The organism is Sphingopyxis sp. GW821-FHT12F08 (assembly GCF_058806755.1).
Genome location: NZ_JBXAQA010000002.1, coordinates 453,683 through 510,090, shown reverse-complemented (window position 1 = coordinate 510,090; position 56,408 = coordinate 453,683). Strand labels below are relative to the sequence as shown.

Genomic DNA, 56,408 nt, shown 5'->3' with positions numbered 1-56,408 from the left:
GCAAGCCTCGAACTTGGTCTTGATGACGAACAGGCGTCCGATTTTCTTCAGCATCACCATAGCCTGAGCAAGAGCCGTGCCAGTGGCGCAAATCGGGGATTCGATGCCGCGGGCTTATGGTAAATTGTAAATTAACTCGACAGCCGAGGGAAGAGGCGGGCGCCGATTTTGTCCGCCCCAAATTGGAAAGCGGCACCCCCGCATCGCTGCCGGGGTGCCGCTGACTGACGTCCCAGGGTCGCAGAAGGGCCGGCAGTTGCGGTCTTATCGGTAACCCCGGCGATGCCCGCATCCTTCATATGAAGGATGGATCGCAATTTCTCAGCCCGGCGTCGTCGCCGCGATCCGCGCGAGCAGGGCGGCGAGGTCGGCCTGCCGCGTGCAGCCGGTCTTTTCGAGGATACGGCTCAGCTGGCTGCGCACCGTGCTGATCGCGACATCGCCCTCCGCGGCGATCGCCTCGGGCGTCTCGCCGCCAGCGATGCCTCTGGCGACGCGCGCCTCCGACGGGGTCAGGTCGAACAGGGATTTCATCAGCGTCGCCGACGGGGCGCGCTCCGATGCGACGGGGATCAGCAGCATCAGCGCGAAGCTGTCGCCGAACACGTCGTGCGCGCTGCGCCGCACCGGGACGACATGCGCGACCAGCTCGGGATGGCCCGCGGCGTCGCGGATCGGGAAGGAGCGCACCTGATCGCCCGCGTCGCTGCCGAGCGCTGCCAATGCCTCCGCCAGCATCCGGTCGGCCGCCTTGTCGGCGAGGTGCAGCCGGCCCGTCGCGCCCCATACCAGCTGGTCTTTCAGTTCCAAAGCCAGCAGACTCGCCTCGGCGACCTCGCCGCTGGCGTGGAGCAGCAGCGCGGGCAGGCGCAGCGCCGCCAACGCCTCGGTCGCGCCCTCGGCGCGCTTCAGCTGCAGCCGCGCGCTGACCAGCGCGCTGCGCGCGATATGCGGGCGGAGCCCGTTCAGCCGCGCCACATTCTCGGGCTCGATCGGCCCGCCGTCGAAGGCCCGCTCGACGCTGAACACGATATTGTCGCCCGTCGGCACCTGCAGCCCGGTTCCCGCCGACCAGCCGAGCCCGCGCGGGCGAAAGAAGTCGCGGTACACCGGATCGGCGCTCAGCTCCTCCTCGCTCCAGAAATCATATTCGACGAAAAAGGACGGCGCTTCCTGGCTCATCAGGCAGACGCGGCGGCTGCATTTGCCGAACCAGCCGTCGTTGACATAGGCGTCGAAGGCGTCGGCGACGCTGTCCGACGCGGTCCAGTGCAGCGCCTTGCGCGCCGAGAACAACAGCCCGCCGGTCGATCCCGCGAGCGCCGCGACATCGTCGAGCACGCCCGGCCAGGCCTCGGGCACCACCGAGCATTCGTAGATCCGGTCGATCAGGTCGTCGCGCATGCTGGCCCCTCGGCACAATGGAAGGCCATTGTCGGCGTCTGGTCGCGAAATGCAAGGGTGGCGGCGGCGGAGGGCGTTTTGGTTTCCCGACCGTCCCCTGTTTCCGTTCGTGTCGAGCGAAGTCGAGACACCCCGAAGGCAGGCGCTTCCCAAGCGTGTCTCGACTTCGCTCGACACGAACGGGATTTATGTGGCGGCTTGCCTCCGCTCACCGCGCCCGAATAAACGTCCGCACATCCTCGGACAATTTATGCCGGTCCTCGTCGCGGATATACATCATGTGGCCCGCGCCATAATAGGTGTAGTGGATGCGGCCCTGCGGGATGCCGGTGCGCGACAGCGCATATTCGGCGGCGAAAAAGGGCGTCGCAAAGTCGTAATAGCCCTGCGCGACGAGGACCTTCAGCCCGGAATTTTCGCGCAAGGCCTGGCCGATATAGGGCGCGACGTTGAGATAGGCGTTGGTGTCGCGCCCGCCGATGCGCCAGTCCCACTGGCCGCCGATGCCGCCGATCGACTGATATTCGCGGTCGGTCTTGAAACCGAGCGTCTCGCGGCTCCAGCTGTTGATCGCCGCCGTATATGAGGCGTCGATGCCATAGAAGCTGGGGTCGTTGTCGGGCCCTTCGCCGGCATTGTCGTAATCCTTGCCGGTGTAGCGGCTGTCGAGGCGGCCGACGGTGAGCCCGCGGTCGCGGAGCAGCTCCTTGTAGAAGCGCTGCGGCGTGACGCGGAGGTCGGCGTTTTCGAGATAGGTTTCGGACAGGCCGGTGAAGCGCGCGAGGTCGCGGCGGATCGCGGCGCGCTCCTCGCCCTGCAATTTCTGGCCCTTGAGCAGCGCCGACGCATAGGGGCCAATCGCCCATTGCCGTGCTTCCTCGACGAAACCTTCGACCGATGAGGCCTGCGCCTTGCCATGGTAGAGCGCGGTCGCGGCCATCGACGGCAGGTTGGTGATCGGCGACAGCTCGTTGCCCGGCGTGTCGGCACCCGCCGCGAAATCGAGCACGGTCGAGATCAGGATGATGCCGTTCAAGGCCACGTCGTTATAGGTGTCGTTCATCAACTCGTTGGCGACCGCCGCCGAGCGGGTGGTGCCATAGCTTTCGCCGCCCAGATATTTGGGGCTGTTCCAGCGGCCATTGTCGTTGAGCCAGAGACGGATGACCGACGCGACGAGCTTCGCATCCTGCGTGACCCCATAATAGTCCTTGGGGTCGGCCTTGCCGATCAGGTGCGAGAAACCGGTGCCCGGCGGGTCGATGAACACGACGTCGGTGACATCGAGCAAAGCGTCGGGATTGTCGACGATCGGATAGGGCGGGGCGCCGTCGTCGATGCCGGTGCCGGGGATCGCGACGCGCTTCGGCCCGAAGGCGCCCATCATCAGCCACACGGTGCCCGAGCCCGGGCCGCCGTTGAACAGGAAGGTCACCGGGCGGTTCGGGTCGCGCGGTTCCTTGACATAGGCGGTGGTCACCACCGCCACTTCGGGCACGCCGTCCTTGTTCTTGATGATCGTCTCGCCGATCGTCGCGGCATAGTTGATGCGCTGGCCGCCGAAGGTGCCGCTGAGATTGGTCGTGCGGACCTGCGGTTCGACATCTGCGGGCTTTTCGGCCTTCGCCTTATCGGCAGGCGCATCCTGTGCGTGGACGGCGACAGGCGCGGCAAGGGTGAGCGCCAGGGCGATAAGCGACGGACCCGATTTCATGGTTGTTTCTCCCCGGTTAGGCCGCGGACGCTAGTTTGCGCGCGGGGAGGGGGCAAGGCTGCTGGTCGGTTCGGGAGGCGTTTTGGTCGAAGCGTCGTCAGCTGCCCGTCTTGCGAAAGGTGATGACCGGCGCGATCTTGGCGCCGGGCTGGTCGCTGATATGGCGGGTACCACGCTTCGTGGCACCATCGGGCCAAAGCACCTGATAAACGAAGCGGCCGGCGTAGGGGAAAGCGGCGCCCGTCTCGACTTCGTTCCAGCGGCACGCGGTCCGGTCCCAGGGGTCGCGGTGCTTGCGCAGGCAGACATTGAACGCGAAAGCGTCGATCATCCAGATCTCGCCGCCGCCGGGGCTGGTACGAAAGGTCGGGCGGACATCTTCGCGCCCGTCGGCACAAATGGTCATCGACGCGACGACCGGGGGCTTCTGCGGCGCGAGCTTGCGTCGCTGAGCGTTCAGTTCCTGCGTCAGGCCGAGATCGAGATAGCCGTTTTCGGCGGTCGCGCCGAGCGCCTTGGCGTCGGGGTCAGCGAGCGCAGGCGGTTCGGGCTCCGACGCGTCCGCCGTATCGGCATGCTCCTCGATTTGCTCGCGTTCATAGGCGGCGAGCGTTTCGGCATAGACGGCTTCGGGATAGCCGAGCCGCGCCATTTCGGCGCGCAGCCGCGACACCTCCAGCGCCAGTTCGCCCCATCGCTGCGTCTCGGGGTCGAGGTCGTCATAATAGTCGGGCTGCAGCACACAGCCCTGCTTTTCCTCGTCGGTGATGTCATAGACCTCGCCCTTTCCGTTTGGCGAGGGAAAGAGCATCTGGTCGAGCGGCCGCGGATATTCGGCGACATAGGCCTCGGCGCCGAGCCGCGCTTCATAATAGCCGGGTGGGTACCAGGACCGTTCGGGGATCTTTTTCGCGATCGCGTCGAGTTGCTGCGGCGTTTGCATTTGCTGTGCGTGCGCCGCCGGCGCGGCGGTTGCCACCAGGGTGAAAAGCGCAAATAGCCGCCACGCCTGCTTCATTGTCGAGGATCCTTGCCCGAAGGATCGCCACTCTACGCCCGTTCGCCGGATTTCGCCACCATCGGCCCGCGCGGAGCGGATTCAGGCCGCCTTGGGTTGCACCGTCAGTTGCAGGCCCAGCGCGTCGAGCACGGCCATCAGCGTTTCCAGCGTGGGATTGCCCTTCTCCGAAAGTGCATTGTAGAGCGCCTGCCGGCCCAGCCCGGTCTTCCGCGCGATGTCGGTCATGCCTTTCGAGCGCGCGATATCGCCGATTGCCTTTGCGATTTCCTCCGGCGATCCGTCTTCCATCCATATTTTCAGCCAATCGACGATATCGGCCTCCGAGTTCAAATAGTCGGCCGGGTCAAAAGGGATCGTTTTTGTTCCCCCCATCAAATTCCTCCGCCAGAGCTTTCGCCAAGACAATATCGTCGGCTTGGCTATCCTTGTCTCCACCTATCAGGAGCAAGATGACGACGCTGCCGCGCCTCACAAAATAGACCCGATAACCGGGGCCGAAGAACATGCGCAATTCATACAGGCCAGCGCCGACCGCTTTGCAATCGCCGAACTGACCGTTCGAAAGCCGCACCAGCCGCTTACGTATCCGAAGCTGACCTTCGCGATCACGGAGCGACTTCAGCCATCGGTCGAAACCGACAGTCTGTTCAAGCGAATAAGCATGTCCTGTATAAAGGACAATTGGTCCTTTGTCAATGGGTCCGGTCACGAGCAATCATCCATTCGCAGGATGGGATGGCTCGCCGTTTTGTATCTTGTTACCGCCGTCAGCCAGACGGAGAGGCGCTCGACTTGTCCGAAACGGAGGCGATCACCGCCCCCACTTCGTCTTGCTCTGCTTGCCGAAGCGCCCCTTGCGCGTGCCCGGCTTGCCCTCGTTGCTCCGCCCTACGCGCGGCGCGACCTGTTGATCGGCGGGCAGCCCCAGTTCGTCCGCCTCCAGCTTGCGGATTTCGTCGCGCAACCGACCGGCTTCTTCGAACTCCAGGTCGGCCGCAGCATCGCGCATGCGCTTTTCGAGGTCCTGAATGTACGCGCGCAGATTGTGCCCGACCATATGCGCGGGCTTGTCGTCGCCGATGTCGATCGTCACCTGATCCTTCGACGCGACATGCGCGATGATGTCGCCGATGTTGCGCTTGATCGTCGTCGGCGTGATGCCGTGCGCGACATTATATTCGGTCTGCTTCTCCCGGCGCCGGTCGGTTTCGCGCATCGCGCGTTCCATGCTGCCGGTGATGCGGTCGGCGTAGAGGATGACGCGGCCGTCGACGTTGCGCGCGGCGCGGCCGATCGTCTGGACGAGGCTGGTTTCGCTGCGCAGGAAGCCTTCTTTGTCGGCGTCGAGGATCGCGACGAGCCCGCATTCGGGGATATCGAGCCCTTCGCGCAACAGGTTGATCCCGACGAGCACGTCGAAGACCCCGAGCCGGAGGTCGCGAATGATCTCGATGCGCTCCAATGTCTCGACGTCGCTGTGCATGTAGCGGACCTTGAGCCCCGCTTCGTGGAGGAATTCGGTGAGGTCCTCCGCCATGCGCTTGGTGAGTGTGGTGACGAGCGTGCGATAGCCCGCGGCGGCGGTCGCTTTCGCCTCCATGATCAGGTCGTCGACCTGTTCCTCGACGGGCTTGATGAACACCGGCGGGTCGATCAGCCCGGTCGGGCGGATCACCTGTTCGGCGAAGACGCCCTGCGTGCGGTCCATCTCCCACGTACCCGGCGTCGCCGACACGCTGACCGTCTGTGGGCGCATCATGTCCCATTCGGAAAAGCGCAAGGGACGGTTGTCGATGCAGCTCGGCAGGCGGAAGCCATATTCGGCGAGTGTGATCTTGCGGCGATGATCGCCCTTCGACATCGCGCCGATCTGCGGGATCGTCTGGTGGCTTTCGTCGACGAAGAGCAAGGCATTGTCGGGGAGATATTCGAACAGGGTCGGTGGCGGCTCGCCGGGAAGTCGGCCGGTCAGGAAGCGGCTGTAATTCTCGATCCCCGCGCAGCTGCCGGTCGCGGCGATCATCTCGAGGTCGAAATTGGTCCGCTGCTCGAGCCGCTGGGCTTCGAGCAACCGGCCCTCGGTTTCGAGCTCCTTGAGCCGCTCGGCGAGCTCATGCTTGATGGCCTCCGACGCCTGCTTCAGCGTCGGCCCCGGCGTCACATAGTGCGAATTCGCAAAGACGCGGACATAGTTGAGGTTCGCGATCTTCTTGCCCGTCAGCGGATCGAACTCGGTGATCTCTTCGATCTCGTCGCCGAAGAAGCTAACGCGCCACGCCATATCCTCATAATGCGAGGGGAAGATTTCGAGGCTGTCGCCGCGCACGCGGAAATTGCCGCGCGCAAAAGCCTGGTCGTTGCGCTTGTACTGCAGCGCGACGAGCTTGCGGATGATCTCGCGATTGTCGACGCTCTGGCCCTTCTTGAGGTCGAAGATCATCGCCGAATAAGTCTCGACCGACCCGATGCCGTACAGGCACGATACCGACGCGACGATGATCACATCGTCGCGTTCGAGCAGCGCGCGCGTCGCCGAGTGACGCATGCGGTCGATCGCCTCGTTCACCGAGCTTTCCTTCTCGATGTACGTGTCCGACCGGGGCACATAGGCTTCGGGCTGGTAATAGTCGTAATAGCTGACGAAATATTCGACGGCATTATTGGGGAAGAAGCTCTTGAACTCGCCATAGAGCTGCGCCGCGAGGATCTTGTTCGGGGCGAGGATCAGCGCCGGGCGCTGCAGCTCGTCGATGACTTTCGCCATCGTGAAGGTCTTGCCCGACCCGGTGACGCCGAGCAGCACCTGGTCGCGTTCGCCGTCGAGCGCGGTCGAGACGAGCTCGCGGATCGCGGTGGGCTGGTCGCCCGCGGGTTCGTAATCGCTCACCAGCTCGAAGGCCTTGCCGCCCTCGACCTTGTCGGGGCGTGCGGGGCGGTGCGGGACATAATCGGCCGCGGTGTCGATTTCGTCGAGCGAGGTGCGAATCTGAATTGCCATTGCTGCCAATATGGTGAGGATGCGGCGCATCCACAATCGGACTCGACAGGGGAAATGCGATGAAAAAGACTCTGATGCTGGCGTTGGCCGGTGGTCTCCTGCTCGCTGCATGCGGCGACAAGGCGGCGAAGGACGGCGAGGGCAGCAAGGCCGCGTCGAACGAGCCCCCCGAAAAGCGCCAGCCGGGCAGCTGGGGCCAGAAGATCGAGATCGTGAAGCTCGAGGGCGACGACGTCACCCCTGAAGCCAAGGCGCAGATGCAGCAGATGTTCTCGATGCTGAGCGGCATGACCGTCTGCCTGACCCCCGAAGCCGCGGCGCAGGAGGATATGTCCAAGAACCTGTCCGAGATGGGCTCGAAGGGCGAGAATTGCACTTTCGACAAGCAGAATTTCAGCGGCAAGAACATCGAATTTTCGGCCACCTGCAAGGGCGACGCGGGCAAGACCATGAAGATGAGCGCGACCGGCACCAGCGGCGCCACCGCGCAGGACATCACGATGACGATCCTCGCCAACAAGGCCGACGGCAGCAAGGAAGGCGAGATGGTCATGCGCATCACCGCCGAGCGCAAGGGCGAATGCGGCCCGAACGACATCACCCCGCCGGCCCCCGCCGCCAAGAGCTGATCGGACGGTAGCCATGATCGGCTATGTCACCATGGGGACCGACGATCTCGAGCGCGCGCGCAGCTTTTATGCCGCGCTGCTCGGGACGATCGGGGCCGGCGAGCTGATGCGCATGTCGGATAGCGAAGCGAACGGCTTCACCCTCTATGGCACGGGTTGGGGCCAGCCGGGGCTCGCGGTGACGCGGCCCTATGACGGCCAGCCCACCGATCGCGGCAATGGCCATATGGCCGCGCTCGTCGTCGATGAGCGCGCCAAGGTCGATGCGCTGCACGCCAGGGCGCTCGAGCTCGGCGGCAGCTGCGAAGGCCCGCCGGGCGTGCGCGGCGACGAGGGCGAGCAGGCGTTTTACGCCGCCTATTTCCGCGACCTCGACGGCAACAAGCTCTGCGCCTTCCGGATCGGCCCGGCCTGATCGCCGCCGCCTGGCTCGGGCAGCGCCGGACTCCGCTGCTCGTCGGACTCGCCGCCGGGCTGGTCGCGGTGGCCGCTGCGCTGATCGCGGGGCAGGGCGCCCCGCAGGAGGCTTTGCTCGCCGCGCGCTGGACCGCGCGCACCGCGGCGCCGCTCTTCCTTGTCGCCTATCTCGCCTCGACCTTGTGGCGGCTGTGGCCCGGCGCGGTCACCGCCGCGCTGCTGAAGCGCCGCCGCCAATGGGGGCTGGGCTTCGCGCTCGCGCACAGCATCCACCTCGCCGCGCTGCTGGTGAACATCGTCGCCTTTCGCCCGCGGCCGGTCACGACGCTGATCGGCGGCGGGCTTGCCTATGTGCTGATCTACCTGATGGCGCTGACCTCGAACGACGCGTCGCAGCGGCTGTTAGGGCGCGGCTGGAAATGGCTCCACCGCATCGGCATCCATTATATCTGGCTGATCTTCACCATCAGCTATGCGAGCCGCGCGGTGCACGCCGATCCCGCCTATCATGTCGAAGGTCGCATATTGGCACCGCTCTTCCTTGCCGCGCTCGCCCTGCGACTCTATGCCCGGCACAGGCAACGCCGATGACCGCCACAGGCCGTCGGCGCGGGATTTTCGGAATTGGGAGCGGAGGTGGACTTGCCGGACGGGAAAACGGGTGGGGCCATTTTTCCGCCCGGCGAAGTCGCTGTGTATGAAGCCGGAGAACCATGTGACCTGTGCCAGGGACCAGCTCGCACCTGTCGGTTTTCCGTCTTCAATTCGTCATACCGAACCAAGGCCCGGACCAGACGGCAACGTCACGAGGGCGTTACCACGATCAAGACATGCCCGAAATGGGACAAGATGGCGAGTTACATCGGGTCACGTAGCGGGTTGTCGCAATCCGTTAGGAATATATTAACCTCGTTTCCCCTTTTTACGTGGGCATTTGGCGTTCGCGCAATTTTATGTTATGAAGACGAGCTCAGTTGTTACCGTTACAAGGAAGTGACAACGGCTGGTCGCGCCCAGTTATTGGCGTATCTACCGCGCAGCAGCTCGCTTGGGGGCATTTGGGGGTAGTATGGACCGGACGATGTCGAGCGCTGATCAGAATGAAGGCGATGCCGACAGGATCATAGCCGACGAACTCGCGCGCCTGCTCGACTCTCCGCTGTTCGTGCGCTCGCCGGTGCTCACGCGGCTGCTGCAATATCTCGCCGACCATCGGCTCCAGGGCAATCGCACCGCGCCCAAGGCCTATGCCATCGCGACCGAGGCGCTGGGGCGCAGCAGCGATTTCGACCCCGCGGTCGACAGTTACCCGCGCGTCATGGTCGGCCGGCTGCGCAACTTGCTCGACCGCTATTATGCCGAGACGCCATGGCTGCACCGGTTGCGCGTGCCGCAGGGCAGCTATGAGATCGTCGTCCAGCATCGCGCCGCGCCGCCGGGTGCGCGCGGCACCGAGGCGGGCGAAGGCCGCGAGCGCGAAGCGGCCGCCGACCTGGGCGCGCCCGGACCCGGTGGCGTGACACCGGTTCCGCCGTCCGCGGCGCGCCCGGCGGCGGCACCGCGCCGGCGGGGCATCCTGCTGTGGCTGGGTTTTGCCGCCGCGCTCGCGCTCGCGGCCTTCGCGGGCTGGTGGTTCGCGCGTTCGGATCGTCCGTTGCTCGGCGACGATTTCGTGCCGATGCCCACGCTCGAAGTTGGCGCGCCGGCGTCGGGCGACAGCGGGCCATCGCGTGCGATGGCGCGCGGGCTCGACGGCAAGCTGCGCGACGGCCTGCGCCGTTTCGAGCTGGTCCAGCTCCTGTCGTCGCGAGGTACCGATGCCGCGACGCCGCGTCCGCGCGCCGATTACCGTCTCGACGCCTCGATCGTGCGCACGGTCGAAGGGCCCGTGGACGTCACGCTGGTGCTCAACCGCATCGCCGACGGGCGCGCGATCTGGTCGCAGCAGGTCCGCCTGACCGACGAGGATATCCCCGAGTTCACCGGGCTCGAACCTGCGATCGCGCAGATAGCGGGCGACTATGGCATCATTGTGCGCGACCAGTTGCAGCGCCAGCCCGATAATTATGCCACCGGCTTTCCCTGCCTCGCGCAATTCAACCGTCTGCGCCAGATGCGCAATCCCGCCGCCGCCGCGCGCGTCGACCGCTGCCTGCGCGCGACAATCATCGACATGCCGCAGGACCCCGTACCGCTGAACGCGCTGTCGCTGCTCCGCTTCGGCGACTGGCAGCAGCGCCGTACGACGCCGGAAGGCAAGGAAGCCTATGCCGAGGGGCAGAGCTTCGCGCGCCGCGCCTATAGCGTCGGGCCGAACAGCGCGGCGGGGCTGTTCGCCATGTCGCGCGCGCATTTCTATGGCAACGACTGTCAGCGCGGGATCGCGCAGGGCGGCGCGGCGCTCGCGCTCAATCCCTATGACGCCGACCTCACCGGCTTTTTCGGGCTGTTCAACACCGCATGCGGGCGCGCCGCCGAGGGCGAGGCGCTGCTGACGCGTTCGGTCATGCTCGACGATTCGCACGCCGGAGTCTCTGCAGTCGCGCTCGCCTTCCTCCATTCGCAGCGCGGCGAACAGGCCGAGGCGCTGGCCCTGCTCGACCGCATGCCCTCGCCCAGCAACCTCGAGCCGCAATATCTGATGGTCCGCTCGGTCGTGCTGGCGCGGATGGGCGAGGTCGACCGGGCGCGCGGCCTGTGGCGGCGGCTGCTCGACTATACCGGCCAGCCGGCGAACGCGCCGCCCGAAACGGTGCTGCGCCAGTTCATGATCACCCCCGCGGTGATCGCGCGTGCTTCGATCGCGCTGCGCACCTCGGGCGTGGTCGGCCCGCGCCCGGCGGCGACCAAGACCGCCGATTGACAGCGCGCCGCCGTGCGAACAGGATCGCGCGATGCTCGCCGGTCTCGCTACCCTTGCGCTCGCCGCCGCGCCCGTGCCGCCCGCGGCGGTCGCGGTGCGTTTCGACCGCGAGGGCAAGGTCGAAACGCTGGTCGCCGAAGGCGCGGCCGACCGCGCGGCGGGGCGGACGCTCACCCCCGACGATCCGGTGCGCATCGCCTCGGTCTCGAAACTGGTCGTCGCGCTCGGCGTGATGCGGCTCGTCGAGGCGGGCGCGCTCGACCTCGACCGCGACGTGTCCGCCTATCTCGGCTGGCCGCTCCGCCATCCCGCCTTTCCGGACCGGCCGGTGACGCTGGCACAGCTGCTCGGCCATCGTTCGGGGCTGACCGACGATGTGAACTATGCGCTGCCGCTGGACGCCGATCTGGAGGCCGTGCTCAAGGATTCGCAGGCTTGGGACGATGCGCGTCCGCCCGGCGGTGATTTCGCTTATGCTAACCTCAATTATCCCGTCGTCGCCGCGGTGATCGAGGCCGCGACCGGCGAGCGCTTCGACGCCGCGATGGCGCGGCTGGTGTTCGGCCCGCTCGCGCTCGACGCCTGCTTCAACTGGACGACGTGCAGCGACGCCGCGGCCCAGCGCGCGGTCATCCTCTATGGTCCCGAGGGCGATATCCTGCGCGACGATCTGAAAGGCGCGCGTCCGGCCTGCCCGGTCGTCCCCGCGGCCGATGGCAGCTGCGACCTCAGGGCCTATCGCCTCGGCCGCCACGGCGCGGGGTTCAGCCCGCAAGGGGGCCTGCGCATCTCGGCGAACGGCCTCGCGCGCATCGGCATCCTCTTCCTGCGCGGCGGCGAGAGCTTCCTGAAACCCGAAAGCCTCGCGCGGCTGCAGGCGATGGCACCGGTGCGCCCGACGAGCGGCGAGGGGACCGGCGGCTTTTTCTGCGAATATGGCGTGGCGATGCATTCGACCGGCGGCCCCGCGCTCGCCGATCCGGCGTGCCGCGACGATTTGTTCGGCGACGGCCGCCTGCGGCTCGGCCATTCGGGCGACGCCTATGGCCTGCGCTCGGGGCTGTGGTTCGATCTTGAACGGGGCGACGGCATTGCCTATTTCGTCACGCAGGTGCCGGAGGGGCAGAAAGGGAAGCGGTCGGCCTATAGCGCCGCAGAGGAGGCATTGGTCGATACCGCGCGCGCCGGGCACCCCGACGCCAGCCCTCTTGCCAGCCCCGCTGGCGCGCACTAGGGCAAATTTCAACATTCACGGCTTAGTCAGAAAAGGAATAGCGCATGAGCGATTCGGCCGAAAAGGTTAAGAAGATCGTCGTCGAACATCTGGGCGTCGAAGCCGACAAGGTCACCGAGGAAGCGAGCTTCATCGACGATCTGGGCGCCGACAGCCTCGACATCGTCGAACTGGTGATGGCGTTCGAGGAAGAGTTCGGCGTCGAAATCCCCGACGACGCGGCGGAAAAGATCGCCACCGTCAAGGATGCGATCGACTATATCGAAGCGAACAAGGGCTAAGCCCTGCGATCCGGCCTGGCCGGATTGGGCGGCAGGCCGCCCACGTATTTCCGGCTTCCCGGTCACGAGCGCATGCGCGCAGCGACCGGGAAGCTTTTTTTATGCGCGCCGCTCCTCTAGAAGCGCGCCGAACGAATTGATGCGGGTTTCTGCGGGGGCGGGAACCGACGAAAGGAATGACTATGCGCCGGGTTGTGGTGACGGGTTTGGGTTTGGTGACGCCGCTGGGCGGCGACGTCGAGACCACTTGGGCCAATCTGATCGCTGGGAAATCGGGCGCGGGTCCGATCACCCATTTCGACGCGTCGGACCAGAAATGCACGATCGCGTGCGAGGTGAAGGGCCCAACCCACGAATATGGCTTCGACCCCGGCAAGCGTGTCGACCACAAGGTCCAGCGCCAGGTCGATCCCTTCATCATCTTCGGCATCGACGCCGCGGGCCAGGCGCTCGAGGACGCGGGCCTGACCGACCTCACCGAGGAGCAGAAGGTGCGCGCCGGCTGCTCGATCGGCTCGGGCATCGGCGGCCTGCCGGGCATCGAGAGCGAGAGCCTGTTGCTCGCCGAAAAGGGTCCGGGCCGCGTCTCGCCACACTTCGTCCACGGCCGCCTGATCAATCTGATCTCGGGCCAGGTCAGCATCAAATATGGCCTCAAGGGCCCCAATCATGCCGTCGTCACCGCCTGCTCGACCGGCGCGCATTCGATCGGCGACGCCGCGCGGATGATCAAGGACGACGACGCCGACATCATGCTCGCGGGCGGCGCCGAGGCGACGATCTGCCCGATCGGCATCGCGGGCTTCGCGCAGGCGCGCGCGCTCAACATGACCTATAACGACCGCCCCGAACAGGCGAGCCGCCCCTATGACAAGGACCGCGACGGCTTCGTGATGGGCGAAGGCGCGGGCGTCGTCGTGCTCGAGGAATATGAGCATGCCAAGGCGCGCGGTGCCAAGATCTACGCCGAAGTCGTCGGCTACGGCCTGTCGGGCGACGCCTATCATGTCACCGCGCCCGATCCCGAAATGGACGGCGCCTTCCGCTCGATGAGCGCGGCGCTGAAAAAGGCGGGCATGATCCCTGCCGACATCGACTATATCAACGCGCACGGCACCTCGACGATGGCCGACACGATCGAACTTGGCGCGGTGAAGCGCCTGTTCGGCGACGCGATGGCCAATGTCTCGATGAGCTCGACCAAGTCGGCGATCGGCCATTTGCTTGGCGGCGCGGGCGCGGTCGAGACGATCTTCTGCATCCTCGCGATCCGCGACCAGATCGTTCCGCCGACGCTCAACCTCGACAATCCTGACGAGGGCACCGAGGGCGCCGACCTGGTCCCCAAGGTCGCGAAGAAGCGCAAGGTCAAGGCCGCGCTCAACAACAGCTTCGGCTTCGGCGGCACCAACGCCAGCCTGATCGTCAAGGCGGTGGACTAACACCTGATCCTCCCTGTCGCGAAGCGATGGGGAGGGGGACCGTTCGCGAAGCGAATGGTGGAGGGGCAGCGACGCCGCATTACCGCCCCTCCGTCAGCGCTCCGCGCTGCCACCTCCCCATCGCTGCGCGACAGGGAGGATTAAAAGCCTTTCCTACATTATCCCGCCATGCTTTACCCCTCGGCACGACCCGCCGGGCAACCGGTGTTAAAGTCACAAAGGTCACAAAAAGGCGCTGCCCATGCGGGGCTTTTGTGGCTTTAAGCTGGGTCATCCGACCGACGGGAGAGAAGATGCATCCGTTCCGCTGGCTGACGATGGCGATTCTCGCATTGCTGCTCGCCGCCTGCTCGGGCGGCGCGCCGAAGGATGCCGAGGTCGTCATCCCGCAAGGCGCGAGCATCGCCAAGGCGGGCGAGATTCTCGAGGAAGCCGGCCTCGTCTCCGCCTCGAGCTTCCGCAACGAGGCGCGCTTCTTCGGCTCGTCGAACCCGATCAAGCCCGGCGAGTATAAGGTCGAGAAGGGGATGGACGCGGGCGACATCCTCGAACTGCTCCAGTCGGGCAAGACGATCCAGCGCCTGGTGATGATCCCCGAGGGCATGCCCTCGATCATGGTCTGGGACCGGTTGATGGCCGAGAAGCGCCTCAAGGGCGAAATCCCCGTGCCCGCCGAGGGCAGCATCTTGCCCGACAGCTATGCCTTCACCACCGGCGAAAGCCGCGCCGCGGTGGTCAAGCGCATGCAGGCGGCGATGGACAAGGCCTTCGACGAGTTGTGGAAGAAACGCACCGCGCGAACCGCAGTCAAGGACCGCAACGAAGCGATCACGCTCGCCTCGATCGTCGAAAAGGAAACCGGCGTCGCCGCCGAGCGCCGCACCGTCGCGGGGGTCTATACCAACCGCCTCGCCGTCGGCATGAAGCTGCAGGCCGACCCCACGATCATCTATCCGATCACCAAGGGCAAACCGCTCGGCCGCCGCATCCTGCGCAGCGAGATCACCGCGGTGAACGACTACAACACTTATGCGATGGCTGGCCTGCCCAAGGGTCCGATCGCCAACCCCGGCAAGGCATCGATCGCCGCGGTGCTCGACCCCGAGGCGAACGATTTCCTCTTCTTCGTCGCCAAGGGCGACGGCGGCCATATTTTCGCGCGAACGCTGTCCGAGCATAATGCCAATGTGCAGCGCTGGTACCAGCTGCGCCGCGACCGCGGGGAGATGGAGTAGGATATCGTCGCCTCGGGCGACGGAGAGGAGGGAGCGGTGACCGCAAAACTGTTCATCCACGGCGTCCCCGACAGCCCGCTGATATGGGGGCCGCTGCTCGCCGCCCTCGACCTCGGCGATACGCCTGTCGCCGTCCCGGCACTGCCCGGCTTCACCGGCTCGCTGCCCGCGGGATTTTCCGCGACCAAGCAGGCCTATGCCGACTGGGCAGTGGGGCAGGCCGAGGCGCTGGCCGCGGTGCACGGTCCGATCGACATCGTCGGCCACGACTGGGGCGCGCTGATCGCGCAGCGCGTGGCAATGCTGCGCCCCGACCTCATCCACAGCTGGGCGATCTCGAACGCGGTGATCGAAGCCGATTATCGCGGGCACCGGCTGGCAAGAATCTGGAACACGCCGATCCTCGGCGAACTCTTCATGGCGCTGAGCAAACCCGCGAAGCTCGCCGAGGGGCTCGCAGCGGCGGGCATGCCCGCCGACATCGCGGCCGAAGAAGCGGCGCAATGGGCGAACAAGGACAAGCGCCGCGCGATCCTCAAACTCTACCGCTCGGCCAAGGGGCTGAGCTTCGCGCACGATTGGGCGCTCGATATCCCGAAGCTGCCGGCAAAGGGCGCGCTGATCTGGGGCGAAGGCGATCCCTATGTCGAATTGTCGGTGGCGCAGCGCTACGCCGCGAACACCGGCACGCCGCTCACCATCGTCGAAAAGGCGGGTCATTGGGCGATCGCCGAACGCCCGGCGGAGGTCGCGGCGGCACTCAACGCGCATTGGAACGCGGGCTAAGGCTCGGATAATAATATGTCATCGCCTTATACGATTATTGTCATGCAATTTATCGATTGGCGAATTTCCGCGGGATTCGCCATTTGGCCGGCGAGCGAGACAGAGTGTCCCATGGACGACGGCCATCCCCCTCCCGCTTGCCGCGCCCATCCCTTCTCGTGACAGGCGATCCGGTCATCCCCCCTCCCGACCGGGTCTCTGGCGCCGCGCCCATCATCGTGACCGCGACGATGGGTGCGGCCGACCAGCGCTTCTTCGACGCGCTGCGCAGCGCGCATTTCCCGCCCGAACGCAATCACCTCGCCGCGCATATCACCTTGTTCCACCAGTTGCCGCCCTCCGCGCTCGCCGAGCTTGAACGGCTGATCCGCGCCATTGCCGCCGACACGCAGCCGCCCGCCGCGCGCGTCGCCGAAGCCTATTCGCTCGGCAATGGAACGGCATTCCGCATCGACAGCCCCGGCCTCCTCGAAATCCGCGCGCGCATCGCCGGGCATTTCACGGGCATGCTGACCGCGCAGGACCGCGGCACGCCCAAATTGCACATCACGGTCCAGAACAAGGTGGACGCGAAGGCGGCGCGGGGCCTGCTGGCCGACCTTGCCCGCGATTTCCGCCCGCGCCCGCTGGCGATCGCCGGGCTCGCCGCTCATCATTACCGCGGCGGCCCTTGGGAAAGCGCCTTCGCCCGCAATTTCCGCGGGCCGCGCAGAGGATATTGACCGGACCCCGCCGCCTGCCTATAGGCGCGGCTCGCCCGAACGGGCGGCCTTTCGGGGCGGAGTAGCTCAGCAGGTTAGAGCAGCGGAATCATAATCCGCGTGTCGGGGGTTCGAGTCCCTCCTCCGCTACCATCGTCAATCCCTTCAAAACCTCGCATTTTTCGGCAGTTTTCTGCCATCTGTCGAGGCCATTCTCATGTCCACAAAACCGGCGCCGGGAGTGACTGATTTGGACAAATCACTCCAGATTTGGACCCGTTTGGACACGACTTTCGCGAGAATTTTCGCGAGCGTTTCATGGCCTCGATCGGTTCGAGGTTCCCATCGAACAGAGTGCGATTCTGACCGCTTCGCATATCCACCGGTCGAAAAGCGGTGCGCTCGCTGACCGCGAAGTGCCGGGCCTTTCCATCGTCGTCCACGGATTGGAGCGTGAACATAGGCAAATGCTGAGCTGGCGGTCTAGCTGGGCCGCCTCCAGTCGTTGATTCCTATGCCGCCGAATGTCCGCTATCGCCATTTGCAAATCAAAGCGTTGCCTGACCATTGGCGGCCAGACGCGGCTGTGTGTAGGACTTTGCGATACGGATTCTGATGTATTTCGAGGTGGCGCGGAACTCTGCGCCTGCCCGACGATGATCCGCTGACGCCGCACTCTGCGGGGCCGGCCCGACCTCAGGGCGCGACGAAGGTCAGGGTGGAGACATGCACCGTGCTCGCAACGGTCTTGCCGCCGAGCACGCGTTCGCCGACGACGTCGTTGCTTGTTGACAGCAGGTAGCGGCCTTTTCCGCGCTCGGGTGCGGCGATGACGCCCTTGTCGTCGGCGACATAGGCTTTGGTCCAGCGATCGGGATCGATCACCGTCAGCTTGGCGCCGGGCAGGGGCTTGCCCTGCCACAGGACCGTGAAGCGGTTCCCGTTTGCGGTGACCGGGACGATTTCCAGATCGAGCGCGTGGCGCGTTTCGGCGCGTCCGGCGCGCGCGTGATAGACGACGCCCTGCAATTTGCCGTCTTCGCCGGCCCAGGGTTCGAAGACATTCTCGTCGACGAGGCGAACATCGCCCGCTGCGCTCACCGCGGCTTCGATATGATTGGCGCGGCGGACGAGCGGGGCGGGGCGATCGCGGCTTTCGGCGAAGAGGATGGGCGTCTTCAGCTTGGGAAATTCGGGATCGCCACTTTCGGGAACGGCCTCGGCCGGTTCGCCGAGATAGATGCGCGCGGCCGCATTGCCGTCGCGCTCGATCCACACCTCATGCGCCGTCGCGGGCGACGCAAGGAAGCCAAAGGCCATCAGGGCGGCGAAAGTCTTTTTCATCAGGACATCCCTCTTCCGAAAAGGTCTGAAAGGCGCTGCGGGTCTCAGCAGAACTCCGCGCCGGCGCTGTGTGGCCGCCAGAGGAGTCTATTGCAAACGATTATTACTAGCTTGCTATTGCGAACCGTTCGCTATAGCGGGCAGCTCCAATTGAGATTGAGTCGCAAAAAGGGGAAGCGCCATGACCGTCCGAATGATCGCGCTATGCGGAGCCGCCGCGCTGGCTTTTGTTGCCAATCCGGCGTGGGCGAGCGAGGGCGCGGACGGTGCCATGTCGGCCGATCACGACGACGCGGCGGCCGAAACCGCCACTGCCGAAGCCGATGCGGGCACCGGCGAGGACATGATCGTCGTCACCGGCTATACCGGAACCAAGACCGATACCGCGCTGATGGAACTGCCGCAGCCGGTCAAGGTCATCACCGACGACCAATATGAGGCGCAGGGCGCGATCAGCATCAGCGACACGGTGAAATATGCCGCCGGTGTCCTCGCCAACCCCTATGGCCGCGACACCCGCGTCGACGGCTTCAACGTCCGCGGCCTCGATGCGCTGCAATTCCGCGACGGCATGCGCGACATCTTCTCCTATTACGCCTCGATCACCTCGGACCCCTATAATTTCTCGCGCGTCGAGATCGTGCGCGGCCCGGCCTCCGTGCTGTTCGGCCAGGGGTCGATCGGCGGCCTCGTCAACCTCGTTAGCAAGACGCCCGATTTCACCACGCGCGGCGAAATCAACCTCGTCTATGGCAGCTATGACCGCAAGGAAGTGCTGGGCGACATCAACCTGGCGCTTGCCGACAATCTCGCGGTTCGCTTGGTCGGCCGCGCCCGCGACGCCGACACCTATGTCGACCATGTCCCCGACGACCGTATCATGTTCGCGCCCTCGATCCGCTGGCAACCGACCCCCGATACCGACATCGTGCTGACCGGCCTCTATCAGGAGGACGACACCGGCTCGACCTCGCAGTTCCTGCCGATCGTCGGCACCTTCCTGCCCAACAGCGTCGCCGGCGAGCAGCTCGATCGCTACACCTTCGTCGGCAAGCCCGGCTGGGACCGCTATGCCGGGCGCTCGCTGCAGGGCGGCGGATCGATCACCCACCGCTTCTCGGACAATGTGCAGATCAGCCTCAAGGCCCGCTATATCGACAGCGACCTCGAATATAAGACCCATTATGCCGACAGCTATTCGAACCCGCAGGACCCCTTTTCGGTCTATGGCACCGACGGTCGCACCATCGGCCTCTACGCCGACGCCAGCGACGCGCGGATGAACGTCTTTTCGACCGACAACAATCTCCAGTTCAATTTCGCCACCGGCGCGAATATCGAGCACAAGCTGCTGGTCGGCATCGATTACAGCTGGAACAAGGTGCAAAAGCGCGGCATCTTCGGTTTCGAGATCGTCGACCTCTACGACATCGATTATGATGCGCTGCTGACCTACGAGCCCAGCGGCCCCTTCACCACCGAAAGCCAGAAGCAGCTGGGCATCTACGTCCAGGACCAGATCCGCTTCTTCGATCGCGTTTCGGTCGTGCTGGGTACCCGCCGCGACCGGGTCACCGGCTCGTCGGGGCAGAAGGACAATGCCACGACCTTCCGCGCCGGCATCATCGGCGAGGTCGGCGCCGGCTTCTCGCCCTTTTTCAGCTACACCGAAAGCTTCCTGCCGGTCGCGGGCCGCATCGACAATGGCGACGGCACCTTTGGCGATCCCTACGTCCCGCAGACGGGCACCCAGTACGAAGCCGGCGTGAAATGGCAGCCGACTCCGAACACCCTCGTCACGGCCACCGCATTCAAGATCAAGGAACGCAACCGCGTCCTTTATCTCGCCGCCGGCGGCACCACCCAGTCGGGCGAACTCAATACCAAGGGTTTCGAGATCGAGGCCAGCCACACGATTCCCGGCAATTTCGAACTGCTCGCCAATTACGGCCATTCGAAGCTCCGGTCGGAAACCAACACCAGCCTCGACTATATGCCGCGTCACACCGCGTCGCTCTGGTCGACCAAGACCTTCGGCCTTGCGGGCGAAGCGCAGCTGCGCCTGGGCGGCGGCGTCGTTTACAGCGGCAAGAGCGTCTCGACCAGTCCGGTTTGGTCGATCGTCACGCCGTCGCGCACGACGGTCGATGCGCTGGCCGAGATCAGCTGGAACAACTGGCGCTTCGCGGTCAACGCGACGAACCTGCTCGACAATGAATATTTCGCCTCCTGCCTCGCGCGTGGCGACTGCTTCGTCGGCGCGCCGCGCAACGTGATGGGCACGATCGGCTATCGCTTCTGATCGCGCGCGATCGACTGCCGCATTCGACGATGGCGCACGATTGCGGGCTATTGCGAGGCAGTCGCAATGTTGCAATAGGGGCGCCATGAGCAGGGCGACGAAAATGGCGCACGAAAATATTTGGCGGGAGGTGGTCCCGCGCGCGCTCGCGGCCGTGCCTCTCAACTATGCCGTGACGAGCGCGCTGACCATGATGCTTGCCCGGCTGCTGCCGGGCAGTCCCCAACAGGCTACGATCGGCGCGACGCTTCTGTCCTTTGTCGTCTTCGCCGCTATTGCGATGGTCGCATTCGCCGTTCGCTCGGTTTCGCGCCTGTGGGTGGGGCTGATCGCGACCGGCGCGGCTGCAGGCTTCGCCGACTGGTGTCTCATTGCCTGGGGAGGCCGGCTGTGAAGAACGGTTTCCGGCAATCGATGGCGTGGCTTCACACCTGGACCGGCCTGCTGCTCGGCTGGCTGCTTTTCGCGATCTTCGTCACCGGCACTTCCTCCTATTTTCAGGAAGAGATCACCGCCTGGATGACGCCCGAGGTCCGCAGCCTCCCGGCGGACGGTCCGGAGAGTTTCGCCGCCGCCACGCGCTGGCTCGCGCGCGAAGCGTCGGGTGCCAGCGAATGGTCGGTCTATTCGGCAGGCAAGCGCGCTGCGGGCCTGCAACTCTACTGGGTCAACGGCCCCGACGCACCGGCGGACGCGCCGACCGATGCACGCCTCGACGGGGCGGGGCGCAGGACGGAAGCACGCGAAACGCGGGGCGGCGCGTTCCTCTATCGCTTCCACTACGACCTTCACTATATCAACTGGTACTGGGCGCGCTGGATCGTCGGCATCGCCGCCATGGCAATGCTCGTCGCGATCTTCTCGGGCATCGTTACCCACAAGAAGATCATCGCCGACTTCTTCCTGCTCCGTCTCGGCAAGGGACAGCGGAGCTGGCTCGATGCCCATAATGCCTCGAGCATACTCTTCCTGCCGTTCATCCTGATGATCACTTATACCGGGCTGGTGAGCCTCGCGACGCACTATATGCCGTGGGGGATCGCCGCCAACTATGCCAGCGAAGAGAAATTCTTCGAGGCGACTTTCCCCTGGCCGGCTCCGGCCGAGAAAACGGGGCCAGCGCCGCTGACCGCCGTGGCGCCGCTGGTCGAGCGTGCCGAGCGTGTTTGGGGCGCCGGCGCCGGAAGCCTGCGCATCCTCAATCCCGGCGACCGGACGGCGCAGATCATCGTGTCAACCGCTCCCGATGCGCGCATGTCGGTCCGGCCGCGTTCGCTGACTTTCGACGGGGTGACCGGGAAGCTGATTTCCGCGCACAATCCGTCGGGCGCCGCGACGGCGACCGAAGGCACGATGATCGGCCTGCATGCCGGCCGCTTTGCCAGCGGCGTGCTTCGCACCCTCTATTTCCTTTCGGGCGTCGCCGGATGCGTCATGGTGGGCTCGGGCCTGATTCTGTGGACGGTGAAGCGGCGTGCGAAACTGGCCGATCCCGATCGGCCGCATTTCGGTTTTCGCCTTGTCGAAAAGCTTAATATCGGCGCGATCGCCGGGCTGCCCTTCGCAATCGCCGTCTATTTTCACGCCAACCGCCTGTTGCCCCTTGGCGGTGCCGGGCGAAGCGACCGTGAGATCGCCGCTTTTTTCATCGCATGGGGCGCCATATTCGTCTGGGCGATCGCACGCCCGACGCGGCGCGCCTGGACCGAGTCTCTGGCGGTGACGGCCGTGGCATTCGCGTGCGTTCCGATTGTCAGCGCGCTGACCACCGACAGGTCGCTGATTGCCAGCCTTGCCGCCGGCGACCGGGTCTTTGCCGGCTTCGACATTTCGATGCTGCTGGTGGCCGCAGGTTTCGGTTGGGCGGCATCGAGGGCGACGCGGCGCGAGGTCAGACCCACGGGCCGGCCCGCCAAGCGGGCGGCTGCCTCGCCAGCGACCGAGGCCGTATGACCCATATTCTTCTTCTGCTTCTCACGACCGTCGGTTTCGGGCTTCTTTGCCTGTCGCGCGCGCGTCACCAAGCCGATCTGATCGGCCGCAAACTTGCGGTCGGAACCGCACGCTACACCCGATGGAGCGGCCTGTTCAGCCTCGCTCTTGCGTATTTTCTGGCAGGCAGAGGTTTCGGATGGGCGGTCGGAACGCTCGAATGGCTGGGGGGCGCGAGCATCGGCGCGCTATTGACGATGACAGCGCTTTCGCTCCGCTCCGCGCGCAATTCTATGCGCTAACGCTCGGAGCATTTCGCGTGCGAACGACAATTGCGGCTCGGGCAATGTCTGCTTCCGCCAATGAACGCCACAAAGCCGTCAGTCCGTAATCGGCCAATTGCGCCCCTGACATGAGGGATGCTCGCCGGCAAAGCGTCGGCGGAACAGCTTTGTTCAGTCTAAAGCTACGGGATCCTGCATCGCGAAATCGGTTTCGGACACTTCCGCTTCGCTGCGCCGGCATCCACTACCGACTCCCCGCTTACGACTTCCTCAGGATCCGAACGCGCCTCCACCTGGTTGGCACATGCTCCGGCGCACGGGATCATGATCGGTAGTAGAATCCTTGAAATCATGATTCACCTCTCTGTCTGGCCCGCACGGCTTTGCCTTCTGGGACGCTGTCCACTTATGGGAATCCGGCACGCACATTTAGGTTCCGCGGGTTCGAGGTTTGCCGTTGCCCGGCTCGTTCGCTGCGGATGATTGCCGACGACGCGTTTCAAAAATCTTGACTATTCCGTAACGTAAAAACTACTATGCTTTATCAGGACCGCATCTGAAGTCGCCTGCTTGGGGGCGTGGCGACGTGTTCGGCATCGGATATTTGTCCGGCGCCGCAGCGACGCGGTTCTTTGCTCGATCGAACCCGCGCTCGGAGAAGGAGGGTGAGATGCACGGCGCCGGCAATTCGCAACTTGGAGATGAAAGCGTCGGCGGCGTGCGCGCGATGCACGACCGCCGCGGATCGGATCGCTACCGCGCGGTTTGCCGCATCGCACGCGTTCACCGCGCCGACGATACCGGGCTCTGGCGCGTGCGCAACATCTCCGACGACGGAATGATGCTTGCGGCGGACGTTCCCGTGGCGGTTGGCGAACCTCTCAAAATTGCGCTTTCCGAAAGCATCGTCGTTTCTGGCCATGTCGTTTGGGCGGCCGACGGCCATTGCGGCATTGCCTTTACCCGGAAGATTAACGCGACCGCCATGCTGCGAGCGCTCGGCGAGGAGCAGCGCGCTGAGGGCCATCGCGCACTCAGGCTTCCGATCGAGGCCGAGGCTGTCCTCATCTTTCGCGATGGAGCGCGGCCCATCGACCTTGTCGATATATCGCAGAGCGGGGCCGGTTTTCTCTGCGACACCGCGCTCGAGCCGGGGATCGAACTCGACCTTGTACTCCCCGGGGGCGAGCTTCGGCGCCGCGCGCTCGTTCGCTGGTCGCGCGACTGCCGCGGCGGGCTCTGGTTTACCCAGCCACTTGAGCGCGCCGATCTTGAAAGCCTGGTGCGCTTTCGACGCTAAGCTGGACGGCCAGACAGGCCTTGCATTCCGTGGGCGCCTCGCTGTGGTATTACGCCGCGGCAGCCTTTGCCGAGTCAACCTCGATATGGAATAGAGCCCGGGCCTTTCCACCGGCCTTGGCACGGTAAAGCGCGCCATCGGCGCATGCGAGGAGCCGCTCCAGCTCGACACCCATCCTGGGCGCCGTTGCGATCCCGACGCTGACCGAGATGGTCAGGAGGTTGTCCTCGACAATATAGGGCTTGCTGATTTCCCGGATGATCCGGCGCGCGAGCAATTCGGCTTCGGTGTCCTGCAACAGGTCCGCTTGCAACACGATGAATTCGTCGCCGCCAAGCCGCGCGACCACATCTTCGCCGCGAACCATGGCCTCGAGCCGCCGCGCGACTTCCTTCAGGACCGCATCCCCCGCGGGATGTCCATAATGATCGTTGATCGCCTTGAATCCGTCGAGATCGAGAAAATGCACCGCGACCTGGCTGTCGGTGCGCATCGCCGCTGCCATGCGCGCCTGAAAATGCTCGCGGAGCGAGAGGCGGTTCGCAAGGTCGGTCAGGGCGTCCTTCTTGGCGAGCAGCGCCATATCATGCCGCGCCGTGTGATGCTCGACTGCGGACCGGTAAAGATGCGCGACGGTCTGGAGGCTGAGCCCGGTGATCATCGCGACGATGAAGGCCTCGATCAGAAACAGCTCCGTATGCACCGGATCAGGGTGCGGCTTGAGTGCATGAAGCGCGAGCGCAGCTATTGTCGGCAGGGTCGCGAGCAACAGGCTGATGACGCAGACTTTCGGCCTTACCGCGATCCGCGATACGATGCCCGCGCCGAAGCCGAACACCAGGCTGATCGTGAGGAGGTGAAGCATCGGCTCGTGAGCGGAGATCGCGGCGACATTGAGAACGGCTATGAACGCCGCGAGGGCATAGTTCCCGATCGCATAGCGCCGCTCCCAGCGCATCAGCCCCTCGAAATCGCCGATCGGTGACGCGCGCCGGTAAGCGTGGAGCGCCGCGAGGCGCAAAGCAGTCGCCAGTGCGCCAAGCACTGCGAGGCCAAGGAGGAGGGTGCTGTCGAGCTCGCGGGCAACCAACAGGCATATGCCCACAAAGACCGCGCCAAATCCGAAGATCGGCAGTGCCATGCCGAACAGCATGTCGATGAATTCGCGATAGACGGGGAGCGGAAGCGCGGCAGGGTCCGGGAAGCCCCTGAAGCGGGCCGTGCGCGCAATTGGCGTCGGGGAGTCCGACCGTCTCATAGGGCGACGATGACCAAAGTTCGTTAATATCTCGTATGATGCCAACCATTAGGTCAGCGCCGCGCGGGAAGGGCGCAATCCTTCGACCGGCAAGACGATCCAGATCGAGGCCGCGAAGAAACATGACGCGCGAATCCTTGGCATTCGTGCGTCGCGAGATCGACGCGCATGCGATCCGCGTCATGCGAATATCGGTCGCTCCGTCAGGCCATCGACAAAGGCCTGTGTCGCGGTTCGATCAGGTCGCACGGCGCGACGACGACGGCCCCGCGGCTCAAACCGCCGCAATCCGACCGATCGCCGCCGCCGCGATCGGCGACAGGGCATCGGGCGTTTCCTGCGCCAGCAGCAGGATGCGGCGCCGCATTTCGGGATCCCAGAAATGGCAAATATGGTCCGCGACCATCGCCGCGGCCTGCTCGGGGCCTTCCGCGGCCAGATTGCGGGCAATCTGGTTCGCCATGTAGATCAGGCGATCTCCGGTCGACATCACGCCGGTTTCGTCGGTCATGGCGCTGCCCTTCATTCCGCCGCTTCGACCGGCGCGATACGACGGCTCCGGCGGGCATGATCGGCATAGTCTCCCTGCCAGTCCGACGGGCCGTTCGAAAGCCCGACCTGCACCGCCGTCACCTTATATTCGGGGCAGTTGGTCGCCCAGTCCGAATAGTCGGTGGTGATGACATTGGCCTGTGTGTCGGGATGGTGGAAGGTCGTATAGACCACACCCGGCGCGACGCGCTCGGTAATCAGCGCGCGCAAGCTGGTCTCGCCGGCGCGGCTGCGCAGGCTCACCCAGTCGCCATCCTTGATGCCGCGGTTCTCGGCGTCGCTGGCGTGAATTTCCAGCCGGTCCTCGGAGTGCCAGGCGGTGTTCGCGGTGCGCCGCGTCTGTGCGCCGACATTATAGTGGCTGAGGATGCGCCCCGTCGTGAGCAGCAACGGGAAGCGCGGCCCGGTCTTCTCGTCGGTCGGGACATAATCGGTGACGACGAACTTGCCCTTGCCACGCACGAAGCCGTCGATGTGCATCGTCGGGGTCCCACCCGGCGCCGCGTCGTTCGCGGGCCATTGCAGCGAGCCTTCTGCCTCCAGCCGGTCGTAATGGACGCCCGCGAAGGTCGGAGTGAGCGCGGCGATCTCGTCCATGATCTCTGACGGATGGCCATAGCTCCAGCCGAGCCCCATCGCGTTGGCGACGAGCTGGACGATCTCCCAGTCGGCATATCCGTTCAATGGCGCCATCACCTTGCGGACGCGCTGGATGCGGCGTTCGGCGTTGGTGAAGGTCCCGTCCTTTTCGAGGAAGGTCGATCCGGGCAGGAAGATATGCGCGTAATTGGCGGTTTCGTTGAGGAAGAGATCCTGGACGACGACGCATTCCATCGCCGCGAGACCCGCGGCGACATGCCGGGTGTTGGGGTCGGACTGGAGGATGTCCTCGCCCTGGATGAACAGCGCCTTGAAGCTGCCGTCGGTCGCGGCGTCGAGCATGTTGGGGATACGCAGGCCGGGCTCGGAATCGAGTTTGACGCCCCAGGCGCTCTCGAACATGGCGCGCGCCGCGTCGTCCGACACATGGCGATAGCCCGAAAACTCGTGTGGGAAACTGCCCATGTCGCACGCGCCCTGAACATTGTTCTGACCGCGCAGCGGGTTCACCCCCACGCCCTCGCGCCCAATATTGCCTGTCGCCATCGCGAGGTTGGCGATCGCCATCACGGTCGAACTGCCCTGGCTATGTTCGGTGACGCCGAGGCCATAATAGATCGCCGCATTGCCGCCGGTTGCATAAAGGCGCGCGGCCGCGCGCAGATCGTCGGCGGGCACGCCGGTCAGCGGCTCGATCGCTTCGGGCGAGCGCGCCGCCTCCGACACGAAATCGGCCCAGTCCTGGAATTCGTCCCAATCGCATCGCTCGCGGATGAACGCTTCGTCGTAAAGCTTTTCGGTCACGATGACATGCGCCATCGCGGTCAGCACCGCAACATTGGTGCCCGGACGAAGCGGCAGATGATGCTCGGCCTCGACGTGCGGCGATTTGACGAGGTCGATGCGGCGCGGGTCGACGACGATCAATTTGGCACCCTGACGGAGCCGCTGCTTCATCCGGCTGGCGAACACCGGGTGCCCGTCGGTCGGATTGGCGCCGATGACGAGAATGACGTCGGACTGCATCACGCTGTCGAAATCCTGCGTCCCCGCCGAGGTTCCGAAGGTGGTCTTCAGCCCATAGCCGGTCGGCGAGTGGCAGACGCGCGCGCAGGTATCGACATTGTTGTTGCCAAACCCCTGGCGGATAATTTTCTGGACGAGGAAGGTCTCCTCGTTGGTGCAGCGGCTCGACGTGATGCCCCCGACCGCGTGCGTTCCATATTGCGCCTGGATGCGGCGGAATTCGCTCGCGGTGTGCGCGATCGCTTCGTCCCAGCTCACCTCGCGCCACGGCTCGGTCACGCTCGCGCGGATCATCGGACCCAGGATACGGTCCTGATGCCGGGCGTAGCCCCAGGCGAAGCGCCCCTTGACGCAGCTGTGGCCGCGATTGGCCTTGCCGTCCTTCCACGGCACCATGCGGACCAGCTCCTCACCACGCATCTCGGCGCGGAAGGTGCAGCCGACGCCGCAATAGGCGCAGGTCGTGACGACGGCGCGGTCGGGCGTTCCGACCTCGACCACCTTCTTTTCGATCAGGCTAGCGGTCGGGCAGGCTTGTACGCACGCGCCGCATGACACGCATTCGGAGGCGAGGAAGGCGTCGTCCTGCGAAGCGGCGACTTTCGAGTTGAACCCCATACCCTCTATGGTGAGCGCGAAGGTACCCTGAACTTCGTCGCACGCCCGCACGCACCGCGAACAGGCGATGCATTTCGACGGATCGAAATCGAAATAGGGGTTCGACTGGTCCTTGGGCTGCCCCATGTTGGTCGCGCCGTCATAGCCGTAACGCACTTCGCGCAGCCCGACCGCGCCCGCCTGATCCTGCAGTTCGCAGTCGCCGTTTGCGGCGCAGGTCAGGCAATCGAGCGGATGGTCGGAGATATAGAGTTCCATCACCCCGCGGCGCAGTTGTTTCAGCCGATCGGTCTGGGTGCGCACGACCATGCCCTCGGCGATCGGCGTGGTGCACGATGCGGGATAGCCGGCGCGGCCTTCGATCTCGACGAGGCAGAGGCGGCATGAGCCGAAGCTTTCGAGGTTGTCGGTCGCGCAAAGCTTGGGGATCGACCCGCCGCTGAGCGAGGCAGCGCGCATGATCGACGTGCCTTCGGGAAGCGTGACCTGCTCGCCGTCGATTGTCAGCGTGACATTGCGGCCCGTCGCCAGCGCTGGCGGGGTGCCATGGTCGGTTTCGCGGGTGAAGCCCATGTCCTTACTCCGCTGCGTCGGCGACCGGCGCAGGGGCGCCAAAATCTTCGGGAAAATGGTCGAGCGCGCTCAGAACCGGATAGGGGGTAAAGCCGCCGAGCGCGCAGAGCGAGCCATATTTCATCGTGTCGCACAGATCGCGCAGCAGCGCGGTCTGCGCGTCGATGCCGACGTCGATGCGATCGGGGCTGCGCGAGTGGAGCGCCTTGCCCAGTGGCCCGGCAAGGCCCTCCTGTATCGAGGATATCCCCCCTCGTGCATCCATGATCCGATCCATGATTTCGACTCCGCGCGTCGATCCGATCCGGCACGGCGTACATTTCCCGCAGCTTTCGACCGCGCAGAATTCCATGGCGAAGCGCGCCATGTGCGCCATGTCGACGCTGTCGTCGAAGACGGTGATCCCGGCGTGACCGACCAGCCCGCCGGCAGCCGTGAAAGCTTCATAATCGAACGGCAGGTCGAACAGCGGCGGCGGGAAATAGGCGCCGAGCGGGCCGCCGACCTGCACCGCGCGCACCGGCCGGCCGCTCGCCGTGCCGCCGCCGATGTCGTTCACCAGCTCGCCGAGCGTGATACCGAAGCCGACCTCGAACAGGCCGCCATGTTTCACATTGCCGGCAAGCTGGATGGGCATCGTCCCGCGCGAGCGGCCGAAGCCGACATCGGCATAGGCGCCCGCGCCCTCGGCCAGGATGAAGGGCACGGCGGCAAGGCTCAATACATTGTTGATGACCGTCGGCTTGCCAAACAGGCCCGAAAGCGCCGGCAGCGGCGGCTTGGCGCGCACCTGTCCGCGCTTGCCCTCGATGCTGTCGAGGAGCGCGGTTTCCTCGCCGCAGACATAGGCGCCGGCGCCGGCGCGCACTTCGAGCACGAACGGTGCTATCCGGCCCGCCGAAAGCGCGATCGCCTGTCGCATTGTGTCGATCGCAAAGGGATATTCGCTGCGGATATAGATATAGCCATGTCTCGCACCGACCGCGTGCGCGGCAATCGCCATGCCTTCGATCAGGCAATAGGGATCGCCTTCCATCAGCATGCGGTCGGCGAAAGTACCGCTGTCGCCTTCGTCGGCGTTGCACACGGTATATTTGGGGGCGCCCGGCGCATCGAGCACCGTCTGCCATTTGATGCCCGTGGGAAAGCCCGCGCCGCCACGCCCGCGTAGCCCGCTCGCCTTGACCGTATCGACCACCGCCTGCGGCTCGGCGGCGCGGGCGATGTCGAGGCCGGTCCAGCCGCCGTGCGCGGCATAGTCGGCAAGGCTCAGCGGATCGACGATCCCGCAGCGGGCAAAGGTGAAGCGCTGCTGGGCCGCAAAGAAGGGCAGGGCGCCGACATCGCCCAGCCGGCCGGGATGCGTGCCATCCAGGATCCGCGTCACATCGCCGCATGCGACGGGGCCATAGCCGATCCGCCCCTCGGCCGTTTCGACCTCGACCAGCGGCTCGATGCTGAACAATCCGCGCGATCCGGTGCGCACGACCTCGCAACCCGCGTCAACGAAATCGCGCGCGACATCGTCGGCGCCGAGCGCGACCGACGCCATGTCGCGGCTGATGAAGACGCGCGTCATGCCGCGACCTCGGCGGCGATGCGGTCGAGCGCAGCGCCGTCGATGCGTGCCACGGGGCGGCCATTCACCAGCGCATTGGGACCGATGGAGCAGAGGCCGAGACAATAGACGGGCTCGAGCGTCACCTGCCCGTCGCCGCGGGTCTCGCCCATCGCGACGCCCAGCCGCTCGGCCGCCGCCGCCTCGATCGCCGCGCCGCCGCGGGCCTGGCAGCTTTCGGCACGGCACAGCTTCACGACATGGCGCCCGGCGGGTTTGCGGCGATAGTCATGGTAAAAGGTGAGGACGCCATGCACGTCGGCGCGGCTGAGGTTCAGTGCAGCGGCGATCACCGGAACAAGCGCGTCGTCGACATATCCCATCTCGTCCTGTACGGCGTGCAGCAGCGGCAACAGCCGGTCGCGTCCGGCACCCTCGTTGCGCACCATGTCGTCGATCAGCGTCTTGGCTTCTTCCCGTCGCATCGGTGATCAGTCTGTCCAATAGAGGCGCATCGGATTATCGACCAGCATCCGCCGTTGCAAGTCGGCGGTCGCCGCGATGCGCGGGATCATGTCGACCAGATGGCCGTCATCGGGGACATTGTCCTGCATGTTGGGGTGCGGCCAGTCGGTGCCCCACAGCACGCGGTCCGGATAATCCTCGACCAGCGGTCGGACCGCGCGTGCGAAATCGTCCCATGGGTCGTTCGTCGTGTCGAGCCGGTCGGGGCAGGTCGCCTTGAACCAGATGTCGTCGCGCGCATCGAGCAGGCGGCGAAAGGCGCGCATGTCGGGGCCGTCGGGGCCCTGCGACACGTCGGGGCGGCCCATATGGTCGATCACCAGCGGCACCGGGATGGCATCGAGGAAGGGGCGCAGCTCCTCCAATATGTCGGCCTCGAAATAGACGACGACATGCCAGCCCGCAGGAAGGCGCCGCGCGACGTCGAGGAACCTGTCCTTCGGTGCGTCGTCGACCAGCCGTTTCAGGAAATTGAAGCGGATGCCGCGGATGCCGCCGTCGTGCAGCGCCTGCAGCGCGGCTTCGTCGATCGCGGGATCGACCACGGCGACCCCGCGTGCCCGGCCCTTCGATACCGCTATGGCGTGGAGCGTCGCGGCATTGTCGGTGCCGTGGCAGCTGGCCTGGACGATGATGTTGCGCGCGAAACCCAGATGGTCGCGCAGCGTGAACAGCGCCTCGGCGCCGGCATCTTCGGGCAGATATTTGGCCTTCGCGCCGAACGGAAATTGCGCCATCGGCCCAAAGACATGGCAATGGGCATCGACCGCGCCGGGCGGCGGGGTGTAGTGCGGCTTCGACGGACTGCCGTGCCAGCTTGTTATCCGCTCCCGATCGTCCTGAGCTTGTCGAAGGATCATCCGAAAACCACTCCGTCCATCAATTTGCGCGCGGTGCGCAGCAGCGCTGCCGATTGCACCGCGCCATCGTCATCGAGGTCGAGGATGCAGCTCAACTCACCCGTCGGATGTTCGACCGACAGCGTCTTGCGCGCGCCCGACGGCACCGCTGCGACCTCCGCGGCTGGCGATCCCTCGATCAGGCAGGCGGTTGCGACGCTCACGGCGCCGAGCACGCCGATCGTAGCATGGGCGCGGTGCGGAATGAAGCTGCGCACGGTCACCGCGCCGCCATGACGCGGCGGGGCGACAAGCATCATCTTCGGCACCGATTTCTCGCGCACATCGCCCAGGTTCATGCGCTCGCCGACCGCCAACCGAATGGCCTCGATCCGCGCTTTGAGCGCGCTATTGGCGTCGAGGCTGTCGCGGTCCTCATAGCCGGTGATGCCGAAGTCGGCCGCCTTCATCACGACGCAGGGCATGCCATTGTCGATCAACGTGACGGGGACGCCATCGACCGTCTCGACCGCCCGCCCGGTCGGCAGCAGCGCGCCGCACGACGACCCCGCCGTGTCGCGAAACTCGATGGGGATCGGCGCGTGGGTGCCGGGCACCCCGTCGATCCGTGCCGCGCCGTCATAGGTTACCTGGCCGCCGGGCGTCGCAACCGTCGCGACCGCGACCTGCCCGGTATTTTCCATGAAGATGGTGACGCGCGTTTCGTCGCCGGTCGCGGCGACGAGGCCGCGCTCGATCGCGAAGGGGCCGACCCCGGCGAGGATGTTGCCGCAATTCTGCGCGTCGCTGACGATCGCCTGGTCGACGAAAACCTGCAGGAAAAGATAGTCGACGTCGACGCCCTCACGCGCCGATCCGGCGATCACCGCAACCTTGCTGGTCAGCGGGTCGGCGCCGCCCATGCCGTCGATCTGCACGGGGTCGGGCGAACCCATGATGCGCAGCAGCAAGGCATCGCGCGCCGCTGTATCGGCCGGCAGGTCGTCCTTCAGGAAATAGCCGCCCTTCGACGTTCCGCCGCGCATCCACATGCAGCGGACGGCCGTCATGTCGCGGCCCCTTCCTGGCGCAAGACCGGTGCCGGCTTTTGCCGAAGGGGCCGATCAGACATATTTCAGCCCCATCGCGGCCAGCTTTTCGCGCATCTTGTACATGTCGAGACCCAGTTCGCCGGCGGCAAGACGTGCGCGCTTGTCGGCCTCGTTCGCTTCGCGCGCTTCGGCGGCCTTTGCCACCTCGGCGGCTTTTTCGCGCGGCACCATGACGACGCCGTCGTCATCGGCGACGATCACGTCGCCCGCGGCGATCGGCGCGCCGGCGCAGACGACGGGGACGTTCACCGATCCCAGCGACGCCTTGATCGTCCCTTGTGCGAACACCGCCTTCGACCAAACGGGGAATTGCATTTCGGTAAGGTCGCGCACGTCGCGAATGCCGGCGTTGATGATCAGCCCCTTGCAGCCGCGGGCCTGCGCCGATGTCGCGAGCAGGTCGCCGAAATAACCGTCCTCGCACGGACTGGTCGGAGCGATGACCAATATGTCGCCAGCCTGCAGTTGTTCGATCGCGACATGCACCATCCAGTTGTCGCCGGGCGGGGCCGAAATGGTGACCGCGCTGCCCGCGATCCGCGCACCGGCATAGATCGGGCGCATAGTGCTGGCGAGCAGCCCCGTTCGCCCCTGCGCCTCGTGCACGGTCGACACGCCGCAACGTTCGAGCGATGCGATGACGCTGGCGTCGGCGCGTTCGATATTCTGGACGACGATACCGCTCATAGGGCTCTCCCGAAGCGAGCCCCCATCATCGGGGACAGCTGATCGGATATGTCTAGGAAACCCGTCCGGCAAAAGACATTCGGAAGTTTGAAACCGGTATAAGGTCATGCTAATTCATCGATCCTATGCTTTGGCAGCTCAATCTTCGACACCTGCGGGCGCTGTCCGCCGTCACGCGGCTGGGCAGCATCTCGTCGGCCGCGCAGGCCGTCAGCATCACCCAGCCGGCGATCACCCAGGCGGTGGTGCGGCTCGAAAAGCTGCTCGGCCTGCCACTGTTCGAGCGGCGGCCCGACGGGATGGAGCCGACCGCTGCGGCGCGGCAATTGTCCGCGCGCATCGATGCCGCGCTCGCCTATGTCGGCAGCAAACGGGTGACGATGACGCAGCTGCGGGCGCTGCTCGCCCTTGGCGAGGCGGGCAGCTATGCCGCCGCCGCCGCGCTCACCGGATTATCCCAGCCATCGCTGCACCGCGCGGTTGGCGATCTCGCGCTCGTCCTCCGGCGCAGCTTGGTCGAACGGCGGGGGCGCGGCCTTGCCTTTACCGACAGCGGACGCAAGACGCTGCGCGCCTTTCGTCTGGCGCGCTCCGAATTCGCGGCGGGGTTCGCCGAAATCGAGGCGCTGAAGGGCGCCGAGACGGGACGGATCGCGATCGGCGCGATGCCATTGTCGCGTGCCCGCGTCCTCCCCGCGGCGATTGCGGCCTTCTATCGCGAATATCCCGATGCGCGGATCAGCGTGATGGAAGGCGCGTGGCACGAACTGGTCGAGCCGCTGCGCGACGGGTCGATCGATGTGATGATCGGCGCGCTGCGCGCACTGGTGCCCGGCGACGAACTCGACCAGCATTCACTGTTCAACGATTATCCGGTTGTTCTGGGCCGGCCCGGACATCCGGTGCTGGACGCGGCGACGACCCGGGACTGGGCCGCGCTCTTGCCCTTGCTGGCAGAATATTCGTGGATCGTTCCCGAGGTGGGCACCCCGCTGCGCGCGCAATGGGCGCGGCTTTTCGACGCGGCGGGCATCGCGCACCCCGCGGTTCCGATCGCCTGCGGCTCGGTCATGATGATCCGCCAGATCATGATCGACAGCGATTTCCTGACGCTCCTGTCGCCCGATCAGGTGGCGGTCGAGCTGGAGGCCGGCTGGCTGGAGGTCGTAGCCGAACTGCCCGCAAATTTTGTGCGCGACATCGGCGTGACGCACCGCGCGATGTGGCGGCCGACGGCGATGCAGGCGGCCTTCCTGCGCCATCTGGAATCGGCGGCGCGGATTGCGGGATAGCCAAGAAATTAGCTAAAACTTATAGGAAGCCCTTGCTTCCGATTGGTCGCGCCGCCGCCGGTTCGGCACGATGAAGGCAATGATGCAGACGCTGACCCTGATCGGCTTTGGAGAGGCTGGCTCGACCTTTGCCCGCGCGGCAGGCTGGGAAGGCGACGCGCGCGCCTTCGACATTCGCCCGGTCGATTTCGACGCGGCCGCGGTGCGGGGATGTGCTTCGCTGGCCGAAGCGCTGGCCGAAGCGCCTTCTGTCATCAGCGTCGTAACCGCCGACAACGCGCTGTCGGTCGCGCAGGATGCCGCGCCGCTGATCGCGCCCGGTGCCTTTTTCTTCGACATGAATTCGGTCGCCCCCAACACCAAACGCGCGGCGGCGGAGGCTATCGGGGCGGCGCGCGGGCGCTATGTCGATGTGGCGGTGATGGCGCCGGTCAATCCGTCGCGGTTGGCGACGCCCTTGCTGCTGGCAGGGCCGGATGCCGAAGCGGGAGGGGCGGTACTGGCCGCGCTCGGTTTTACCAATTTGCGGATCGTCGGCGACGATGTCGGGCGCGCCTCGACGATCAAGATGCTGCGCTCGGTGATGGTCAAGGGTGTCGAGGCGCTGACCGCCGAATGCCTGATCGCGTGCGAGCGCGCCGGGGTGACCGGCGAGGTGCTGGGCAGCTTCGGGGGCGACTGGGCGACCGACGCGGACTACCGGATCGACCGGATGCTCGTCCATGGCGGGCGGCGGGCCGCCGAGATGGCCGAAGTGGTCAAGACGCTGGTGGCGCTCGGTATCGAACCGCTGATGACCCGCGGCACGGTGGCGCGCCAGGCGCAGCTCGGCGGGCTTGGCATCGCCGCGCCCCCCGCAGGACTTGAAGCCAAGTTGGCGATGGTGAGGAACGCAGGACGATGATTATCGATTGCCACGGCCATTATACGGTGCTGCCCACGGCCCACGATGCCTGGCGCGAGGAACAGAAGGCGGCGTATAAGGCGGGCGTTGCGCCGCCGCCCTATCCCGCGATTTCCGACGCCGAAATCCGCGAGACGATCGAGGCCAACCAGCTCCGCCTGATCAAGGAACGCGGCGCCGACATGACGATTTTTTCGCCGCGCGCCTCCGCGATGGCGCCGCATGTCGGCGACGAGGGCGTTGCGACCAAATGGGCATATCGCTGCAACAACCTGATCGCGCGCGTCGTCGATCTGTTTCCCGAAACCTTTGCCGGCGTGTGCATGCTGCCGCAATCGCCCAAGGCCGACATGGGCGCGAGCATCGCAGAGCTCGAACGCTGCGTCACCCAGCTCGGCTTTATCGGCTGCAACCTCAATCCCGATCCCGGCGGCGGCCATTTCGCCCATCCGCCGCTCACCGACCGCTATTGGTATCCCTTCTACGAAAAGATGGTCGAGCTCGACGTCCCGGCGATGATCCATGTCTCGGGCAGCTGCAATCCGGCGATGCACGCGACCGGCGGCTATTATATCGCCGCCGACACCATCGCCTTCATGCAGCTGCTCGAAGGCGATTTGTTCGCCGATTTCCCCGGCCTGCGCTTCATCATCCCGCATGGCGGCGGTGCGGTGCCCTATCATTGGGGGCGCTATCGCGGGCTCGCCGACATGCTGAAAAAGCCCGGGCTCGACACGCATCTGATGAACAATATCTTCTTCGACACCTGCGTCTATCACCAGCCGGGGATCGACCTGCTGGCCGATGTCATCGACAACAAGAATATCCTCTTCGGGTCGGAAATGGTCGGCGCGGTGCGCGGCATCGACCCGACGACGGGCCATTATTTCGACGACACCAAACGCTATGTCGACGCGCTCGCGATCGGCGATGACGCGCGTCACATGATTTTCGAGGGCAATGCGCGCCGGGTTTTCCCGCGGCTCGACGCGCGGTTGAAGGAGCAGGGCCGGTGACGCAGAACATCCACGACTATCTCGCCGAGCTCGACGATATTCCGGGCACGCGCGTGTTTACCGCGGCGCGTGCGCGCCGGGGATATTGGCTGAACCAGTTCGCGATGAGCCTGATGACGCCCGAAAACCGCGAACGCTGGAAGGCCGACGAGCGTGCCTATCTGGAAGAATGGCCGATGTCGGACGAGCAGAAGGCGGCGATATTGGCGCGCGACTATAATCGCTGCCTCGACCTTGGCGGCAATGTCTATTTCCTCGCCAAGGTCTTTTCGACCGACGGGCTGAGCTTTGCCGAGGCGGTGTCGACGATGACCGATATGAGCTTTCCCGAATATCGCGACATGATGCTGAACGGCGGGCGTTCGCCCGAGGGCAACCGATCGATCAAAGCCAATCGTGCCGCCGCGGGCGCCGCGGACAGCAAGGGAGACAATTGAAATGGCGCGTCTTACTGCCGGTGTCGGCTCCAGCCACGTGCCGCTGCTGGGCGTCGCGGTCGACCAGCGGAAAACCGGGGACGATTATTTCGGCCCGATCTTTGCGGGCTATGAATGGACCCGCCAATGGGAGCGCGACACGGCCAAGCCCGATGTCGTGATCCTCGTCTATAACGATCATGCCTCCGCCTTCGACATGAAGATCATCCCGACCTTCGCGATCGGTTGCGGCGAACGCTACAAGCCCGCCGACGAAGGCTGGGGTCCGCGGCAGGTTCCCGAGGTCGAAGGCCATGCCGACCTGGCGTGGCACATCGCGCAAAGCCTGATCCTCGACGATTTCGATATGACGATCATCAACGAGATGGACGTCGATCACGGCCTGACCGTACCCTTGTCGATGATGTTCGGCACCCCCGACAAATGGCCGGTGAAGGTCGTGCCGCTGGCGGTCAATGTCGTCACCTATCCGGTGCCGTCGGGCAACCGTTGCTGGGCGCTCGGCGAGGCGATCGCGCGCGCGGTCGAAAGCTTCCCCGAGGATCTGAACGTCCAGATCTGGGGCACCGGCGGCATGAGCCACCAGTTGCAGGGACCGCGCGCCGGGCTGCTCAACCGCGAATGGGACAATAAGTTCCTCGACGCGCTGGTCGGCGACAGTGATGCGGCGCGGCATATCCCGCATATCGAATATCTGCGCGAAACGGGCAGCGAGGGGATCGAGATGGTGATGTGGCTGGTGATGCGCGGCGCGCTGGGAGCGAAGACCCGCTGCCTGCATCGTCATTATCATATTCCGTGCAGCAACACGGCGATCGGCCATATCGTCCTGGAACCCGCCGAAACATGAACCACGGCGGGGCGGGGCATCGGTCTTTGCGGGAGAGGGACTATGTCGGCATGGCAGGAGCTCAGCGAGCACTTTAGCGGTTTTGAACGAACCCAGAACCGGATCGTCGCGAACAGCGCCGCAACCGATGCCGACTGGCGGCGGACGCTGGTCGGCCTGCGCAAGCAGTTGCAGGACAGCCTGGTCGGAATGCGGACCGCGCTTCGGGCGTGCGAAGTGGCCGGGGCGGAGGCAGCGGCGTGCCGCGATTTCGCCAGCGCCCTGTCGGAGATGCGCAGCGTGTTGGCGCTGCACCAGGCGCAATGGCCCGCCGTGGCGATCGACACCGCCGACGCCGCCTATCAGCGGTCGGTACAGGATTTGCGGCGCGCGGGCAGCGAATTTCGGGACAACGCCCGCGGCCTGATCGAAAAACTGAAGATATGAACGGCGCGGCTGGCGCCAGAACGAAAGTGGAGAATGACATGCGGATTGCCCTTGCCGGTGCCGGCGCCTTTGGCGAGAAACATCTCGACGGACTGAAGCGGATCGACGGCGTGGAGATCGTCTCGATCATCAGCCGCACCGCCGAACAGGCGGCCGCGGTCGCCGCCAAATATGGCGCGCGGCACAGCTCGACCGAACTGGCGGATGCGCTGGCGCGCGACGATGTCGATGCGGTGATCCTCTGCACCCCGACCCAGATGCACGCGGCGCAGGCGATCGCCTGCATGGACGCGGGCAAGCATGTCCAGGTCGAAATCCCGCTCGCCGACAGCTGGGCCGATGCCGAGGCGGTGCTGACAAAGAGCCAGGAAACCGGGCTCGTCTGCATGGTCGGCCATACGCGGCGGTTCAACCCCTCGCACCAATATGTCCACAACAAGATCGTGGCCGGCGAATTCAATATCCAGCAGATGGATGTCCAGACCTATTTCTTCCGCCGCAAGAATATGAACGCCAAGGGCGAGGCGCGCAGCTGGACCGACCATCTGCTGTGGCACCATGCCGCGCACACGATCGACCTGTTCGCCTGGCAAGCGGGGCCGATCGTCAAGGCCAATGCGATCGAAGGGCCGCATCATCCCGATCTGGGCATCGCGATGGACATGTCGATCCAGCTGAAGGCCGCGTCGGGCGCGATCTGTACCCTGTCGCTGAGCTTCAACAACGACGGGCCGCTCGGCACCTTCTTCCGCTATATCGGCGACACCGGCACCTATATCGCGCGCTACGACGATCTGGTGACCGGCAAGGAAGAGACGATCGACGTCAGCCACGTCGATGTCAGCATGAACGGCATCGAATTGCAGGACCGCGAATTCATCGCCGCGATCCGCGAGGGGCGCGAACCGAACAGCTCGGTCGCGCAGGTGCTGCCCTGCTACAAGGTGCTGCACGATCTCGAGCAACAGTTCTGATCGGTGAAGACGCAGGTTACCATTATCGGTGCCGGCCCGGCCGGACTGCTGCTCGGCCATTTGTTGCGTGCCGAGGGGGTTGATTGCGTCCTCGTCGAACGCGCCTCGGCCGGCCATGTGCTCGGCCGCATCCGCGCCGGTGTGCTCGAACGGACGACGACCGACCTGCTCGAACGGTTGGGGATCGACGAACGGCTTCGCCGCGAGGGCCTGCTCGAAGAAGGCTTCTGCCTTGCCGACGGCGAACGGATGATCCGCATCGACACCTTCGGTCTCACCGGCAAGCATGTCACCGTCTATGGCCAGACCGAGGTGACACGCGACCTGATGGATGCCGCCCCCGGCCGCGGGCTGGAAATCATCCATGAGGCGGAGGGTGTGGCCCTCCACGGCATCGATAGCGATGCGCCTTATATCAGCTTTATCAAGGATGGCGGCGAACGGCGGATCGATGCGCGCTTCATCGTCGGCTGTGACGGCTATCACGGCCCGTCGCGCCGCGCGATCCCCGCGTCGGCGGCGCGCGAATATGAGCGCGTCTATCCGTTCGGCTGGCTGGGCATATTGGCCGATGTCCCACCGTGTCACGACGAACTGATCTATGCCAATCATGCACGCGGTTTCGCGCTCGCGTCGATGCGATCGAAATCGCGCAGCCGTTATTATATCGACGTGTCGCTCACCGAACGGGTCGAGGACTGGTCCGACAAGCGTTTGTGGGACGAACTGGCGGTCCGCCTCGGTCCCGATGCCGCGGCACGCATCACGCGCGGCCCGGCGATCGAAAAGAGCATTGCGCCGCTGCGCTCCTATGTCTTCGAACCGATGCGATACGGCAGCCTGTTCCTTGCCGGCGATGCCGCGCATATCGTGCCGCCAACCGGCGCCAAGGGGCTCAATCTTGCGGCCTCCGACGTCTCCTATCTGTCCGATGCGTTGGTCGGCTATTTTCGCCGTGGCGACCCGGACGGCGTCGCCGATTATTCGACGAAAGCGCTGGCGCGGGTGTGGAAAGCCGAGCGGTTCAGCTGGTCGCTGACCAAGCTGATGCACCGTTTCCCCGACGACGGGCCCTTCGAACGACAGATGCAGATGGCCGAACTCGACTATATCGCCTCGTCGCGCGCGGCGCAGACGGCGATTGCCGAAAATTACGTCGGGCTTCCGCTGTGAGCGCGCGCAAGCTCGGCGACCGCGTGGTCCAACCCGTCGGCCTCGGCTGCATGTCGCTCAGCTGGGCCTATGGCACGCCGCCGTCGGAGGCGGACGCGGCGGCGCTGCTCCACCGGGCGCTCGACCTCGGTTACGACCATCTCGACACCGCCAACATCTATGGCGCGGGTCATAATGAGGCGCTGATCGGCAAGGCGCTGGCGGGCCGGCGGCGCGAATTTTTCCTCGCAACCAAGATGGGGATCGTCGTCGATGGCGCACGCCGCGGCGTCGATTGTTCGCCGGACGCGATCCGGCGGGCGATCGACGAATCGCTGCGGCGGCTCCAGACCGACCATGTCGATCTTTACTATCTCCATCGTTTCGACCCGAAGGTGCCGCTCGCCGATATGATCGGGACGATGGCGGACCTGGTGGCCGCCGGAAAGATCGGGGGCGTCGGCGTATCCGAATGGTCGGCGGCGCATGTCCGCGCCGCGCATGCGGTCCATCCGCTCGCCGCCGTCCAGACCGAATATTCGCCGTGGACCCGCAACGCGGAGATCGGCGTGCTTGATGCGTGCCGCGAACTCGGCATCGCGTTCGTTGCTTTTTCACCGCTTGCGCGCGGGGTGTTCGCGGGCGGGTTGCGCGATCCGCAGGCACTGACCGAAACCGACCTGCGGCGAAGGATGCCGCGTTTCGACGGCGAAAACTGGCCGCGCAATTTGCGGCTGGTCGACGGCTTCAACCGGCTGGCGGAGGAGCAGGGGGTCGCCCCGGCGCAGCTCTGCCTGGCCTGGCTGCAGGCGCGCGGCGACCATATTCACGCCATTCCGGGTACGGCGCGGATAGATCATCTCGAGGAAAATTTCGCGCACCGCGACTGGGCGATTCCGGACGACGCCGCAGCGGAAATCGACGCGCTGGTGAACCAGCAAACGGTGTCGGGCCATCGCTATCCCGACGCCGTGCGCCCGAGTATCGATACGGAGGATTATCCATGAAAGCGGTCATCAATTACGCCGCGCGGACCGATTTTCGCCAGTGCTATTACGCCAACGACCATGCGCGCGACACGGTCGTCATCGACGGGCAGGAACATATGATTGCCAACGGCCGCGCCGTGCCGACCTCGCTCGATCGGGAAGGTTTCTGCCTGGTTGCGCATCGCAGCGAGGTTGCAAGCTTCGAGGACCGCGACGCGGTAGCCGCGCGGCACCCCGCCGAAATCATCGAGTTGCTGCTTGGCCAGACCGGTGCCGACGCGGTGTTCGTCACGGGCCCGGGCATCCTGCGCTTTGGCGAGAAATCGCGGCAGGCGGGCCGGCTCAACAATTCGATGCCGGCGCGCTTCGCCCATGTCGATGTCACGGCGGACACCGCCGCCGGTCTGGCCGCGCGGAGTGTCCCCGACGGCAGGTCGCTGCGCCGTTACGCCCAATATAATGTCTGGCGCAGCTTTTCCGGGGCGCCGCAGGATGTGCCGCTGGCGCTGTGCGACGCGACCAGCGTCGCCGCCGCCGACCTGATGATCGCCGATGCGCTGTTCGACGAACCGGGCAAGCCCGAATGGGGGTTTGAAAGCTGGTTGCTCGCGGCCAATTCCGCCCACCGCTGGCACTGGTTTCCCGAGATGACGCGCGACGAGGCCATCATCTTCAAGACCAGCGATTCACAGGCCATGAACCCCGTCCCGCACGTCGCCTTCGACAACCCGCTCGTCCCCGCCGATTGCCATCCGCGCGCGAGCATCGAGATGCGCGCGGTCGCCTATTGGTACGCCTGACCCCGATTCGGGCTATTCGGCCGCGACGGGCATGGCCTCGGCCGCCCGTTCTTCGCGGATCAGCCGGTCGAGGATACGGCGAGCGCGTACCGCGCCGGCATCCTCGGCGAGGACCATCGGTTCCTCGGCCCAGAAGTCGGTACCCTTCATCGCGCGTTGCTGCGCCTCGAGCATCGGGCGATCCTCGTCATTGAACGCGCGTTTGGCGACGGCAAGGAAGCCGTCGAGAAACTCGCGCGACTGGCCGAGATCGGTGTTGGTATATACCCAGAAATAATGGGTGGTCGTATCGGTTTCCGGCGTCACGAAATGCGCCTGCACCATGTCGATCGGCGCCGCGCGATCGCAGCCCGCCGGGCCGACGCCCACGTCGAGATACAGCGTGCCCGGCGCGTCCCAGCGCATATCGAGCCAGAAATCGATGCGCCCGTCCTGTTTCGCCCGATCCCACACCGGATCGCTGTGAAAGGGCATCAGCGCGGCAAACTGGTGCGGCGCAGGCGAGTTCGGAACCCACCAGTCGCTGTGCACCGTATTGCCCTTTTGATAGACCTTATATTCGCCGCCGACGATTTCGCCGTTGGAAAGCGTAGTCGGGTGGACGAAATCGAGGTGGCTGAGGTCGAGCAGATTGTCGAGCTCGAGCGTGTAATTCGCTTTGATATGCGTGATGCCGCGTCCGGCGATGACATGGGTCGATGAATCGAAGAAATGGAAATGCGGGATGAGGGTCGCATCGGCCCGATCGACGTCGCCCATCCATATCCAGATGCAGCCATAGCGCTCGACCACCGGGTAATGGCGCAGGCAAAAGCGATCCTTCGTCATCGCATTGGCGCGCCGGTCGGTGCAGGTGCCGGCGGCGTCGAATGTCAGCCCGTGATAGCCGCACATCAGTTCGTCATTCTTTACCCATCCGAGCGAAAGCGGCACGAAGCGATGCGGGCAGCGATCCTGCAGTGCGACCGGCGTGCCATCGGCCTTGCGGTAAAAGGCCACCGGCTCGTTCAGCAGCGTGCGCCCCAGCGGCTTGTCACTCACTTCGTCGGCCCATGCCGCGACATACCAGGCGTTGCGCAGAAACTGGCTCATCGGTCATTCTCCCCATCGATTATGCATATTTGCATCTCAGGCCAATGTAATTTACATTTAGACTAAATGTCAATATCAATCCTCCGGCTTGACGGAACCGGACCGCGCAGCCGAGAGAAGCCGGCGATGCAAGGTGATGGACCGATCGACTCCCCGGCAAATTCGGCCGCGGCGGATGCCCCGGGCGCGGGCCGCCGGGCGCATGACGCCCAGCGCAAGGAGCGCACGCGGCGGCGAATGCTCGACGCGGCCTTTCGCCTGATCGGCAATGCCCGCGGGCGCAGCGTCCGCATCGAGGAAGTCTGTGCCGAGGCGCGCACATCGCGCGCGTCCTTCTATAATTATTTCGCCAGCATGGAGGCGCTGTTCGAAGCGCTCGCCTATGATCTGGCGCATGATTTCACGCTGGCGGTGATCGCGGCGATGAACCGCCTTCCCAGCGCTTCCGATCAAGTCGATTTCGCGATGCGATGCTATCTTCGGCGCGTGCGCACCGATCCCGATTGGGGATGGGCGATGGTCCAGATCGGAGCGAGTGGCCCATTGTTCGGTGCCGAAACCTTCGCTTCTGCGCTGCAGACGATCGAAGCGGGCATTGCGGAGGGGGAATTCACCGTCGGCGAGGCACGCGTCGGACGCGATCTGGTGCTCGGTACCTGTCACGCTGCGATGATCACGCATCTGGTCGAGGGCAGCCCCGACGACCAGCCCGAACAGGTGTCTCGGATCGTGCTGCAGGGCCTCGGCGTTCCCGCCGATCGCATCGCGACCATGCAGCAGCGCGAGCCCAGTGTAGAATTCTAGGCCGCGGCGATCCCTTGAGCTGCTTCTTCGCTTGCGAGGAAAGTCTGCTCCACCGGCCGTCTGCGTTGGGCAGGCCGTCGGGTCCATCCGCTTGAGGCGGTGAAATGTGGATGGCAGCCCGGTGGCGCGCCTGACAACCCTTGCATCCCGTCTTCCATTCCGGCACAACAATAACAATTGTTATAAATGGAGAGGGCGATGTCGGGGTTTCCAACGCATCCGAACTATGTCGGACTCAACCGGCCGCTCGGTGACGAATATGATCTTCCCGATCTGGCGATCGAGGGCGATATTCCCGCCGAGGTCGAAGGCTGCTTTTTCCGCGCGGTCCCCGATCCCGCCTTTCCACCGTTCATGGAGGACGCGGGCGCGATCCTGTCGGGCGACGGCATGATCTCGGCGATCCGCTTTGCGGATGGCAAGGCGAGCTTCTCGATCCGCTATGTCGAGACCGAGCGCCACCGTGCCGAGGCCGCGGCGGGCGAGGCACTGTTCGGCAAATATCGCAATCCCTTTACCGACAAGCCCGGCGCCGCGGGGCTCGACCGCACCGTCGCCAACACGACGCCGATCTGGCACGCTGGCCGGCTGTTGCTGGCCAAGGAGGATGGGCGGCCCTATCGCGTCGATCCGCACAGTCTGGAGACGCTCGGCTCCTATGATTTCGGGGGCAAGCTGAAGTCGCAGACGGTCACCGCCCATGCGCGGATCGATCCCGAAAGCGGCGAGCTTTTCATGTTCGGCTATGAAGCCGACGGGCTGGCGTCGACCAAGCTCGCCTATTTCATCGTCGACCGCGAAGGCAATCTGACGCGCGAGCAATGGTTCGACGCACCCTATTGTTCGATGATGCACGATTTTGCGATCACCGAAAATTACGTGCTGTTCCCGATCTATCCGACCAGCTGCGACCTTGACCGGCTGAAGGCGGGGGGCGAGCATTGGGTCCATCATCCGGATGTCGATAGCTGGCTCGGCGTCATGCCGCGTTATGGCGATGTGTCCGAACTGCGCTGGTTCCGGGGGCCGAAGGGGGTTTCCTGCTATCATATGATGGGCGCGTTCGAGGACGGGCAGGGCCGGATCCATTTCGACCAGTGCCTGTCGGATTCGAACGCCTTTCCCTTCATCCGCGAGGCATCGGGCATCGCGCTCCAGCAATGGGAACTGAACGGCCGGCTGGCGCGCTGGACGGTGGACTATGCGGGCGGCTCCGATGCGGTGGTCGAGGCCGTCGTCGGGCCGCCGGGTGACTTTCCGATCATCCCCGCCGCGCGCCAGGGGCGGTCCTATGACCATGGCTGGATGCTGACGATGAACCCCGAAATGCGCGGGCCGCCGGTCGTCGGCGGGCCGGTCGGGGCGATGTTCAACATGCTCCTGCGGCTCGATTTCGCGGGCGGTCCGCCGCAGGCGCTGGCGTTGCCCCCGGCGCACAGCATCAACGAACCCGTACATGTGCCGGCTGCCCGGGCCGATCAGGAGGGTTGGCTGGTCGCGGTCGTCGATCGCCAGATAGGGTCCGATGATTTCGCGCATGAATGCTGGATCATCGACGCCGGCAACATCGCCGCCGGTCCGGTCGCGCGGGTGCACATCCCGCATCGGTTGCGGCCGCAGGTGCATGGCTGGTGGGTGAGCGCCGCCCAATTGGCGGCCGTCGCATGAGCAAGATCGTCATCACCGGGGCGTCGGGCCAATATGGGCGGCTGGCGACCGACAAGCTGGTGGCGATGGGTCGCGCGTCCGACCTGATCCTGATCACGCGCAGTCCGGAGAAGCTCGCCGGCCGCACCGCGCAGGGATGCGATGTGCGTTTCGGCGACTTCGACCAGCCCGATTCACTGGCGGCGGCGGTGCGCGGCGCGGACAAGATGCTGCTGATCTCCGGCACCCGCGTCGGGGCGCGTGTCGTGCAGCACAAGGCGGCGATCGATGCCGCGGTCGCCGCCGGGGTCGGGCACATCGCCTATACCAGCTTCGTCGATATCGATGAGGCCAATCCCGCCATCGTCACCGTCGATCACCGCGAAACCGAACGGCTGATCGAGGCGAGCGGCATGGCGTGGACGATGCTGCGCGATGCCCATTATGCCGATGCGATGATCCTCAACGCCGCGCCCGGCTTCATCGCCTCGGGCGTCTGGCTCACGAGCACGAACGGCGCGCGCGAGGCGATGGTGTGGCGCGAGGATTGCGTCGATAGCGCGGTCGCGGTGCTGACGACGCCGGGGCACGAGAACAAGGTCTATCGGATCACCGGCCCGAACCGCGAGAATTTCGCCGAGGTCGCGACGATACTCGACGATGTTCTCGGCTGTTCGATCGAACTGGTCGAGACCGACGACGACGGCATGTACGCCATGTTCGATGCGATGGGAGTCCCGCGCGAACCGGTCGACGACCAGAGCGTCGCCGGCCTTCCGTGGAACAGCGACGACATGGTCAGTTTCGAACGGGCGATCCGCGAGGGTTTTCTCGACATCTGTACCGACGATGTCGAGCGGCTGACCGGCCGCAAGCCGCGCAGCGTGCGCCAGTTGATCGAGGACAATGCCGATATGCTGCGCGGAGGCGGGCGATGAACCGCGCCGACTACGACCGCTATCTGGCCGCGTTCAACGCGCGCGACTATGACGCGGTCGCCGATTTCTATCACGAACCGATCCGCATGGAGTTTTTCGGCGTCCGCATCGACAGCCGCGCGGCGCTCAAGAAATTCTACGGCTTCCTGCACAGCCATGTGACCGAAAGCGTCCATGTGCGCAATTTTGCGGCGAGCGATACGCTCACGGCGGTCGATGCGGTTGTCCGGCTGGAGGCCTTTTGCGATCTCGACGCCGCGGCGCTGGCGGCGGAAGGGCTCGACCAGTTTTTCCCGATCGGGAAAGGCGAAGTCCAGGAACTGCGCCAGTTCATTCTCTACACGATCGACGACGGCAAGATCGCCCAGGTGGAATGCGCCCTCGCGCCGCTGCTCACAGATGCCGGCAGCGCCCGGAGGACGAAGGCCCGGCCCCCCGAAGGAGGCCGGACCGGCCAGTCCTAAAATTTATATCCCAGCGTGACGCCATAGGTCCGCGGCGGCATCAGCGTGCCGCCGATCGCCCGGCTGGTCGAGATGGAGAAGCTGCCAGCATAGACGAATTCGTCGGTGATGTTCTTGACCCAAAGGTTCGTCGTGAACTTGCCGTCCGGTGCCTCGTACAGAATATTGGCGTCGAGCATCACATAGCCGTCCTGTGCCAGTCGGTCGTCATTGAACTCGGTATGATATTGCTTGCTGCGATAGGCAAAATTACCACCGAAGGTCAGGCTGCCGCCATTGCCCAGCACGACTTCATAGGACGGATTGAGGTTGAGGCTCCATTTGGGCGACATGCGCGTCTTGTTGCCCGACAGGTCCGAATCCGGAACTGCGCCGCCGCCCGGGCCGAACAGCGCGGGGTTGAGCGGATCCCTCGAAAAGAAGTTGGTGAATTCGGAATGGAGGTAGGCGGCAGAGCCCTGCAGCCTGAAGGCTGGCGTGATGCGCCACAGCAGTTCGAGTTCGACACCATAGGCCTCCGACTGCGCAGCGTTTTTGAGTTCGCTGACAAAAAACGGCGGCGTGGGGATCGGGCGGGTCAGCGAGAAATGTCCGTTCTTCAGCCGCTGGAAAAAGGTCGCGAGATTGATGTTGATTGCGTCGCCGTCGTATTTCGCACCGACTTCGAACGCTTCGACCTTTTCAGGGTCGACGAAGGGTTCGGCCTGCGTCGGCGACAAGCGCCGCGTCGAACCGATCTCAGCCGTGCCGCTTTTGAAGCCGCGCGACCAGTTGCCATAGATCAGCATCTGGTCGGACGGCCGGAACTCGACGCCGAGCGACGGCGAAAAATCGTCCCACGACCTGCTGACGTCCCATTGCAGCGGATCGAGCACAAAGCCCGTCGCCGCGGTGCCGACCCCGCTGTTGTTGCGCAGCCGGCGCTTCTCCCAGCTGTAGCGGGCGCCGGCCTTGATCGCGAACTGCTCCGACAGGCTATAGGTCAAATTGGCAAAGGCGGCCCATGTCTTGACGTCGAGCTGGCCGTCGAACTGGACGCGGAACGGATCGGTGTTGGTCAGGACATCGAAGCCGATGTGATTTTCGACATTGATCTTCTCGTCGAGGTAAAAAAGGCCAAAGACGCCGTTGAAATTGTCGGTATCGACGTTGGCCTGCAATTCCTGCGACAATTGCTTCTGGAATACGGGCTGCCAGTGATTGGCGCTCGTCCGCAGGGCGCTGGTCTGCGCGAGCGGGTATCCGACATAGGAAGACATGTCGAAATCGTGAAAGAAGATCGCCTCGAAATCGCGGTAGCTGGTCAACGATTTCAGCGTGACCGCATCGCTTGCTTCGACTGTGATCGCGCCGGTCAGCGCCCATTGCTTGCGGTCGTTGATCGGGTCGAAGTTGGTCCGAAGATTGCGCGGATTGCTGGAGAAGGATGCCTGGCTGCCGTCGGCATTGGTGCGTTGGCCGAGCGCGCTGAGGCCGTCATTCGCCGGGTTGCCGTCGGTCAGCACGCCGGGAAAGGAGACTTCGCGAAACTTGATCGCGAGCGAGCGATCGTCCTCGCTGTGATATTCGCCCGTCAGCAGGATCGAAACGGTTTCCGACGGCAGAAACTCCAGATGCGCGCGCGTCGAGAACTGGTTCGCATTGTCGATGTCGTTGCCGGTCAGCTCGTTGATGCCATAGCCGTCGCGCTTGACGGCGCGGAAGGCGATGCGGCCGCGAATATTGTCGGTCAGCGGGCCGCCGACCGCGGCTTCTCCCACGAGGTTGAGATCGTCGCCGCCGACGGTGAGGCGGACATAGCCTTCGAGCTCGTCGGTCGGCTTGGCGGTGATCAGATTGACCGCGCCGCCGGTCGCGTTGCGGCCGTAGAGCGTGCCCTGCGGGCCGCGCAGAACCTCGACCCGTTCAAGGTCGAACATCGATCCGAGCTGTGCCTGGGCGAGCGAGACGACGGCGCCATCGACATGCAGCGCGACCGACGGGTCGACGCCGGGCAGCGAACTGGACAGGCCGATACCGCGAATGAACAATTTGGCGAAGTTGAAATCATTACCGAAACTGATGCTCGGCACCAGATTCTGAAGCGATTCGATACCTGCCGTCTGGGAGTTCGCCAACTGGTCGCCGCCGACGGCGGAGACCGAGAGCGAGACGTCGGACAGCGATTGCTCGCGCTTCTGTGCCGTGACCACGATCTCGCCGGAGTCGGCGGCTTCCTCCGCATCCGCTTCCGCCTCCTGCGCCCCGGCCGGCGCGGCCAGCGCCAGCAGCCCCGAAGCCGTACCCAGCAAAATGGCGCGGATGGGCGCATTGCCTTGCTTTTTCATCGTCTCTCTCCCTGTCGGCCGACGAGCATCCGAGCCGGAACGGCGCGGTGCTCATTCGATTGTTGCAGCGTCCCAGCTAGGCAGGGGGCTGGCGCGTGGGAAATCGGATGTCGCCAACTGCTATAAGCTATAGCTAATAACGATCGCCATTATTGCCCCGCATACAATGCGGTGCTCGCCGCCGGCCAGTGCGCGGGGGCGCATCGTGGCGGATCAGGTGAGGGCGTAGTAGCGCAGCAGATTGCCGTCGGGTTTGCGCTCGCCGACGCCTACGAAGACATGGCGGGTCAGCCAGTCGTGCTTGCCCTTCGGGGTTTCGAAGATCGGCTGGCCGCGCAGATAATAATCCTCATGCGCGACCGGCGGGCCGCCCTCGAACGCCCAGGCGCGCAGCCGCGCCATCGCGTCGGGCTTGCGGCCCCATAAAAAGCCCTTGTTCTGCATATAGATGATCGTGCCGTCATCGACTTCGAGCAGATAGCGCGCGTCGAAGACCGCGGTGTCGTCGTCGCGAAAATGGGCATAGTCGCCGCCCGAATTGGGGATCGCCCGGCCGCGGATGCGCGGGCCTTCGAAACTGCCTTCATCGACGAGCACCGCCGAACGGAAGCCGCCGAGATGGATGCCGGGAACCGCAAAGACGCGGGTGAACATCAGCCGGCATTCGAAGGCGAATTCCAGATGCGGCTTGTCGATCGTCGAAAAGGTCATCGGTCAATCCCTGGTGAAAAAGGCGACACCGCGAAATTCCATGCTGCGGCGCTCGATGGCGTCGGGGCGACTGGTATCGCGAAACGCGGTGTGCGGCGTTCGCCACGCCAGACTGTGATCGGAATCGTAGAATTTGATGAAGATCACCTCGTCGGCGGTCATATCGGGAAAATACCACCAGCGATGGTCGGGCGAATAGTGGAAGATGGTTGCCGCCAGCATATCCTCTTCGCCGGGGACGTCGGCGAAGATCGCGTCGCCGGTCGGCAGTTCGTCGACGTCGACCTTGGTGTTGTGGGTGCCTTCGTCGTCGCGCACCGAGCGGCCGTCGCACAGCGCCAGCGGCATGTCCTGTGGCGGCGGCGACAGCGCACGCCAGATCGAGAAGCAGATGAAGCGGTCATAGCCCGCGCCGTCCGGCCGCTGGGCGGCGTAAATACGCTCGGCCAGCTTGTGGGCGGAGCGTTCGGTGAAATCGACATGCGCTTCCGCCGCGGGCGGCTGGACATGCGCGCCGGTCAGTCCTGACGAGCGGGTCATTCCGCCCATCGGCACGACCAGATCGGCGCCGCTCATCGCCGCTGCGATGGCGCAAATCTCGCGCGCATAGGGGCTGTCTGCGCCGTAATTCGCTTCCCAGTCCGTTATCGCCGTGGGGAAGCGGTCCAGCGCAAAGCCATGCTCGTCGAGCGTGAAGGGACCGGCGAGGCGGGCGTTGCGTACCGCCACCTCGTGCGGCGCATAGGTCCCGGTGTTGAGTTCGGCGCCGGGTGCCCAGAAGCGACGGTTGATCCGTGAGCTCGGCTGCAGATAGTCGATCCACGCCAAGAGTTCGGTCGATACCATCATCATCCTCTCCCCGTCATGCCGGAAAATCCAGGCTGCCGCGCCGTTCGGCAAAGCGCCACCCATCGGTGGTGCAGCGGCAAAGGTCGCTGTAACTGCCGACCAGCGGCGGCGGGCCGGACCCCGTGAATAGAAGGATCTGGCTTTCCACCCGCGCTTCGTCATCGCCCGTGAGCGTGACGCGTATATTCGCGCAGATGTGGCGCGTGGTGCGCGGCGGCCGGGCGCGGAAGGCGGCAAGGATGGCCTCGCGGCCTTCAATGAAGTCGTCGGGCGCCGTCGGACGGCTCATCCGGCCGTCTTCGATATAGAGGGCGGCGACGGCTTCCCAGTCGCCCGCATCGTTGAGCGCGGCATAGTCGAGCACGAGCCGTTCGCAGGCGCGTTCGGCCACGATGCGGGCGACGGGGGCCACGCCGGTCAGTCCTTGAAGCCTTCGCGGGCGCGGCTGTTGTCGCTGACGATCGGTGCACCGGTCACGGGGTGCGGATAGCGGAATTCCACCACGTCGGTCGCGGGCCACAGGCGCGGGGTCGGGGTGATCAGTTCGTCGGGGCCAAGCGGATCGGTCGGAAAACAGGTGGTCGCCATCGGAATGAAGTCGATCGGCGTCTTTTGCCAGCCGTCGGCGAAGCTGCCGTGCCAGAAGGGGAAGTAGCGCAGCGCCTTGATCTTCCACACGCCATCCTCGCGGACATAGTCATTCTCGTAGATGCCGCCTTCCCACCAGGCGCGCGGCTGGCCTTCGGCGCTGTCGTGCAGGCCGGCCTGCATCATCGAGCGGCCGCGCACCCTGGCGGTGTTCCGGTCGTCGGCGACGTCGATCACCATCTGCAGCTGCGGATGATCGAGCAGCCAGCCATAGCGCGGGCCGTTGTGCCCCTGGGTGAACTGCGTCTGGAAGCGTTCGATGTAGAGGCGGCGAACCCCGGCCTTGCCCTTGTAGATTCCGCCCAGGAACCAGACGTCGCCGTCGTCGGCGAACAGGTCGACCACCTCATTATATTGCGATTTGTCGATGAAAAAGCCGTAGCTGTATTGGACGCGGCGGATCTGGTGGATGTCCTGCTGGATCGCCAGTTCATGTTCCAGCCGGTCGACGCGCGCGGCCAGGGCAGCAAGTTCGGTCATTTTCGTTTCTCCCAATATTGGCGGCCGTCATTATCGTCTCGGCTGGCCGCCTTGTTCCCAATGGTCAGCTTTCCCAGTGTTCAGGCCGCTTTGGTGCGCCAACTTTCGGCGTAAACCGTGCGCGCGACCTCCGAATAAGGCGCGGGCGACACGATCGCCTTGATCGTCACCTGGCGATGCGGCTCGACCGTCGGCTTGGTGGTGCCGCCGTCGGGTTCGCCCCAGATGAAGTCGACCACAGTGCCGGGTTCGGCATAAGCTTCGTCGACCATTGCCAGCGTCAGCATCCGCCCTTCGTTGGCGCTGTAGCCGACCCATGTCGACAGGCCGATCAGCTGGCCATCGACCTCGACCCGGTCGAACGGGTGCATCGAATAGACCGCGCTGGGGAATTCCATATATTTGGCGCGCAGACCGTCCTTTTCGAACTGGGTGTAGATCGCGTCGGTCACCGACGCATTGTCGAGGGCCAGCGTCACCTTCTTGCGGTGCGGTCCGGCCGCCATCTTCTCGAGCGCCTCGCGGCCGATGAAATCGTGGTCGAACTTGACGAACGGGCCATAGCCCAAATCCCAGGGGCTCAGATAATAGCCCTCGACGCTGCCCGGAACGAAGCTGCCGCCGACCGAGCAATTCGCCTCATAATGGCGGTCGGTCAGCCACTCGCGATAGGGCTTCATCGCCTCGCCGGTATAGACGGCCGGAAGCGGCGAGGGGATCCAGCCCGATTCCAGCGTATTCGACGAATAGGTGCGCCCGCCGACCAGCGCCATGCCATGCGCCTTGCCGGCTTCGACCAGCGCGGCGTGGACGGCGTCGCGGTCCTCCCACGGTCCCATCAGTTCATAGCCCGGCTGACCGGCCATGCCGTGGCGCAGCGCATGGACCTGTTTGCCGCCGATCGTCATCCGGCACATGTGAAAGAATTTGAGGTCGGGGGCGGGCGCGCCGGTCGCATCGGCGATCACCTTGGCCGAATTGGGGCCCTGGACCTGATAGCGGTAATGGCGCCGGTTTTCGGGGTCGGGACGCGCCGCGGTGCGCTCGTCATAAGTCAGGGTGACGTCATGGCTGCCGGTTTCACCGTGGAACATCAGCCAGTTGAGCGTCGGCGCGCGTCCGACGAGGTTGAACCTGTTCTCGGCAAGATAGAAAAGAATGACGTCGCCGATGACATAGCCGTCGGGACTGACCGGCACGAACTGCTTGGCGCGGTCGGGGACAAATCCCTTGAAGCTGTTGATGCCGAGCCCGTTCAGAAAGGCAAAGGCATCGGGCCCCTCGACCATCAGTTCGGCCATGTGATAGCTCTGGTTGAACAGCACGCAGCTTTGCGCCCAGGCGCGCTGTTCGCTGCGCCAGTTCGAAAATTCCGCGGGCACGCCCGGATAGACATTGGGGCCGACCTGCTGATTGCGCAGCATGTCGACCAGATTGCCGGCGCCGGCCAGCCTCGCCTCGAGGGATTTGGTCATCGATCGCTCTCCCATTTCATTCTCGGCAAGATTCGGGCTTGCCAAACCATGTGCCATAGATTGTAAGTGACGCATATAAAAAATGTCAACATAGATTGTATGTGATACATACAAAATAGGAGAGGCGGCGATGATCGAGACGACCCATGTGGGCAGCCTGCCGCGCGGCGATCAACTGGTACCGCTGCTGCTCGCACGCGATCATGGCGACGCTTATGACGCCGCCGAGTTCGACGCGGCAGTGCAGGACGCGGTCGCGGCCGCGGTCGACCGGCAGATCGCGGCCGGAGTGTCGGTCGTCAGCGACGGCGAGCTCGGCAAGGTCGGCTATTCGACCTATATGACCGAGCGCCTGTCGGGCTTCGGCGGCGACGTGCCGCGCAAGCCCGCGCTCGACCTGGCGCCCCTGCCCGAGTTTCGCAAGAAACTGGCGATGGTGATGGGCGACCAGGAATTCGTCCGCGCCGCCTGTATCGGCCCGGTGAAGCTGGTCGACCTTGCCCCCTGTCACGACGATATCCGGCGGTTTCGTGGAGCCCTTGCGGACAGGCCGGTCAAGGCGTTCATGAACGCCGCCTCGCCCGGGCTCATTACCGCGTTCCAGCCCAACCAATATTATCCGAGCCACGACGCCTATCTGGCCGATCTCGTCGCCGCGATGCGGCCTGAATATGAAGCGATCGCGGCGGCGGGGTTTCAATTGCAGCTCGACTGCCCCGACCTCGCCATGTCGCGGCACACCGGATATCAGGATGCGAGCGAGGACGAATTTCTGCGCATCGCCGCCGCCAATGTCGAGGCGCTGAACGCCGCCACCGCGAATATCCCGCCCGAACAGCTGCGAATGCATATCTGCTGGGGCAATTACGAAGGGCCGCACGATCATGACATCCCGCTCGAGCGGGTGATCGACATCATCCTGGCGGCGCGTCCGGCGACCATCCTGTTCGAGGCGGCCAATCCGCGCCACGAGCATGAATGGAAAATCTGGGCCGACGCGCGCATCCCGGGCGACAAGCGCCTGGCGCCGGGGCTGATCGACACCTGTTCCAACTATGTCGAACATCCCGAACTGATCGCGCAGCGGATCGAACGCTTTGCCGGCATCGTCGGGAAGGATCGCGTGATCGCCTCGACCGACTGCGGCTTCGGCACCTTTGCCGGTTATGGCAAGATCGATCCGGCGGTGACCTGGAAAAAGCTGGCGGCGCTGCGCGAAGGCGCCGACATCGCCGACGCGCGGCTGGGGTGATATGGGGCGGTGGCCGCTAACGACCGGAAGCTGCCGTTGCTTCTCCCCTCCCTTTCAGGGAGGGGTCGGGGGTGGGTAGCCGCCGAAGGCGGCGCTCTACAGCAACTCGCTACGCTCGCACCCACCCCTAACCCCTCCCTGGAAGGGAGGGGAATGACTGGAGCCCACCCCAAAGCAGGCGTCGCCTTCAAATAAGTCTTTCCTACATTATCCGGCTATGCCAGCCTTCATCCGGCTCTTTCATTTGGTGGATAAAGCGGTCGCTGTCCGGCGTGCCGGTGCGACCACGGCGGGGCCGTGCCGGGCGCGCCCAGCACGCCGCGAGGTCCAAACCGGGGCGCGCATAGGGCTGAACTTTCCTGAACTTTGGAATGAATACGCGGTCCATGTACCGACCGGATCCAACCCGGGATGACGAAAGAAGATAATGGCAGCTTCCCACTCCAAAGCCGACAATCACCTGAAAAACAAGACCGACCCCGATCAGTAGCTCGACAGGATCGCCAGGCTCGGTGCGTCGAGTGCGATGCCGCGTTTCTGCTTTTCCAGCTCGTCCTTGCGCGTCTTTGCCTGCGCGTCGATCAGATAGGCGTGGATCGCATCGGCGTCGGCGGGCGACAGCCGGTCGTCCCAGCGCGGCATGCCGTTCGGCAACAGCAATCCTTCGAGCACGATCTGGCGAAACGCCTGATGCGTGCCCGGCTGCATCCGGCGCAGGTCGGGGGTGATCGACCGGTGCTGGTTGGCATGGCACATCGCGCAATTGGCAAAGAACAGCCCGCGGCCGCGCGCGACCGTGGCGGGGGTCGTCCCGGGCAGCTGCGGCGGGGCTTCGGCGGCGACCTCCAGCGGCGGCAGCGCGGGCGGGATGGGCACCGGCCCGCCGCCAAGCTTGAACACCAGGATGCGGCCCAGATTGCCGCGCTGATACGCCGCCGAATAGCGCGGGACATAAGGAAAACCGCCGCCGCCCCACGCCGCCATCACCGCGACATATTGCACGCCGTCGATGCGATAGGTCATCGGCGCGGCAAGGATGCTCGATCCGGTCTCGATGCTTCGGAGCAGCTTGCCTGTCCTGGCCTCGAAGACGCGCAGCTGACCTGCGATATTGCCCTGGAACAGCAGGCCAGACGCGGTGGACAAGGTGCCGCCGCGATCCTGCCATCCGCCCATCGGTTTCGCCCACACCGTCTTGCCGGTCAGCGGGTCGATCGCGCGCAGTTCGGAGACGAACGGCTGGCGCTGGACCTCTGCATAGGCGGGCAGCGCCTTGACCGCGGCTGCGATCGCGGGGGGCAGGGTGGGCAGCGCGGCCTCGATATCGGGGCTGAAGATCAGCGCCGCATCATTGTTCAGCATCTTGCGCGCCAGCGGCTTCTGGCCCGGCGTCATGAACAGCAGATTGCCGATGTCGAGGACCGGCGCGTAATAGAGACCGGTTACGGGATCATAGCTCCCCGGATGCCAGTTGCGCGCGCCGGGAGTGCCGGGAAAGACGATCTTGGGCGCGGTCCCATAATCGGCGGCATCGGGGTTGGGAACGGGCCGGCCGGTTTTCGGATCGATCCCCTTGGTCCAGTTGGTGCGGACGATCGGATTGGCGCGCAGCAGCTTTCCGTCGCGGCGGTCGATGATGTAGAGGA

54 protein-coding genes and 1 tRNA gene (2 of these 55 running past the window's edge) are annotated in these 56,408 nt (G+C 65.0%); 31 read left to right on the top strand and 24 right to left on the bottom strand.

Annotated elements, in window-relative coordinates:
* The 7 genes from AC1RNQ_RS07245 to uvrB all read right to left on the bottom strand — a co-directional run.
* Nucleotides 1–54, bottom strand: the start of a protein-coding gene (locus tag AC1RNQ_RS07245) for a hypothetical protein (RefSeq protein ID WP_493170061.1). The gene continues 186 nt to the left of window position 1, outside the view; only the first 54 of its 240 coding nucleotides appear in the window; its start codon is at nucleotides 52–54; the stop codon falls past the left edge of the window.
* Nucleotides 55–321: 267 nt separating this feature from the next.
* Entirely contained in the window at nucleotides 322–1,404 is a 1,083-nt protein-coding gene (locus AC1RNQ_RS07240; RefSeq protein ID WP_493170060.1) for a helix-turn-helix transcriptional regulator, read from the bottom strand.
* 208 nt (nucleotides 1,405–1,612) lie between these two features.
* Nucleotides 1,613–3,118, bottom strand: coding sequence for a S10 family peptidase (locus tag AC1RNQ_RS07235; protein WP_493170058.1), 1,506 nt, complete (start codon nucleotides 3,116–3,118; stop codon nucleotides 1,613–1,615).
* A gap of 97 nt (nucleotides 3,119–3,215) precedes the next feature.
* Complete coding sequence (locus AC1RNQ_RS07230; protein ID WP_493170056.1) at nucleotides 3,216–4,136, bottom strand: hypothetical protein; 921 nt, start codon at nucleotides 4,134–4,136, stop codon at nucleotides 3,216–3,218.
* An 81-nt stretch (nucleotides 4,137–4,217) separates the two neighbouring features.
* Nucleotides 4,218–4,469, bottom strand: coding sequence for an addiction module antidote protein (locus AC1RNQ_RS07225; protein WP_493170054.1), 252 nt, complete (start codon nucleotides 4,467–4,469; stop codon nucleotides 4,218–4,220).
* Between the two features lie 13 nt (nucleotides 4,470–4,482).
* Nucleotides 4,483–4,848, bottom strand: coding sequence for a type II toxin-antitoxin system RelE/ParE family toxin (locus AC1RNQ_RS07220; RefSeq protein ID WP_493170052.1), 366 nt, complete (start codon nucleotides 4,846–4,848; stop codon nucleotides 4,483–4,485).
* Nucleotides 4,849–4,950: 102 nt separating this feature from the next.
* Nucleotides 4,951–7,137: an excinuclease ABC subunit UvrB gene (gene uvrB / locus AC1RNQ_RS07215; protein WP_493170050.1), complete on the bottom strand. Its 2,187-nt coding sequence runs from the start codon at nucleotides 7,135–7,137 to the stop codon at nucleotides 4,951–4,953.
* A 59-nt stretch (nucleotides 7,138–7,196) separates the two neighbouring features.
* Between uvrB and AC1RNQ_RS07210 the strand changes: the two genes are divergently transcribed.
* The 11 genes from AC1RNQ_RS07210 to AC1RNQ_RS07160 all read left to right on the top strand — a co-directional run bounded on the left by AC1RNQ_RS07210 (nucleotide 7,197) and on the right by AC1RNQ_RS07160 (nucleotide 16,878).
* The gene (locus AC1RNQ_RS07210; RefSeq protein WP_493170048.1) at nucleotides 7,197–7,766 is read left to right on the top strand and encodes a DUF3617 domain-containing protein; all 570 of its coding nucleotides are present in this window, start codon (nucleotides 7,197–7,199) and stop codon (nucleotides 7,764–7,766) included.
* Nucleotides 7,767–7,779: 13 nt separating this feature from the next.
* Complete coding sequence (locus tag AC1RNQ_RS07205; protein ID WP_493170046.1) at nucleotides 7,780–8,181, top strand: VOC family protein; 402 nt, start codon at nucleotides 7,780–7,782, stop codon at nucleotides 8,179–8,181.
* A gap of 68 nt (nucleotides 8,182–8,249) precedes the next feature.
* Nucleotides 8,250–8,774, top strand: coding sequence for a hypothetical protein (locus AC1RNQ_RS07200; RefSeq protein ID WP_493170045.1), 525 nt, complete (start codon nucleotides 8,250–8,252; stop codon nucleotides 8,772–8,774).
* Between the two features lie 490 nt (nucleotides 8,775–9,264).
* Entirely contained in the window at nucleotides 9,265–11,046 is a 1,782-nt protein-coding gene (locus AC1RNQ_RS07195) for a tetratricopeptide repeat protein (RefSeq protein WP_493170043.1), read from the top strand.
* 31 nt (nucleotides 11,047–11,077) lie between these two features.
* Nucleotides 11,078–12,280, top strand: a complete 1,203-nt coding sequence (locus AC1RNQ_RS07190) for a serine hydrolase domain-containing protein (RefSeq protein WP_493170041.1) — start codon at nucleotides 11,078–11,080, stop codon at nucleotides 12,278–12,280.
* 44 nt (nucleotides 12,281–12,324) lie between these two features.
* Nucleotides 12,325–12,561: an acyl carrier protein gene (locus AC1RNQ_RS07185; protein WP_003039428.1), complete on the top strand. Its 237-nt coding sequence runs from the start codon at nucleotides 12,325–12,327 to the stop codon at nucleotides 12,559–12,561.
* A gap of 182 nt (nucleotides 12,562–12,743) precedes the next feature.
* Nucleotides 12,744–14,003 (top strand): beta-ketoacyl-ACP synthase II, encoded by a 1,260-nt coding sequence (gene fabF / locus AC1RNQ_RS07180; RefSeq protein ID WP_493170039.1) that lies wholly within the window; start codon nucleotides 12,744–12,746, stop codon nucleotides 14,001–14,003.
* Nucleotides 14,004–14,296: 293 nt separating this feature from the next.
* Nucleotides 14,297–15,238, top strand: a complete 942-nt coding sequence (gene mltG / locus AC1RNQ_RS07175) for an endolytic transglycosylase MltG (protein WP_493170038.1) — start codon at nucleotides 14,297–14,299, stop codon at nucleotides 15,236–15,238.
* Between the two features lie 36 nt (nucleotides 15,239–15,274).
* The gene (locus AC1RNQ_RS07170; protein ID WP_493170036.1) at nucleotides 15,275–16,024 is read left to right on the top strand and encodes an alpha/beta fold hydrolase; all 750 of its coding nucleotides are present in this window, start codon (nucleotides 15,275–15,277) and stop codon (nucleotides 16,022–16,024) included.
* 230 nt (nucleotides 16,025–16,254) lie between these two features.
* Entirely contained in the window at nucleotides 16,255–16,746 is a 492-nt protein-coding gene (locus AC1RNQ_RS07165) for a 2'-5' RNA ligase family protein (protein ID WP_493170598.1), read from the top strand.
* Between the two features lie 55 nt (nucleotides 16,747–16,801).
* Nucleotides 16,802–16,878: transfer RNA gene (locus AC1RNQ_RS07160), tRNA-Met, on the top strand.
* Between the two features lie 543 nt (nucleotides 16,879–17,421).
* On the opposite strand, the gene AC1RNQ_RS07155 is transcribed toward AC1RNQ_RS07160, so the two are convergent.
* Nucleotides 17,422–18,069, bottom strand: a complete 648-nt coding sequence (locus AC1RNQ_RS07155) for a DUF4198 domain-containing protein (RefSeq protein ID WP_493170034.1) — start codon at nucleotides 18,067–18,069, stop codon at nucleotides 17,422–17,424.
* A gap of 181 nt (nucleotides 18,070–18,250) precedes the next feature.
* On the opposite strand from AC1RNQ_RS07155, the gene AC1RNQ_RS07150 reads away from it, so the two are divergent.
* The 5 genes from AC1RNQ_RS07150 (at nucleotide 18,251) to AC1RNQ_RS07130 (ending at nucleotide 23,887) form a co-directional block, all read left to right on the top strand.
* The gene (locus AC1RNQ_RS07150) at nucleotides 18,251–20,371 is read left to right on the top strand and encodes a TonB-dependent siderophore receptor (RefSeq protein ID WP_493170033.1); all 2,121 of its coding nucleotides are present in this window, start codon (nucleotides 18,251–18,253) and stop codon (nucleotides 20,369–20,371) included.
* 103 nt (nucleotides 20,372–20,474) lie between these two features.
* Nucleotides 20,475–20,765, top strand: a complete 291-nt coding sequence (locus tag AC1RNQ_RS07145) for a hypothetical protein (protein ID WP_493170032.1) — start codon at nucleotides 20,475–20,477, stop codon at nucleotides 20,763–20,765.
* Nucleotides 20,687–22,324, top strand: a complete 1,638-nt coding sequence (locus AC1RNQ_RS07140) for a PepSY-associated TM helix domain-containing protein (protein ID WP_493170031.1) — start codon at nucleotides 20,687–20,689, stop codon at nucleotides 22,322–22,324. Before AC1RNQ_RS07145 ends, AC1RNQ_RS07140 begins: the two co-directional genes overlap by 79 nt.
* Nucleotides 22,321–22,605 carry a DUF3325 domain-containing protein gene (locus tag AC1RNQ_RS07135; RefSeq protein ID WP_493170030.1) on the top strand — a complete coding sequence of 95 codons (285 nt, stop codon included), beginning with the start codon at nucleotides 22,321–22,323 and terminating at the stop codon, nucleotides 22,603–22,605. Before AC1RNQ_RS07140 ends, AC1RNQ_RS07135 begins: the two co-directional genes overlap by 4 nt.
* A 568-nt stretch (nucleotides 22,606–23,173) precedes the next feature.
* A complete protein-coding gene (locus tag AC1RNQ_RS07130; RefSeq protein ID WP_493170029.1) occupies nucleotides 23,174–23,887 on the top strand; it encodes a PilZ domain-containing protein in 714 nt (237 codons plus the stop codon).
* Between the two features lie 49 nt (nucleotides 23,888–23,936).
* Here AC1RNQ_RS07130 and AC1RNQ_RS07125 read toward each other — a convergent pair whose 3' ends face one another.
* From AC1RNQ_RS07125 to ligK, 8 genes are all read right to left on the bottom strand, one after another.
* Nucleotides 23,937–25,040 carry a diguanylate cyclase domain-containing protein gene (locus tag AC1RNQ_RS07125; protein WP_493170028.1) on the bottom strand — a complete coding sequence of 368 codons (1,104 nt, stop codon included), beginning with the start codon at nucleotides 25,038–25,040 and terminating at the stop codon, nucleotides 23,937–23,939.
* A gap of 379 nt (nucleotides 25,041–25,419) precedes the next feature.
* The gene (locus tag AC1RNQ_RS07120; protein WP_493170027.1) at nucleotides 25,420–25,656 is read right to left on the bottom strand and encodes a formate dehydrogenase subunit delta; all 237 of its coding nucleotides are present in this window, start codon (nucleotides 25,654–25,656) and stop codon (nucleotides 25,420–25,422) included.
* Nucleotides 25,657–25,667: 11 nt separating this feature from the next.
* On the bottom strand, nucleotides 25,668–28,514 hold the full coding sequence (gene fdhF / locus AC1RNQ_RS07115; RefSeq protein WP_493170026.1) for a formate dehydrogenase subunit alpha: 2,847 nt from the start codon (nucleotides 28,512–28,514) through the stop codon (nucleotides 25,668–25,670).
* A gap of 4 nt (nucleotides 28,515–28,518) precedes the next feature.
* A complete protein-coding gene (locus tag AC1RNQ_RS07110; RefSeq protein ID WP_493170025.1) occupies nucleotides 28,519–30,093 on the bottom strand; it encodes an NADH-ubiquinone oxidoreductase-F iron-sulfur binding region domain-containing protein in 1,575 nt (524 codons plus the stop codon).
* A complete protein-coding gene (locus AC1RNQ_RS07105; protein ID WP_493170024.1) occupies nucleotides 30,090–30,557 on the bottom strand; it encodes a formate dehydrogenase subunit gamma in 468 nt (155 codons plus the stop codon). Before AC1RNQ_RS07105 ends, AC1RNQ_RS07110 begins: the two co-directional genes overlap by 4 nt.
* Nucleotides 30,558–30,563: 6 nt before the next feature.
* The gene (locus AC1RNQ_RS07100) at nucleotides 30,564–31,457 is read right to left on the bottom strand and encodes an amidohydrolase family protein (protein WP_493170023.1); all 894 of its coding nucleotides are present in this window, start codon (nucleotides 31,455–31,457) and stop codon (nucleotides 30,564–30,566) included.
* Nucleotides 31,454–32,506 (bottom strand): 4-oxalomesaconate tautomerase, encoded by a 1,053-nt coding sequence (locus AC1RNQ_RS07095; RefSeq protein WP_493170021.1) that lies wholly within the window; start codon nucleotides 32,504–32,506, stop codon nucleotides 31,454–31,456. Before AC1RNQ_RS07095 ends, AC1RNQ_RS07100 begins: the two co-directional genes overlap by 4 nt.
* A gap of 54 nt (nucleotides 32,507–32,560) precedes the next feature.
* Nucleotides 32,561–33,235 (bottom strand): 4-carboxy-4-hydroxy-2-oxoadipate aldolase/oxaloacetate decarboxylase, encoded by a 675-nt coding sequence (gene ligK / locus AC1RNQ_RS07090; RefSeq protein ID WP_493170020.1) that lies wholly within the window; start codon nucleotides 33,233–33,235, stop codon nucleotides 32,561–32,563.
* 125 nt (nucleotides 33,236–33,360) lie between these two features.
* On the opposite strand from ligK, the gene AC1RNQ_RS07085 reads away from it, so the two are divergent.
* The 10 genes from AC1RNQ_RS07085 (at nucleotide 33,361) to AC1RNQ_RS07040 (ending at nucleotide 42,075) form a co-directional block, all read left to right on the top strand.
* Nucleotides 33,361–34,527: a LysR substrate-binding domain-containing protein gene (locus tag AC1RNQ_RS07085; protein ID WP_493170019.1), complete on the top strand. Its 1,167-nt coding sequence runs from the start codon at nucleotides 33,361–33,363 to the stop codon at nucleotides 34,525–34,527.
* A gap of 79 nt (nucleotides 34,528–34,606) precedes the next feature.
* The gene (locus AC1RNQ_RS07080) at nucleotides 34,607–35,431 is read left to right on the top strand and encodes a DUF1932 domain-containing protein (RefSeq protein ID WP_493170596.1); all 825 of its coding nucleotides are present in this window, start codon (nucleotides 34,607–34,609) and stop codon (nucleotides 35,429–35,431) included.
* On the top strand, nucleotides 35,428–36,447 hold the full coding sequence (locus AC1RNQ_RS07075; RefSeq protein WP_493170018.1) for an amidohydrolase family protein: 1,020 nt from the start codon (nucleotides 35,428–35,430) through the stop codon (nucleotides 36,445–36,447). Before AC1RNQ_RS07080 ends, AC1RNQ_RS07075 begins: the two co-directional genes overlap by 4 nt.
* Entirely contained in the window at nucleotides 36,444–36,884 is a 441-nt protein-coding gene (gene ligA, locus AC1RNQ_RS07070) for a protocatechuate 4,5-dioxygenase subunit alpha (protein WP_493170017.1), read from the top strand. Before AC1RNQ_RS07075 ends, ligA begins: the two co-directional genes overlap by 4 nt.
* 1 nt (nucleotide 36,885) lies before the next feature.
* Nucleotides 36,886–37,734: a class III extradiol dioxygenase subunit beta gene (locus AC1RNQ_RS07065; RefSeq protein ID WP_493170016.1), complete on the top strand. Its 849-nt coding sequence runs from the start codon at nucleotides 36,886–36,888 to the stop codon at nucleotides 37,732–37,734.
* Between the two features lie 42 nt (nucleotides 37,735–37,776).
* Nucleotides 37,777–38,160, top strand: coding sequence for a hypothetical protein (locus tag AC1RNQ_RS07060; RefSeq protein ID WP_493170015.1), 384 nt, complete (start codon nucleotides 37,777–37,779; stop codon nucleotides 38,158–38,160).
* 38 nt (nucleotides 38,161–38,198) lie between these two features.
* Nucleotides 38,199–39,134, top strand: coding sequence for a Gfo/Idh/MocA family oxidoreductase (locus AC1RNQ_RS07055; protein ID WP_493170014.1), 936 nt, complete (start codon nucleotides 38,199–38,201; stop codon nucleotides 39,132–39,134).
* 3 nt (nucleotides 39,135–39,137) lie between these two features.
* Nucleotides 39,138–40,307, top strand: coding sequence for a 4-hydroxybenzoate 3-monooxygenase (gene pobA, locus AC1RNQ_RS07050; protein WP_493170013.1), 1,170 nt, complete (start codon nucleotides 39,138–39,140; stop codon nucleotides 40,305–40,307).
* On the top strand, nucleotides 40,304–41,293 hold the full coding sequence (locus AC1RNQ_RS07045; RefSeq protein ID WP_493170012.1) for an aldo/keto reductase: 990 nt from the start codon (nucleotides 40,304–40,306) through the stop codon (nucleotides 41,291–41,293). Before pobA ends, AC1RNQ_RS07045 begins: the two co-directional genes overlap by 4 nt.
* Nucleotides 41,290–42,075, top strand: coding sequence for a CmcJ/NvfI family oxidoreductase (locus tag AC1RNQ_RS07040; RefSeq protein ID WP_493170011.1), 786 nt, complete (start codon nucleotides 41,290–41,292; stop codon nucleotides 42,073–42,075). The genes AC1RNQ_RS07045 and AC1RNQ_RS07040 overlap by 4 nt, the downstream gene beginning before the upstream one ends.
* Nucleotides 42,076–42,087: 12 nt before the next feature.
* On the opposite strand, the gene AC1RNQ_RS07035 is transcribed toward AC1RNQ_RS07040, so the two are convergent.
* Nucleotides 42,088–43,167 carry an aromatic ring-hydroxylating dioxygenase subunit alpha gene (locus AC1RNQ_RS07035; RefSeq protein WP_493170009.1) on the bottom strand — a complete coding sequence of 360 codons (1,080 nt, stop codon included), beginning with the start codon at nucleotides 43,165–43,167 and terminating at the stop codon, nucleotides 42,088–42,090.
* A gap of 237 nt (nucleotides 43,168–43,404) precedes the next feature.
* Here AC1RNQ_RS07035 and AC1RNQ_RS07030 point away from each other — a divergent pair, with 237 nt between their 5' ends.
* From AC1RNQ_RS07030 to AC1RNQ_RS07015, 4 genes are all read left to right on the top strand, one after another.
* Entirely contained in the window at nucleotides 43,405–43,971 is a 567-nt protein-coding gene (locus tag AC1RNQ_RS07030; protein WP_493170008.1) for a TetR/AcrR family transcriptional regulator, read from the top strand.
* Between the two features lie 198 nt (nucleotides 43,972–44,169).
* Entirely contained in the window at nucleotides 44,170–45,639 is a 1,470-nt protein-coding gene (nov2, locus tag AC1RNQ_RS07025) for a lignostilbene-alpha,beta-dioxygenase NOV2 (protein WP_493170006.1), read from the top strand.
* A complete protein-coding gene (locus AC1RNQ_RS07020) occupies nucleotides 45,636–46,556 on the top strand; it encodes an NAD(P)H-binding protein (protein ID WP_493170004.1) in 921 nt (306 codons plus the stop codon). Before nov2 ends, AC1RNQ_RS07020 begins: the two co-directional genes overlap by 4 nt.
* Entirely contained in the window at nucleotides 46,553–47,020 is a 468-nt protein-coding gene (locus tag AC1RNQ_RS07015; RefSeq protein ID WP_493170003.1) for a nuclear transport factor 2 family protein, read from the top strand. The genes AC1RNQ_RS07020 and AC1RNQ_RS07015 overlap by 4 nt, the downstream gene beginning before the upstream one ends.
* On the opposite strand, the gene AC1RNQ_RS07010 is transcribed toward AC1RNQ_RS07015, so the two are convergent.
* From AC1RNQ_RS07010 to desA, 6 genes are all read right to left on the bottom strand, one after another.
* A complete protein-coding gene (locus tag AC1RNQ_RS07010; protein ID WP_493170002.1) occupies nucleotides 47,017–49,347 on the bottom strand; it encodes a TonB-dependent receptor in 2,331 nt (776 codons plus the stop codon). The genes AC1RNQ_RS07015 and AC1RNQ_RS07010 overlap by 4 nt on opposite strands.
* Before the next feature lie 213 nt (nucleotides 49,348–49,560).
* Nucleotides 49,561–50,058: a DUF3237 domain-containing protein gene (locus AC1RNQ_RS07005; protein ID WP_493170001.1), complete on the bottom strand. Its 498-nt coding sequence runs from the start codon at nucleotides 50,056–50,058 to the stop codon at nucleotides 49,561–49,563.
* 3 nt (nucleotides 50,059–50,061) lie between these two features.
* Nucleotides 50,062–50,910, bottom strand: a complete 849-nt coding sequence (locus tag AC1RNQ_RS07000; protein WP_493169999.1) for a CmcJ/NvfI family oxidoreductase — start codon at nucleotides 50,908–50,910, stop codon at nucleotides 50,062–50,064.
* A gap of 10 nt (nucleotides 50,911–50,920) precedes the next feature.
* Complete coding sequence (locus AC1RNQ_RS06995; protein WP_493169997.1) at nucleotides 50,921–51,319, bottom strand: nuclear transport factor 2 family protein; 399 nt, start codon at nucleotides 51,317–51,319, stop codon at nucleotides 50,921–50,923.
* Between the two features lie 5 nt (nucleotides 51,320–51,324).
* The gene (locus AC1RNQ_RS06990) at nucleotides 51,325–52,035 is read right to left on the bottom strand and encodes a nuclear transport factor 2 family protein (RefSeq protein ID WP_493169995.1); all 711 of its coding nucleotides are present in this window, start codon (nucleotides 52,033–52,035) and stop codon (nucleotides 51,325–51,327) included.
* An 80-nt stretch (nucleotides 52,036–52,115) separates the two neighbouring features.
* Complete coding sequence (desA, locus tag AC1RNQ_RS06985; protein ID WP_493169994.1) at nucleotides 52,116–53,510, bottom strand: syringate O-demethylase; 1,395 nt, start codon at nucleotides 53,508–53,510, stop codon at nucleotides 52,116–52,118.
* Between the two features lie 130 nt (nucleotides 53,511–53,640).
* Between desA and AC1RNQ_RS06980 the strand changes: the two genes are divergently transcribed.
* Nucleotides 53,641–54,762: a cobalamin-independent methionine synthase II family protein gene (locus AC1RNQ_RS06980; RefSeq protein WP_493169993.1), complete on the top strand. Its 1,122-nt coding sequence runs from the start codon at nucleotides 53,641–53,643 to the stop codon at nucleotides 54,760–54,762.
* 483 nt (nucleotides 54,763–55,245) lie between these two features.
* On the opposite strand, the gene AC1RNQ_RS06975 is transcribed toward AC1RNQ_RS06980, so the two are convergent.
* Nucleotides 55,246–56,408, bottom strand: partial view of a PQQ-dependent dehydrogenase, methanol/ethanol family gene (locus tag AC1RNQ_RS06975; protein WP_493169992.1) — the 3' portion only. Its footprint extends 1,009 nt past the window's final position; only the last 1,163 of its 2,172 coding nucleotides appear in the window; its start codon lies off the right edge, out of view; it ends in the stop codon at nucleotides 55,246–55,248.

Bases quoted from the DNA above. Each gene is read 5' to 3' on its own strand.
- AC1RNQ_RS06980 (WP_493169993.1), top strand. From the start codon at position 53,641: ATGATCGAGACGACCCATGTGGGCAGCCTGCCGCGCGGCGATCAACTG.
- AC1RNQ_RS07195 (WP_493170043.1), top strand. From the start codon at position 9,265: ATGTCGAGCGCTGATCAGAATGAAGGCGATGCCGACAGGATCATAGCC.
- AC1RNQ_RS07240 (WP_493170060.1), bottom strand. From the start codon at position 1,404: ATGCGCGACGACCTGATCGACCGGATCTACGAATGCTCGGTGGTGCCC.
- AC1RNQ_RS07155 (WP_493170034.1), bottom strand. From the start codon at position 18,069: ATGAAAAAGACTTTCGCCGCCCTGATGGCCTTTGGCTTCCTTGCGTCG.
- AC1RNQ_RS07095 (WP_493170021.1), bottom strand. From the start codon at position 32,506: ATGACGGCCGTCCGCTGCATGTGGATGCGCGGCGGAACGTCGAAGGGC.
- AC1RNQ_RS07035 (WP_493170009.1), bottom strand. From the start codon at position 43,167: ATGAGCCAGTTTCTGCGCAACGCCTGGTATGTCGCGGCATGGGCCGAC.
- ligK (WP_493170020.1), bottom strand. From the start codon at position 33,235: ATGAGCGGTATCGTCGTCCAGAATATCGAACGCGCCGACGCCAGCGTC.
- nov2 (WP_493170006.1), top strand. From the start codon at position 44,170: ATGTCGGGGTTTCCAACGCATCCGAACTATGTCGGACTCAACCGGCCG.
- AC1RNQ_RS07150 (WP_493170033.1), top strand. From the start codon at position 18,251: ATGACCGTCCGAATGATCGCGCTATGCGGAGCCGCCGCGCTGGCTTTT.
- AC1RNQ_RS07000 (WP_493169999.1), bottom strand. From the start codon at position 50,910: ATGATGATGGTATCGACCGAACTCTTGGCGTGGATCGACTATCTGCAG.
- AC1RNQ_RS07065 (WP_493170016.1), top strand. From the start codon at position 36,886: ATGGCGCGTCTTACTGCCGGTGTCGGCTCCAGCCACGTGCCGCTGCTG.
- AC1RNQ_RS07110 (WP_493170025.1), bottom strand. From the start codon at position 30,093: ATGACGCGCGTCTTCATCAGCCGCGACATGGCGTCGGTCGCGCTCGGC.
- AC1RNQ_RS07165 (WP_493170598.1), top strand. From the start codon at position 16,255: ATGGGTGCGGCCGACCAGCGCTTCTTCGACGCGCTGCGCAGCGCGCAT.
- AC1RNQ_RS07005 (WP_493170001.1), bottom strand. From the start codon at position 50,058: ATGACCTTTTCGACGATCGACAAGCCGCATCTGGAATTCGCCTTCGAA.
- AC1RNQ_RS06990 (WP_493169995.1), bottom strand. From the start codon at position 52,035: ATGACCGAACTTGCTGCCCTGGCCGCGCGCGTCGACCGGCTGGAACAT.
- AC1RNQ_RS07020 (WP_493170004.1), top strand. From the start codon at position 45,636: ATGAGCAAGATCGTCATCACCGGGGCGTCGGGCCAATATGGGCGGCTG.
- AC1RNQ_RS07210 (WP_493170048.1), top strand. From the start codon at position 7,197: ATGAAAAAGACTCTGATGCTGGCGTTGGCCGGTGGTCTCCTGCTCGCT.
- AC1RNQ_RS07205 (WP_493170046.1), top strand. From the start codon at position 7,780: ATGATCGGCTATGTCACCATGGGGACCGACGATCTCGAGCGCGCGCGC.
- AC1RNQ_RS07055 (WP_493170014.1), top strand. From the start codon at position 38,199: ATGCGGATTGCCCTTGCCGGTGCCGGCGCCTTTGGCGAGAAACATCTC.
- AC1RNQ_RS07145 (WP_493170032.1), top strand. From the start codon at position 20,475: ATGGCGCACGAAAATATTTGGCGGGAGGTGGTCCCGCGCGCGCTCGCG.
- AC1RNQ_RS07075 (WP_493170018.1), top strand. From the start codon at position 35,428: ATGATTATCGATTGCCACGGCCATTATACGGTGCTGCCCACGGCCCAC.
- mltG (WP_493170038.1), top strand. From the start codon at position 14,297: ATGCATCCGTTCCGCTGGCTGACGATGGCGATTCTCGCATTGCTGCTC.
- AC1RNQ_RS07190 (WP_493170041.1), top strand. From the start codon at position 11,078: ATGCTCGCCGGTCTCGCTACCCTTGCGCTCGCCGCCGCGCCCGTGCCG.
- AC1RNQ_RS07085 (WP_493170019.1), top strand. From the start codon at position 33,361: ATGCTTTGGCAGCTCAATCTTCGACACCTGCGGGCGCTGTCCGCCGTC.
- AC1RNQ_RS07080 (WP_493170596.1), top strand. From the start codon at position 34,607: ATGATGCAGACGCTGACCCTGATCGGCTTTGGAGAGGCTGGCTCGACC.
- AC1RNQ_RS07015 (WP_493170003.1), top strand. From the start codon at position 46,553: ATGAACCGCGCCGACTACGACCGCTATCTGGCCGCGTTCAACGCGCGC.
- fabF (WP_493170039.1), top strand. From the start codon at position 12,744: ATGCGCCGGGTTGTGGTGACGGGTTTGGGTTTGGTGACGCCGCTGGGC.
- AC1RNQ_RS07040 (WP_493170011.1), top strand. From the start codon at position 41,290: ATGAAAGCGGTCATCAATTACGCCGCGCGGACCGATTTTCGCCAGTGC.
- AC1RNQ_RS07060 (WP_493170015.1), top strand. From the start codon at position 37,777: ATGTCGGCATGGCAGGAGCTCAGCGAGCACTTTAGCGGTTTTGAACGA.
- desA (WP_493169994.1), bottom strand. From the start codon at position 53,510: ATGACCAAATCCCTCGAGGCGAGGCTGGCCGGCGCCGGCAATCTGGTC.
- AC1RNQ_RS07100 (WP_493170023.1), bottom strand. From the start codon at position 31,457: ATGATCCTTCGACAAGCTCAGGACGATCGGGAGCGGATAACAAGCTGG.
- AC1RNQ_RS07125 (WP_493170028.1), bottom strand. From the start codon at position 25,040: ATGCTGTTCGGCATGGCACTGCCGATCTTCGGATTTGGCGCGGTCTTT.
- AC1RNQ_RS07185 (WP_003039428.1), top strand. From the start codon at position 12,325: ATGAGCGATTCGGCCGAAAAGGTTAAGAAGATCGTCGTCGAACATCTG.
- AC1RNQ_RS07135 (WP_493170030.1), top strand. From the start codon at position 22,321: ATGACCCATATTCTTCTTCTGCTTCTCACGACCGTCGGTTTCGGGCTT.
- AC1RNQ_RS07120 (WP_493170027.1), bottom strand. From the start codon at position 25,656: ATGACCGACGAAACCGGCGTGATGTCGACCGGAGATCGCCTGATCTAC.
- fdhF (WP_493170026.1), bottom strand. From the start codon at position 28,514: ATGGGCTTCACCCGCGAAACCGACCATGGCACCCCGCCAGCGCTGGCG.
- uvrB (WP_493170050.1), bottom strand. From the start codon at position 7,137: ATGGCAATTCAGATTCGCACCTCGCTCGACGAAATCGACACCGCGGCC.
- AC1RNQ_RS07235 (WP_493170058.1), bottom strand. From the start codon at position 3,118: ATGAAATCGGGTCCGTCGCTTATCGCCCTGGCGCTCACCCTTGCCGCG.
- AC1RNQ_RS07010 (WP_493170002.1), bottom strand. From the start codon at position 49,347: ATGAAAAAGCAAGGCAATGCGCCCATCCGCGCCATTTTGCTGGGTACG.
- AC1RNQ_RS07230 (WP_493170056.1), bottom strand. From the start codon at position 4,136: ATGAAGCAGGCGTGGCGGCTATTTGCGCTTTTCACCCTGGTGGCAACC.
- AC1RNQ_RS07105 (WP_493170024.1), bottom strand. From the start codon at position 30,557: ATGCGACGGGAAGAAGCCAAGACGCTGATCGACGACATGGTGCGCAAC.
- AC1RNQ_RS07030 (WP_493170008.1), top strand. From the start codon at position 43,405: ATGCTCGACGCGGCCTTTCGCCTGATCGGCAATGCCCGCGGGCGCAGC.